Origin of the sequence: Robbsia andropogonis, from assembly GCF_000970345.1 — a bacterium.
Taxonomy (GTDB): Bacteria; Pseudomonadota; Gammaproteobacteria; order Burkholderiales; family Burkholderiaceae; genus Robbsia; species Robbsia andropogonis.
This window is the reverse complement of the sequence record NZ_LAQU01000008.1, coordinates 1-57671: the sequence shown is the minus strand read 5'-3', so window position 1 is coordinate 57671 and position 57671 is coordinate 1. Positions and strand designations below refer to the sequence as shown.

Annotated in this window: 41 protein-coding genes and 4 pseudogenes (1 of these 45 running past the window's edge); 38 read left to right on the top strand and 7 right to left on the bottom strand. The window is 58.6% G+C overall.

Annotated elements, in window-relative coordinates:
• Window positions 1–492 carry the 5' portion of a GNAT family N-acetyltransferase gene (locus WM40_RS09950; RefSeq protein ID WP_024903933.1) on the bottom strand. Its footprint begins 48 nt before the window's first position, so only the first 492 of its 540 coding nucleotides appear in the window; the start codon lies at window positions 490–492; its stop codon lies beyond the left edge, outside the window.
• 478 nt (window positions 493–970) lie between these two features.
• On the opposite strand from WM40_RS09950, the gene WM40_RS09945 reads away from it, so the two are divergent.
• The 14 genes and pseudogenes from WM40_RS09945 (at window position 971) to WM40_RS09880 (ending at window position 18525) form a co-directional block, all read left to right on the top strand.
• Window positions 971–2530, top strand: a complete 1560-nt coding sequence (locus WM40_RS09945; protein WP_046152835.1) for an ABC transporter substrate-binding protein — start codon at window positions 971–973, stop codon at window positions 2528–2530.
• Between the two features lie 91 nt (window positions 2531–2621).
• Window positions 2622–3653 (top strand): ABC transporter permease, encoded by a 1032-nt coding sequence (locus WM40_RS09940; protein ID WP_082102558.1) that lies wholly within the window; start codon window positions 2622–2624, stop codon window positions 3651–3653.
• A gap of 293 nt (window positions 3654–3946) precedes the next feature.
• Window positions 3947–4786, top strand: a complete 840-nt coding sequence (locus WM40_RS09935; protein WP_046152833.1) for an ABC transporter permease — start codon at window positions 3947–3949, stop codon at window positions 4784–4786.
• Between the two features lie 73 nt (window positions 4787–4859).
• Window positions 4860–6596 carry an ABC transporter ATP-binding protein gene (locus WM40_RS09930; RefSeq protein ID WP_046152784.1) on the top strand — a complete coding sequence of 579 codons (1737 nt, stop codon included), beginning with the start codon at window positions 4860–4862 and terminating at the stop codon, window positions 6594–6596.
• Between the two features lie 35 nt (window positions 6597–6631).
• Window positions 6632–7645, top strand: coding sequence for an aldo/keto reductase (locus WM40_RS09925; protein ID WP_024903938.1), 1014 nt, complete (start codon window positions 6632–6634; stop codon window positions 7643–7645).
• The gene (locus WM40_RS09920; RefSeq protein WP_236693455.1) at window positions 7642–8847 is read left to right on the top strand and encodes an ABC transporter substrate-binding protein; all 1206 of its coding nucleotides are present in this window, start codon (window positions 7642–7644) and stop codon (window positions 8845–8847) included. Before WM40_RS09925 ends, WM40_RS09920 begins: the two co-directional genes overlap by 4 nt.
• A 183-nt stretch (window positions 8848–9030) precedes the next feature.
• The gene (locus WM40_RS09915; RefSeq protein WP_236693454.1) at window positions 9031–10308 is read left to right on the top strand and encodes an acyl-CoA dehydrogenase family protein; all 1278 of its coding nucleotides are present in this window, start codon (window positions 9031–9033) and stop codon (window positions 10306–10308) included.
• Window positions 10309–11619, top strand: coding sequence for an NtaA/DmoA family FMN-dependent monooxygenase (locus WM40_RS09910; RefSeq protein WP_024903940.1), 1311 nt, complete (start codon window positions 10309–10311; stop codon window positions 11617–11619).
• Window positions 11620–11914: 295 nt separating this feature from the next.
• Entirely contained in the window at window positions 11915–12910 is a 996-nt protein-coding gene (locus WM40_RS09905) for an ABC transporter substrate-binding protein (RefSeq protein ID WP_024903941.1), read from the top strand.
• 1 nt (window position 12911) lies between these two features.
• Window positions 12912–13820, top strand: a complete 909-nt coding sequence (locus WM40_RS09900; RefSeq protein WP_082102556.1) for an ABC transporter ATP-binding protein — start codon at window positions 12912–12914, stop codon at window positions 13818–13820.
• Complete coding sequence (locus WM40_RS09895; RefSeq protein WP_024903943.1) at window positions 13807–14745, top strand: ABC transporter permease; 939 nt, start codon at window positions 13807–13809, stop codon at window positions 14743–14745. Before WM40_RS09900 ends, WM40_RS09895 begins: the two co-directional genes overlap by 14 nt.
• Window positions 14746–14906: 161 nt before the next feature.
• A pseudogene (locus WM40_RS09890) lies at window positions 14907–16282 on the top strand (LLM class flavin-dependent oxidoreductase).
• Window positions 16283–16356: 74 nt separating this feature from the next.
• Complete coding sequence (locus tag WM40_RS27820) at window positions 16357–17256, top strand: hypothetical protein (RefSeq protein ID WP_052738262.1); 900 nt, start codon at window positions 16357–16359, stop codon at window positions 17254–17256.
• Window positions 17257–17313: 57 nt separating this feature from the next.
• Window positions 17314–18525 carry an acyl-CoA dehydrogenase family protein gene (locus WM40_RS09880; RefSeq protein WP_024903946.1) on the top strand — a complete coding sequence of 404 codons (1212 nt, stop codon included), beginning with the start codon at window positions 17314–17316 and terminating at the stop codon, window positions 18523–18525.
• A gap of 73 nt (window positions 18526–18598) precedes the next feature.
• On the opposite strand, the gene WM40_RS09875 is transcribed toward WM40_RS09880, so the two are convergent.
• Window positions 18599–20200, bottom strand: a complete 1602-nt coding sequence (locus WM40_RS09875) for an ABC transporter substrate-binding protein (protein WP_052738269.1) — start codon at window positions 20198–20200, stop codon at window positions 18599–18601.
• 416 nt (window positions 20201–20616) lie between these two features.
• On the opposite strand from WM40_RS09875, the gene WM40_RS09870 reads away from it, so the two are divergent.
• The 4 genes from WM40_RS09870 (at window position 20617) to WM40_RS09855 (ending at window position 24377) form a co-directional block, all read left to right on the top strand.
• Window positions 20617–20964 (top strand): DUF3088 domain-containing protein, encoded by a 348-nt coding sequence (locus tag WM40_RS09870; protein ID WP_024903948.1) that lies wholly within the window; start codon window positions 20617–20619, stop codon window positions 20962–20964.
• A 213-nt stretch (window positions 20965–21177) separates the two neighbouring features.
• Window positions 21178–22248, top strand: coding sequence for an LLM class flavin-dependent oxidoreductase (locus WM40_RS09865; protein WP_046152828.1), 1071 nt, complete (start codon window positions 21178–21180; stop codon window positions 22246–22248).
• A 128-nt stretch (window positions 22249–22376) separates the two neighbouring features.
• A complete protein-coding gene (locus WM40_RS09860; protein WP_024903950.1) occupies window positions 22377–23195 on the top strand; it encodes a phosphate/phosphite/phosphonate ABC transporter substrate-binding protein in 819 nt (272 codons plus the stop codon).
• Window positions 23196–23354: 159 nt separating this feature from the next.
• Window positions 23355–24377 carry a fatty acid desaturase gene (locus tag WM40_RS09855; RefSeq protein WP_157685765.1) on the top strand — a complete coding sequence of 341 codons (1023 nt, stop codon included), beginning with the start codon at window positions 23355–23357 and terminating at the stop codon, window positions 24375–24377.
• Between the two features lie 55 nt (window positions 24378–24432).
• On the opposite strand, the gene WM40_RS09850 is transcribed toward WM40_RS09855, so the two are convergent.
• Window positions 24433–25143 carry an extensin-like domain-containing protein gene (locus WM40_RS09850; protein ID WP_046152783.1) on the bottom strand — a complete coding sequence of 237 codons (711 nt, stop codon included), beginning with the start codon at window positions 25141–25143 and terminating at the stop codon, window positions 24433–24435.
• A gap of 117 nt (window positions 25144–25260) precedes the next feature.
• Complete coding sequence (locus WM40_RS09845; RefSeq protein ID WP_046152826.1) at window positions 25261–25890, bottom strand: FMN-binding negative transcriptional regulator; 630 nt, start codon at window positions 25888–25890, stop codon at window positions 25261–25263.
• A gap of 129 nt (window positions 25891–26019) precedes the next feature.
• On the opposite strand from WM40_RS09845, the pseudogene WM40_RS09840 reads away from it, so the two are divergent.
• The 7 genes and pseudogenes from WM40_RS09840 to WM40_RS09810 all read left to right on the top strand — a co-directional run bounded on the left by WM40_RS09840 (window position 26020) and on the right by WM40_RS09810 (window position 35921).
• Window positions 26020–27339, top strand: a pseudogene (locus tag WM40_RS09840) (aminotransferase-like domain-containing protein).
• Window positions 27340–27586: 247 nt separating this feature from the next.
• Window positions 27587–27682 carry a K(+)-transporting ATPase subunit F gene (gene kdpF / locus WM40_RS09835; RefSeq protein ID WP_024903956.1) on the top strand — a complete coding sequence of 32 codons (96 nt, stop codon included), beginning with the start codon at window positions 27587–27589 and terminating at the stop codon, window positions 27680–27682.
• Entirely contained in the window at window positions 27679–29487 is a 1809-nt protein-coding gene (gene kdpA / locus WM40_RS09830; RefSeq protein ID WP_024903957.1) for a potassium-transporting ATPase subunit KdpA, read from the top strand. Before kdpF ends, kdpA begins: the two co-directional genes overlap by 4 nt.
• 102 nt (window positions 29488–29589) lie before the next feature.
• Window positions 29590–31662, top strand: a complete 2073-nt coding sequence (gene kdpB, locus WM40_RS09825; RefSeq protein ID WP_036010504.1) for a potassium-transporting ATPase subunit KdpB — start codon at window positions 29590–29592, stop codon at window positions 31660–31662.
• A 77-nt stretch (window positions 31663–31739) separates the two neighbouring features.
• Complete coding sequence (gene kdpC, locus WM40_RS09820; RefSeq protein ID WP_024903959.1) at window positions 31740–32387, top strand: potassium-transporting ATPase subunit KdpC; 648 nt, start codon at window positions 31740–31742, stop codon at window positions 32385–32387.
• 26 nt (window positions 32388–32413) lie between these two features.
• Window positions 32414–35218, top strand: coding sequence for a sensor histidine kinase (locus WM40_RS09815; RefSeq protein WP_236693452.1), 2805 nt, complete (start codon window positions 32414–32416; stop codon window positions 35216–35218).
• Window positions 35211–35921 (top strand): response regulator, encoded by a 711-nt coding sequence (locus WM40_RS09810; RefSeq protein ID WP_024903961.1) that lies wholly within the window; start codon window positions 35211–35213, stop codon window positions 35919–35921. The genes WM40_RS09815 and WM40_RS09810 overlap by 8 nt, the downstream gene beginning before the upstream one ends.
• 56 nt (window positions 35922–35977) lie before the next feature.
• Here the strand turns inward: WM40_RS09810 and WM40_RS09805 are convergent, their stop codons facing one another.
• Window positions 35978–36538: a DJ-1/PfpI/YhbO family deglycase/protease gene (locus tag WM40_RS09805; protein WP_046152781.1), complete on the bottom strand. Its 561-nt coding sequence runs from the start codon at window positions 36536–36538 to the stop codon at window positions 35978–35980.
• A 173-nt stretch (window positions 36539–36711) separates the two neighbouring features.
• On the opposite strand from WM40_RS09805, the gene WM40_RS30050 reads away from it, so the two are divergent.
• Window positions 36712–37008: a hypothetical protein gene (locus WM40_RS30050; RefSeq protein ID WP_157685073.1), complete on the top strand. Its 297-nt coding sequence runs from the start codon at window positions 36712–36714 to the stop codon at window positions 37006–37008.
• A gap of 181 nt (window positions 37009–37189) precedes the next feature.
• Window positions 37190–38230: pseudogene (locus WM40_RS09800) on the top strand (MFS transporter); the annotation flags it as partial.
• 202 nt (window positions 38231–38432) lie between these two features.
• On the opposite strand, the pseudogene WM40_RS31325 reads toward WM40_RS09800, so the two are convergent.
• Window positions 38433–38531, bottom strand: a pseudogene (locus WM40_RS31325) (3-hydroxyacyl-CoA dehydrogenase); the annotation flags it as partial.
• A 249-nt stretch (window positions 38532–38780) separates the two neighbouring features.
• Between WM40_RS31325 and WM40_RS31320 the strand changes: the two are divergent.
• The gene (locus WM40_RS31320; protein ID WP_046152780.1) at window positions 38781–38978 is read left to right on the top strand and encodes a hypothetical protein; all 198 of its coding nucleotides are present in this window, start codon (window positions 38781–38783) and stop codon (window positions 38976–38978) included.
• 135 nt (window positions 38979–39113) lie between these two features.
• On the opposite strand, the gene WM40_RS09790 is transcribed toward WM40_RS31320, so the two are convergent.
• Window positions 39114–40055, bottom strand: coding sequence for a cation diffusion facilitator family transporter (locus tag WM40_RS09790; protein WP_024903965.1), 942 nt, complete (start codon window positions 40053–40055; stop codon window positions 39114–39116).
• A 238-nt stretch (window positions 40056–40293) separates the two neighbouring features.
• Between WM40_RS09790 and WM40_RS09785 the strand changes: the two genes are divergently transcribed.
• The 10 genes from WM40_RS09785 to WM40_RS09740 all read left to right on the top strand — a co-directional run.
• Complete coding sequence (locus WM40_RS09785; RefSeq protein WP_024903966.1) at window positions 40294–41010, top strand: 4'-phosphopantetheinyl transferase family protein; 717 nt, start codon at window positions 40294–40296, stop codon at window positions 41008–41010.
• A gap of 328 nt (window positions 41011–41338) precedes the next feature.
• Complete coding sequence (locus tag WM40_RS09780) at window positions 41339–41575, top strand: MbtH family protein (protein WP_024903967.1); 237 nt, start codon at window positions 41339–41341, stop codon at window positions 41573–41575.
• Window positions 41572–42381, top strand: a complete 810-nt coding sequence (locus tag WM40_RS09775) for a thioesterase II family protein (protein WP_024903968.1) — start codon at window positions 41572–41574, stop codon at window positions 42379–42381. The genes WM40_RS09780 and WM40_RS09775 overlap by 4 nt, the downstream gene beginning before the upstream one ends.
• Window positions 42382–42502: 121 nt before the next feature.
• Complete coding sequence (locus WM40_RS09770; RefSeq protein WP_051504497.1) at window positions 42503–43531, top strand: TauD/TfdA family dioxygenase; 1029 nt, start codon at window positions 42503–42505, stop codon at window positions 43529–43531.
• A gap of 55 nt (window positions 43532–43586) precedes the next feature.
• On the top strand, window positions 43587–45173 hold the full coding sequence (locus WM40_RS09765; protein ID WP_046152779.1) for a cupin domain-containing protein: 1587 nt from the start codon (window positions 43587–43589) through the stop codon (window positions 45171–45173).
• Between the two features lie 5 nt (window positions 45174–45178).
• Window positions 45179–46171 (top strand): YqcI/YcgG family protein, encoded by a 993-nt coding sequence (locus tag WM40_RS09760; protein ID WP_082102554.1) that lies wholly within the window; start codon window positions 45179–45181, stop codon window positions 46169–46171.
• 51 nt (window positions 46172–46222) lie between these two features.
• Complete coding sequence (locus tag WM40_RS09755) at window positions 46223–48001, top strand: cyclic peptide export ABC transporter (RefSeq protein ID WP_024903972.1); 1779 nt, start codon at window positions 46223–46225, stop codon at window positions 47999–48001.
• Between the two features lie 32 nt (window positions 48002–48033).
• Window positions 48034–48885 (top strand): ATP-binding cassette domain-containing protein, encoded by an 852-nt coding sequence (locus WM40_RS09750; RefSeq protein ID WP_024903973.1) that lies wholly within the window; start codon window positions 48034–48036, stop codon window positions 48883–48885.
• 198 nt (window positions 48886–49083) lie between these two features.
• Window positions 49084–53289 (top strand): AMP-binding protein, encoded by a 4206-nt coding sequence (locus tag WM40_RS09745; RefSeq protein ID WP_157685764.1) that lies wholly within the window; start codon window positions 49084–49086, stop codon window positions 53287–53289.
• Between the two features lie 36 nt (window positions 53290–53325).
• Window positions 53326–57671: AMP-binding protein (locus WM40_RS09740; RefSeq protein ID WP_157685763.1), on the top strand; the 4346-nt coding region annotated here is incomplete at its 3' end.

The window sequence follows — 57671 nt, the reverse complement described above, 5'->3', positions numbered from 1 at the left end:
GCGGGCCATGTGGATTTCGTCATGCATGATGCCGTCTGCGAACAGGCCGTTGCGCTCTTCGCCGAACACCTCAAAACCGAGGGATCGATAAAGGCCTGCAGCGGCAACGTTCCCCTTCGTCACTGTAAGCGTGACCTGCATCACCCCAGGCATTGCTTGTGCGAATGCCATTGCGGCATCCACGAGTTTTCTACTGATGCTGACCCCTCTATGTCCAGGATGGACATAGACGCCCCATAGCGCCGCCTTATGACGATACTTGAGCAGGTTCTGTCTACGCACGCCGGCCACGCCAACCAGCGCTTCATCAACGAATGCACCGATGACAGCTTGCTCCGAGGTTTGGGTAAGGCGGCTGGCAACGTCATCGACTGAGCGATGCGCTTCTTCCTCATAGCTTGACCCAAATGCCGCGGGAGCCTCTTGTAGTCCGAGAAGGCGGATCCCCTGGAATGCGGCAGTATCCGAGGGTGTCAATCGGCGAATGAACATGGCTTTGCACGCCTTATTTACTGGGGAGCGAGATACCATAGTGTATTGCAACCCATGCATTCAGGCGAGAGCGGGGCGCAGTGCGCGCCGGGACGGCGCACTGCCAAAAAAATCGACTTGCCGATAAGCGTTATCGGGGGAGCGTCGCTCGGAAAATCGCGCTCGCCAAAAAGACGCCAGCATCATGACGCGTCACCAAATCGAAATAAAGAAAGCAGGAAAGCTTGGTATGCATGGTTTCCGATATTGACTATGCTTTTTCTCCCACCATGCTGGAGACGGCGGCGGCAAATATCGTGGGCGATGGAGAGAACGATCAGCACCGATGCCGTTCGCGTAATCATGAGGAAGAGGCTATATGGCGAGCTTGATTGATACGACTAAAAATACAAGGCACTGCCAGCGATTTTTATCCCAGACCTGGTTCGGGCAATCGCGGAGTTCGGCGGCACGTGGGCCGCGCGGCATTGCCGTGTTGATGTTGGCCTTTTTCGGTCTGTGCGCGTTTTTTGCCTTCAGTGAAGCTGCGGCGACATCCCGCGGCGGGATTCTGACGATGGTCGTCAGCCCGGAGCCCCCTACACTTGTATCGTTTGCGTCGACGGCCGTCAACGTTCTAAAAGTCAGTCCGAAGGTGGTCGAAGGGTTGCTGGAGTACGATTTCGATATGAATCCTCGCCCATTGCTCGCGACCTCCTGGGAGATCAGCGCGGACGGAAAACGTTATACGTTTCATTTGCGGCATAACGTACTCTGGCAGGATGGAAAGCTCTTTACCTCTGCTGACGTTGCGTATTCCTTGCGATTGTTACGGCAATATCACCCCCGCGCCAATTCGACCTTTGCGAATGTCGCGGAAGTGCAGACGCCGGATGTGGATACTGTCACGTTGATCTTGTCGAAACCAACTCCGTATTTAATTCGAGCGTTCTCGGCATCTGAAACACCGATTTTACCCAAGCACCTGTATGACCATGGCGATCCTTTGTCCAATCCTCACAACGCGGCACCAATCGGTACCGGCCCCTTCCTTTTCGTGAAATGGGTGCGCGGTGACCATATCGAATATGTGCGGAATGACAATTATTGGGATAAAGGAAAACCTTATCTGGACGGCTTGATCGTTAAAATCATTCCCGATGCGGCGGCTCGTACGATTGCATTCGAGAGCGGTGCCGTGCAACTAGGTGGCGATAATCCTGTACCCTTATCCGATCTGGCGCGGATCAAGGCGAATCCAAAGTTGGGGATTGATTCCAGGGGTTATGAATTCAGTGCTGGTGTCTATCGGTTGGAATTCAGCTTGGATAACCGCTATTTGAAGCGGCTGGCTGTTCGCCAGGCAATCGCGTCCGCGTTGGACAGGGCGCTCATCGCTAAAGTGGTCTACTACGGTTACGCCACACCGGACGCAAGCCCGTTGGCCCCCCGCAACCGTTACTACGATCCGTCGCCGTCACCCTATCCTTTCGATATCAATAAAGCAAATGCGTTATTGGACAAGGAAGGATTTCCGAGGGGGCCGGATGGTGTGCGCTTCCGGCTTATCGTTGATGCATTGCCCATTGGCGATCAACCTGGGCGTACCGCCGCCTATGTTCGATCCGCGTTGGCGCGCATTGGCATCGCCTTGACAATCCGTAACGAGGATCTGCCGGCCTACTTGAAGCGCATTTATACCAGCCACGATTTTGATATGGCGGTGAATGGCATGAGTAATTTGTTCGACCCCGTAGCGGGCGTTGCACGTCTTTATGTCACGTCGAATTATCGTCAGGGCGTGCCTTTTACGAACGGTTCCCACTACAGTAGCCCGGAGGTGGATAAACTGTTCGCGGATGCCGCCGTGGAAACCGACGAGACGAAACGTCGAGCGCTGTTCAAGTCGATACAACAGGCAATCGAGCACGACCTGCCTGACGTCAATCTGATTGCCCCCGATTATGCAACGGTCTATGCAAAAACCGTTCACGACGTCAATCGCGGGGCCGACGGCTTGAACGAAGGTTTTGCCAACGCCTGGCTGCAAAAGCCGTGATATCCATATCGCAATCCATTGGTAGCCGTTCGCAGGAAAGCGATCTACAGTAATCCGCTGGAATTCCCGAATGTGATTGACAGGAACGACCATGGCTTCAACGATTCCAGCGGTACCAGGCGAGAGATCCCGCGGGTCAGGATATCGTCGCTGGCAGCGTGGGCTTGCTCGTATAGTCGCGCGTGCTTTACCGACGACCCTTGGTGTTGTCTTCTTAAACTTTGTCCTAATGCAGTTGATCCCGGGCGACGCAGCCGATGTGCTGGCGGGAGAGTCGGGCTCCGCGACCGCCGAAACAATGGTGCAGATACGCCATCACTTCGGCCTTGATCGGACGTTGTTCGAACAGTTCATTGCCTATCTGAATAATCTCGCGCACTTCAGCCTGGGCGTATCCCCTCGGTTTAATACTCCAGTGATGTCGCTGATACTTTCGCGGTTGCCGGATACCCTGTTTTTGATGCTCTTTGCGTTGGGTTTTGCTTTGATTGCGGGCATTGCGTTGGGAGCCACGATGGCGGCATGGCAAGGCCGGTGGCTTGACCGGATGCTATCGGTGTTTGCGTTGCTGCTTTATTCAACGCCGGGTTTCTGGGTAGCGTTGGTGTCCATCGTCGTGTTCTCTGTTCATCTTGGCTGGTTGCCCAGTGAAGGTGCAACGACGCTGGGACAGACGCTGAACGGGTTTGAAGATTTTTGGGACAGGCTACGTCATGTGTTGTTGCCTGCTGCAACGCTCGGCAGCTTCTATGTCGCGATTTATGCACGTCTGACACGTGCGGCGATGCTGGAAGTCCAGCGTCAGGACTATATTCGCACGGCACAGGCAAAGGGTCTGCATCCCTGGGTCGTTACGGTGCGCCACGTCTTGCGCAACGCTCTGATTCCAATCACCACGGTCGCAGGCATGCATATTGGCGGGCTGCTTGGTGGCGCGGTGGTCACGGAGACGGTATTCAGTTGGCCGGGTCTGGGCCGTCTGGCCCTGGATGCCGTGCAGGGGCGTGACTATTCCGTCCTGCTCGGTGTGATGCTGTTGTCGTCATTGCTTGTTGTCGTGGCCAATGTTCTGACCGATTTGCTGCAGGTATGGCTCGATCCCCGAGTGGAGAACCGCCGATGACCCAAAAAACGGACGATGCACAACGCTATGCCCCCGTCGGACAAACGCGGTATGACGCGGGGCAGGATGTCCGACAGTCGGCGTACGGATCGGCACCTCGTTCGTGTGACGACGTTCCAACCCTCGGCCATGGACACGCCTCGGCGCGATGGGGAACGCAACTTCGATTCTCGGTATTTGGCGCGTTCCTCAGCGGAACCGCCTATCCGGACGCAAGCGCTTCGGACAACCACGGTGTCGAGGGCGGTGCCAGCGCGTACCAAAGGGTCCCGAAACGGGCGTCGCATCGACTTCTGGCGGATTCGGCGTGGGGCCGATTGGCACGGAATCCACTGGCTGTCGTGGGTGCGGTCATCCTGCTGGCGATGGTCGTGATGGCGTTTAGCGCGAATGTCTGGTTTCCGGGCGATCCACTGGACATGGTGGCTGCGCCGTTAATCCCACCTTTTACAGATGCGCATTACTGGCTCGGCACGGATTCCCTCGGCCGTGATGTCGCGGCAGGCATCGTGCATGGCAGCCAGGCGTCGTTGTGGATTGGTGCAACCGCCGCAGTGATCGGCGTTTGCATCGGTACGTTGATTGGTGCGGCGGCGGGATACTTTGGCGGATGGGTTGATGACGTATTGGTGCGGATCACCGAGATATTCCAGACTACGCCGGCCTTCCTCTTCGTCATCGTGATCGTCACGATCACATCGCCGTCGATGCAGACGATATCGCTCGCGATTGGCGTGACGTCCTGGCCGACCGTCGCGCGGTTGGTGCGCGCCGAGTTCCGTTCTTTGGCACATAGCGAATTTGTCGCGGCGGCGAAAGGACTTGGTTTCACGCCGGTGCGCATCATTTTTCGAGAGATCCTGCCGAATGCATTGCCACCGATTATCGTTACCGCGTCGGTGATGGTAGCGAGCGCCATTTTGATGGAGTCCGCGCTGTCATTTTTGGGGCAAGGCGATCCAAACCGTGTCAGTTGGGGAACAATGATCGGCACCGGACGTGAGATGCTACGCACCGCGCCTTCGTTGACGATTTTGCCCGGCACTGCGTTGGTCTTGGCCATCCTTGCCTTGAACCGCCTTGGTGATGGTTTGAATGAAGCCTTCAATCCGCGCCTGCGCGAGCGGCGATAAGAATGGCGGCGGCGTGATGTCGTCATGGTTCGAATAACTGCTGGCAATACGCATCGGTCGAGGGCACACTGCCATGAGCAATATCTTGGAATTGCGCGCGTTGAATGTCGATTATGGTCGGCGCGACGCGCGGAACCATGTCGGGCATCGCGTCGTGTCGGATTTCGATCTCGCCGTTGCGCCGGGAGAAACCGTGGCATTGGTAGGTGAATCCGGTTGCGGCAAATCCACCACGGCATTGGCCATCATGGGATTGTTGGCCAATAATGCGACCGTATCCGGGAAAATTCTGCTAGACGGCAAAGACTTGTTGTCGTTGTCGCCGGCCGCGCGGCGCGATGTCAGTGGGCGAGATGTTTCGATGATTTTTCAAGAGCCGATGACGTCTCTGAATCCGGTAATGACCGTGGGTGACCAGATTGCGGAAGTGCTGCATCGCCACCGGCGCTTGTCGTCGCGTGCCGCGCGTGCGCATACAATCAGCCTGCTGGGACGAGTGAAAATACCGAATCCAGAGCAACGAGTCGATGATTTCCCTCATCGGCTTTCTGGCGGGCAGCGCCAGCGCGTAATGATCGCGATGGCTATCGCCTGCCAACCCAAGGTGTTGATTGCCGATGAGCCGACAACTGCGCTCGATGTCACGATTCAGGCCGAGATACTGGCGTTGCTTGCCGAACTGGCCCGCAACATGCAAATGGCGCTGTTGCTTATCACGCATGATCTTGGGGTTGTCGCGCAATATGCGGATCGGGTTGCCGTGATGTACGGCGGCCGTAAGCTTGAAGAGGGGCGTGTGGATACCCTCTTCGGCAAGGACACCGAGGCAATGCATCCTTATACGCGTGGACTAAGGGGTGCGTCTTTGACATTTGATCATGCTGTGCATTATCGGCAGGAGCGCCTTGCCGAGATTCGGGTGGAATCCACTCTTAGCGGCAAAGCACCGACGTTCCGCTTTACCTTGCATAAAAGAGATCTTCGAACGCCTGACAACAGCGCGGCAATGGCGCGCGCCGTATCCCCATCGGATAAAAAGGTCCGCGCACCGATGTTGCGGCTAACGGATCTTCACACGCATTACGGACAACGCGGGCAACTGGTGAAAGCCGTCAATGGTGTGTCGTTTGATATCGCGCCTGGGGAGACCGTCGGATTAGTGGGCGAGTCCGGCTGTGGCAAGTCGACATTAAGCCGCACCGTGATGAAGCTGATCGCACCGACCGCAGGCGACATTGAACTCGATGGACAACGCATCACCCATCTGGGTGAGCGTGCCATGCGGCCGCTGCGCCGCAAGGTACAGATGATTTTCCAAGATCCGTTTGCGTCGCTGAATCCGCGTCATGATGTGCAAGGCATTCTCGATGCCGCGTTGAAAGCGCACCATATCCGCGACCGTGACGAACGCCATGCGCGAATCGTCGATGTCATGCGCCGAGTCGATTTGCCGTTGGATGCGTTGCGCCGCTATCCCTATGAGTTCTCTGGTGGGCAGCGTCAACGTATCGGCATTGCGCGTGCGCTCGTACTCCAACCGGCGTTGGTCATTTGCGATGAGCCGGTTTCCGCCCTTGACGTCTCCGTGCGGGCGCAGGTTTTGAACCTGTTGGTCGAATTGAAGCAGGAGCTGGGCTTGTCCTATCTCTTTATTTATCATGATCTGGCGGTGGTGCGTTATATCGCCGACCGGGTCTTGGTAATGCATGGTGGCCAGATCGTCGAGGAAGGGGACCATCAGTCGTTGTGGGATAACCCGCGGCATCCTTATACGCAGTCGCTGATCGCGGCGGTGCCGCGTGCCGCCTGATCAGATTATCTGTTACACGTTTCCAGGAGTTGCGCATGTCATATCGAAATCTCGGGCGTTCGGGAGTCAAGGTATCCCCGTTATCATTAGGCACGATGATGTTTGGCGGTCAAACCGACGAGGCCACGGCGCGCCGTATTGTCGACAAGGCGTTTGAACAGAAGGTCAATTTCATCGATACAGCGGACGGGTATAACGGGGGGGCATCCGAAGAAGTAGTAGGTCGCTTGATCGCCGATCAACGAAATAAGTGGGTGCTTGCAACCAAGTATGTCAACGCGCGAGGCGATGGTCCAAATGATCAAGGTGCGTCTCGAAAATATACGATTCAGGCAGTGGAGGCGAGCCTCCGTCGATTGAAGACTGACTATATCGATTTGCTGTATCTGCACCGCGAGGATCACACCACGCCTGTCGCCGAGACCCTTCGCGCGATCGACGATCTGATTCGCGCTGGCAAAATCCGCTACTACGGTTTGTCCAACCATCGCGCCTGGAAGATTGCCGAATTCAGCCGGACCGCGGATGCGTTGAATATCGATCGCCCCGTTGCAAGCCAACCGTTATACAACCTGGCGAATCGCCAGGCCGAGCAGGAACAGCTCGAAGCGGCGGCGTATTACGGGCTTGGTGTGGTCTCGTATAGTCCGCTGGCTCGTGGCGTGTTGACGGCCAAGTACACGCCGGGGGAAAAGCCGGGCGCGGATACGCGTGCCGGAAGGCAGGATCGTCGGCTGCACCAGACGGAGTGGCGTCCTGAAAACCTGACATTGGCGCAGGCAGTCAAGGCGCATGCGGAAGCCCGGGGGCTGACACCCGGACAATTTGCGCTGGCGTGGGTGCTTAATAACGCCTTGGTGACATCGGCGATCACTGGTCCGCGGACCGAAGCCCAGTGGGATGACTATCAACCCGCGCTGGCGTATCGTTTCACCGCGGAGGACGAAGCCTTTGTAGATGGTCTTGTCACGCCCGGGCACCCATCCACGCCGGGTTACAACGACCCTGGCCACCCGTTTTTTGGCAGACATCCACGACACGAGAAATGACTGCTTCCATCTCGGAAATTATTCGCGAGCAGCCGGATGCGTCGGCGCTCGACGATAGGTCGGCCGCGCGGTCCGGTAACGTGTTCGTGTCGCCTGCATCGCCCACCGCGCCTGTCGATCGTCTTTGGTACACGCGCTGTCCGGCCCCGACCCCGTTTGGCGTGGCAATCCAGCAAGGCGGATTGGCGCAGGCGTTCGCCGCCGACGGTATCCATTGGGAAGCACTGCAGGACGCCTCGGATCCCGTCGTTCGACGCTCGCATTACACGCATTCGCAGCCGCATTCGTTTCGACAGGGTGGCAATATCCCAGCGTTGTGGGCACGTGCCAATGGTGCACTGACACGCGTAATTGGTTTGTCCTGGGTAGATGAATTTCAAGGCATCATCGCCTTGCCTTCGAGCATGATCCGTCACGTGTCGGATCTTCGTGGACGTCGACTTGGGCTGCCGCATAACCCACGCACCGATATTGTCGATTTCCATCGCGCTACCGCGCTGCGGGGTTATGACAGCTTGCTTGATGTCGCGGGGCTGACTTTGCGCGATGTCGCTTTGGTACCGTTGGCACACACGCCCACCAGTCTGGCGGAGGCGCGTGCGACTGCCGACAATGGGCTTGCGATGAGGATGGCGACCGAGCGACCCCACGAGTTTGCGCGTGAAGTCGCAGCCCTGCTTAGCGGTGAAGTAGAGGCGGTCTTTGTCAAGGGCGCACCTGGATTGGAAGCGGTGAATATCGCGGGAGCGCGGATCATCGTCGAGATCGAGCAACACTCGGATCGACTTCGCCACGCGAATAATGGGACACCGCGTCCACTCACGGTGGATACGGCCCTGTTGACACGCCGGCCGGATCTGGTGGCGAAAGCATTGGGTGCGGCGGTAAGCGCTGGCGAGTGGGCATTGGCGCATCCGGACCAGGCGCGTGCGTATATCGCCCGTGAGGTTCGCGCGGCCGAGCATTGGGTGGCCCCGGCGTATCCGCGCGGCAGTCACACCCAATTGACGATTGGTCTGGACCCGCAGCATATCGCTGCCTTGGATAATTTCAAGGCGTTTCTCGTCAAGCACGGGTTCTTATCGCAAGACTTCGACTTGTCCGCGTGGATTGATGCGTCCGTTTTCGATCGCCTTACGCATGAGCGAGTGGTGCCTGGCGTTGATCAGCCTATTGGAAAGTCCTCGCCGACGCCTGCTTAGGGTCTTGACGGTGGACTCGCCGCCATTCGGCGTCATATTCAAATCAGATTTGGTTGTTTGTCTGCCCTTTGCATTGGCGCGATAGTCGCTGCATCGCAAACGGTAAGGTTCAAGCAGGGAGCAAGCGTAATGCCAGCAGTCGACACAGGGTGGGGCAATGGTCCAAGTGCGCGTTATTAAACATTGATTGCGCCTTTTCGGCCGATTTTCGATGATATTCGGCAACGATCCGTCGAGCGTGAACGAACGCACACATTACTGCATGACGAAATACAAGCATTGCGCCACGCGGGCTTTACGCGCTTTCGGTTGCCAAAGGCGTACGGCGGTTTTGATGCAACATTGCCGGAATTTTTCGCCGCCGCGGTCGAACTGGGACGGGCCGATCCGAACGTGATCAATGCATTACGCTCGCATTTTGGCTTTACAGAAGAAGTGTTGGATAGCGCTGATGGCACATGGCGCGACACGTGGCTCGATCGCCTTGGGGCGGGCGAGCTTTCCGGGAGCGGTTTTTCCGAGACAGGAGAAAATCCGCTTGGTACGCTGTCGACGCAATTGCGTCGACGAGGCGATAAATGGGTCTTGAACGGCGAAAAGTACTACACCAGTGGTTCCTTGTATGCGGACTGGATCAATCTTAGCGCCTCTGATGAAACGGGTACGATACGAGGCGTGCTGGTACCAACCCGTGCACCCGGCGTGGAAATTCTGGATGACTGGGAGGGCTTTGGCCAGCAGTTGACGGCGAGCGGAACCGCGCTGTTTCACGATGTCGCAATCGACGATGCCTTGGTAAAGCCGCATGCCGAGCGGTTCCGCTTTGCCGGAGCATGGTTCCAACTGATTCATATCGCGACACTAGCCGGTATCGGTCAGGCGGCGGCGACCGACCTGTCGTCGGCAGTGGCCGCAAGAAAGCGTGTGTACGCGGGGCGTACCAACTTCAATCGCCCGAGCGAAGACCCGCAAATTCTTCAAATCGTCGGTCGTATTCGAAGTGCCAGCTACGTGTCCACAAGCGCCGTGTTGAAGGCAGCGGAAGCGCTGCAACGTGTTGTCGACCTGCGCGCTACCGCGATTGCCGAAACAGAGATATCGTCTGGCGATGCACCATTGACCGATCCGGCACGTCTTGCATGGGAGGCCGCACGCACGCAGGCAAACGTCGTGGCGGACGTTGAGGTCAGTCAGACAGTAACGGTTGTGACCGATCTGATTCTATCGTCGACCACACATCTGTTCGATGCCTTGGGGGCGTCGGCAACAAAGCGTAGTACGGGACTCGATCGTCATTGGCGTAATGCACGCACCATCGCGTCTCATAATCCGCGTGTCTATCACGATCGGATCGTTGGTGACTACGCTGTCAACGGCGCGCCACCGCCGATCAAGGGCGGGATTGGCGTGGTGGCATCTGGGCAGTCGCTGGCGTCGCGTTCCGACAAGGAGTTCGCCTGAATGAGCACGCGTCAGTTGCATTTAAATTTTGGCATAAACAGTACGGGCTATTTCCCGAATTCCTGGCGTCATCGAGAGGGAAATCCTGGCGATTTCATCGACATCGCGTATTACCTTCGCCTTGCACGCACCGCCCACCGGGCCCGCTTCGATGCCCTGTTCCTTTCCGATCACCCGGCACTAATGCTCGACTCGAAGGATAGACCACTGCATTCGCTCGACCCGCTCATTCTGTTGACGGCGCTGGCGGCGCATGTGCCGGATATTGGTCTTGTGGCAACCGCTTCGTCCACCTACAACGCACCCTATAATCTTGCCCGTCGGGCGATGACGTTGGATCTCGTCTCGGGTGGCCGGCTGGGTTTGAACATCGTGTCGTCGTTCAAGCAAGAAGTGGCGGCAAATTTCGGTGCGGCGCCGCTGCCGGTACGGGCCGTGCGCTATGCACGTGCGGACGCGTTTCTCGACGTGTTGAAGCAGTTATGGGGTAGTTGGAATTTGCCTGCAGGATTCACGTCGACCGAATCGGCGTTATGGCCGGCCGACAGCGCGCGGCCCATCCACTACCGTGATGCGCATTTTTCGGTGGATGGGCCGCTCAATGTACCGTGCAGCGCGCAAGGGCAACCCGTTATCGCGCAGGCAGGCGCATCGAAGGGCGGCATTGCACTGGCCGCGAAGCATGCAGAACTTGTGTATTGCGCACTGTTGTCAAAGCAGGCCGCCGCTCATTTTTCGGAGGCGATACGTGGTGCGGCGGTGGCGCATGGGCGACGCGCCACCGATGTGCGGATTACACCCGGTGTCGTGCCCATCATCGCACCGACGCGAGAGGCCGCTTTGCGGCGTCACGAACGCCTGACGGATACCGGTTCGGAGGCGGGTCTGCTGCACCGTTTCGCACGCGATGCCGGACTTGATCCGGATACACTTGATCCCGATGCGGTGTTGTCACCGACATTATTTGCAACGGCGGAGAACCAACGCCAGCCACAGGGCTTCACGCAAAGTGTGATTGACTTGCTGACGTATGAAAAGTTGACCGCCCGGCAGGCAATCAGACGCTATGAACAAGGGCATCGCCTGGTTCTTGGTAGTCCGGATGAGGTGGCCGATCAATTGATCGACTGGTGGGATAGCGGTGTGGTGGACGGCTATACGGTTCAGGTGCCCGCGCTACCGGACGACCTTGATCTTTTTGCCGACAAGGTCATTCCCATCCTGCAGAAACGTGGTGTGTTTCGCACGGATTACCAGGAAGCAACATTGCGCGAGCGCTTTGGTCTTCCTACTCCATTGCCACCCTACTGACGTTGGCATTTCACAACGGTCTTGGAGGCGTTGCCCATGGGAAACGCTGATCGATATATGAAAAAGAGATAAACGAAGCACTCGACGTTCGTTGACGTCGCTTGACGCCGATCAGAAGATATCGTCGCGTCATGTATCTGCTCGGGAGCAGCGACTCACGTCGTGTCGTCGTTCCACGATACATCGTACCGCGCTTCAATCGATCAGCTATTCCCTAATGAGATTTCCTTTGTTCCGTCATTCCGCGCACCACTTCGTACATGCTTCCTTTATCCGCGGCATCGCTTCTTGCCGTATGGCCTGCCTTTCCGTCGCTGCGGCGCTGAGCATGGGTGTGGTATCGCAGACCGCGCACGCAGAGGGGACAATTCGCATTGCGCAACAGTTCGGCATTGTCTATTTGTTGCTGGATGTGGCGCGCGATCAAGGCTTTATTGAAAAAGAGGGCGCCAAGCTGGGATTGCAGATCAAGCCGGAATGGCGCGCCTTGTCCGGAGGCGCCGCGCTGAATGATGCGCTGCTGTCAGGGTCCGTTGATATCGCCGGTGCTGGCGTTGGTCCTCTGTTGACGGTTTGGGATCGGACAAAGGGTAAGCAGAACGTCAAGGCCGTGGCGTCGCTGGGAAATTTTCCGTATTACTTGATTTCCAACAATCCAAAAGTCAAGACGATCGCCGACTTTACCGAGAAGGACCGGATTGCCGTTCCTGCGGTGACGGTCTCGGTGCAGTCCCGGGTATTGCAATTTGCGGCGGCCAAGCAGTGGGGAGACGCGCAATATAATCGCCTGGATAAATACACGCAGGCATTGCCGCACCCTGATGCAGCCGCGGCCGTTATATCGGGGAAAACGGAAATCGATAGTCACTTTGCCACGCCTCCTTTCCAGGAGCAGGAACTGGCCGGAAACCCCAATGCGCACATTGTCTTGAATTCCTACAACGTGCTGGGTGGCCCTAGTTCGGCGACCGTGCTCTATACCACGGAGAAATTCAAGCAAGAGAATCCTAAGACCTATCACGCCTTTGTTGCGGCTCTGAACGATGCCGCGGAATTGATCCGCCAGCGCCCGGAGGAGGCCGCCGACAGCTATCTGCGCGTCAATCATTCGAAGATCGATCGAGCATTGCTGCTGAAGATCGTCAAGAACCCGGAAGTGACATTCAAACTGACGCCGGAGAATACGCTGCCGCTGGCGCAATTCATGCACCGAGTAGGTGCGATCAAGAACGAGCCCGCATCGTGGCGGGACTACTTCTTCGCTGATCCTTTAATCGCGAGCGGAAGTTGATATGGCGTCTTCAAGCGCACACAGTCATTGGCTAAAGGACACGCGTGGCGCCGAGACTCGGCCGGAGCGCAAGAAAGCCTCAACAGCAGCCGAAACGCAAAGGGGAATCGAGACGGGTAGCAGTGTATTGTTGCGGGTATCTGACGTCGATCTGGAATATAAGACATCCGAGCGAATCGTGAAGGCGACGCATCGGGTCTCCTTTGATGTTCACGAGGCCGATCGCTTCGTGTTGCTCGGCCCTTCCGGCTGTGGCAAATCGACCTTGTTGAAGGCTGTTGCAGGCTTCATCGCACCAACAGCCGGCCGTATCACGCTTGACGAAAAAACGATTACGGGTCCAGGCCCTGATCGGATCGTCGTATTCCAGGAATTCGATCAATTGCCGCCGTGGAAGACGGTGATTGAGAATATCGCCTTCCCGCTACGCGCAGCGAAAGGGATCGGACGGCGCGAGGCGCTTGAGCAGGCCGCACATTTTCTTGACAAGGTCGGATTGAGCGCGTTCGCGAATGCATATCCGCATACGTTGTCAGGCGGTATGAAGCAGCGCGTCGCCATTGCGCGCGCATTGGCAATGCAACCGCGCGTATTGTTGATGGACGAACCGTTTGCAGCGCTCGACGCCTTAACCCGCAGGAAGATGCAAGAGGAGTTGTTACGCTTATGGGAGGACGCACCATTCACGCTGCTGTTCGTTACCCACGCGATTGATGAAGCCTTGATCGTCGGCAGTCGCATCCTGCTGCTGAGTCCTCATCCAGGGCGCGTACGCGGCGAGCTGAACAGCCATCAATACGATCACCGGAATGCGGCGGGGCGTGCCTTCCAGGACGCCAGCGCGCGTATTCACGGTTTGCTGTTTCCTGAAAACGCGAATTACGAGGGGGCGACGCATGTCGGCGGATGACATTTTGCGCGCGCGGCAGAACACTGGACTGCCACCGCTTCGCGCCGAGTATGAGATAGTAATATCACCCTTCGATGACGGCGAACGGCGCCCGTCCGCAGATGTACCCCTCTCAGGACCATCGGTCAGCGCGATTCTGAGGGCGGTCTCGCGCAAGTTCAATACGACGTGGCTCCGAAAAACGCTGATTGGTCTCGTGTTGCTTGCGCTATGGCAAGTACTTGCGCTGTCGATGAACAATGCGCTTTTGCTGCCGACGGCGACGGATACCTTGCTGGCATTCGTACAAGGCATTGCGTCCGGGGAACTGCTGACCAAGGCGGGAAACTCATTATCGATGTTATTGAAGGGCTATGTGCTGGGCGTATTCAGTGCCTTGGTCTTGACCTCGCTGGCGGTATCCACGCGGATAGGGCGCGACCTGCTCAGTTTGCTTACGACCATGTTCAATCCGCTGCCATCCATTGCTTTGTTGCCGATTGCATTATTGTGGTTTGGCCTAGGGGAAAACAGCATCCTGTTTGTCCTCGTGCATGCAGTATTGTGGCCGCTTGCACTTAGTACATTTTCCGGCTTTCAGTCAGTGTCTCCGACGCTTCGGATGACGGGTCGAAATTATGGATTACGTGGCATCCGTCTGGTGCTTTTTGTTCTGGTGCCCGCCGCGATGCCGGCGATTCTTTCCGGTTTGCGCGTTGGCTGGGCATTCGCCTGGCGGACGGCCATTGCGGCCGAGCTGGTTTTTGGCACGAGTTCAGGCAGTGGCGGATTGGGATGGTATATCTTCGAAAATCGCAACGAGCTCTACACAGACCGTGTCTTCGCAGGATTGATCGCGGTGGTGGTGATCGGTTTGATAATTGAACATGTGGTATTTGATACCCTGGAACGCCTGACGGTACGCCGTTGGGGCATGCATGGCTGACACTCTGCGCTCATGCGTGCAGCGGAATGTGCCAAGGCATCCCCGGCGTATCTCTGCTGCTGAACATAGCTGAAATGGTTCTTTGACGATGTCGCGCCTCGCTGACCAGAATAGAGGGATAGCGTTTCTTCTATGACGGACTACCTTCACCGGGAGTGTTTATGCGTCGCGACAACGGCCCAGAGCGGCAGCTTCATCTCAATATAAACATTCTGCACTCCGGTTTCGTCCCATCGGCCTGGCGTCTTCCTGACGCTGACCCTTCTGCATTCTTCGATATTTCACATTTCGTGCGTATCGCACGCCTTGCCGAAGCGGCCAAGTTGGATGGCGTTTTCCTCGCGGACAACGCCGCCGTGGTGGAACAGATCGACTTCCGCCCGCTGCTGGCGCTTGAACCGACGATGGTGTTGACGGCCATCGCGGCGGCGACGTCACATATTGGTTTGATTGGTACCGTATCGACCAGTTACAACGAGCCATATAACGTTGCCCGCCGGTTTGCGACGCTCGATCACATTAGCGCTGGCCGGGCCGGATGGAATATCGTTACCACGGCCGATGCGGCGTCGGCACGCAATTTTGGGAAAGCCGAAGTCGCAGCGCACGAACAGCGTTACGCCAGGGCAAGGGAATTCACTGATGTCGTCAAGAAGCTATGGGATTCGTGGGACGATAACGCTTTCATAGGTGATAAGATCGCTGGGGCATTCGTTGATATCGACAAGGTACACTCCATCAGGCATCAAGGCGACTTCTTCGACGTGGCAGGGCCATTGAATGTTCCGCGGTCACCGCAGGGTCATCCCGTTTTAATCCAGGCGGGGGATCGGTTGATGGTCAAACGCTCGCCGCACGGCATGCCGAAGCGGTGTTTTCCGCATCGCAATCGTTGGAGGAATCGCAGGCATATCGGCGTGCTTTGCACGAGCGCGCCCAAGGCTTTGGTCGTGGTCCGGAAGCGGTGAAAGTGCTTGCAGGACTGACAACGATTATCGGCTCGACGCAAGCCGAGGCCATCGCGCGACGCAATGCGCTTGTCGACCTCATTCCGTGGGAATACAGCCTGAAGCGACTGGCAGGAACGCTTGGGGTGGATGTCGGGCGGCTGAAACTGGATGAGCGTCTGCCTGAAAGCCTGCCTGTTCCCAACGGCGGAAACGGCAACCACACATTCTTCCATGCGACGATCGCACACGCGCGCCGCCATGATCTTACCGTGCGGGAACTGATTTATGGATTGGCGGGCCGGGGTGGGCATCGTGTGGTTGTCGGTACGCCTGAGCAGGTTGCCGACGATATAGAAACATGGTTCCGTGAAAAGGCGGCCGACGGCTTCAATCTGATGCCTGATGCGTTGCCGGACGGTTTCGAGATATTCGTCGAGCAGGTCGTACCCATCCTGCAGCGGCGTGGATTGTTTCGCAAAGAATACGAAGGACGTACCCTGCGAGACCATCTCGGTCTCGCGCGTCCCGAGGATGGTTCGCGCGTCCGGCGTGAATCGGAAGCGGTGGCGGTTCGAAGTGCTGCGTGAAGGCACCGGCGTCAAAGTCGTGCCGGAACGATGCAGCGCGACGGGGTAAGCGAGTGAAAACAGGTGGCATACGGATGGAACTGACCATCGACGACAGCAATATCGGCGTGGCGCCGGGCGGCGGCGAGGGCGAGTCGTTGCGTCATCGTGTCGCGATGCACCCGACGCTAGGCATCAAATGCCGCTTTGACGCGCAGGGACGCGCCTACGCAGAAATAGCGGGTAAACGGATTGGCAGCCTTACCTCTGAAATTTGGGAGATACCCGGTCCATTGCCTGATGCAGGCGGGTCGACGGCGCGTGAGAAGGGTGCCCTCGCGCCACATCCCACCGGGATTTCGCGTATCGCGCAGCGCGCATATCATGGCGCAATGGGCCCCGCGGCGGCGCGGCCCATTCTTTCGTCGCGACCATCGTCGTTGATGAATGATGTCGCAACACAGGCATTGCCTGGCGTACTCGATGACCTCGATGATTCGTCTTTGATCGACGCGGACCGTATTCTAAGAGCGGTGCACGCGGTGAACTTCTTTTCTGCGGGACAGAGTTCGCTGCTATTCTTGCCGGTTCACGATCGGCTGCTGAAGAGCATTCGTTATGATCATGGTAAGCATTTCGCGCAATTGCTGGTTTCGCTTGGCTTGAGCCCCGCGCGCGTTGTTATCGAAATACCCCCGGCGTCCTCGGCGCACAAGACGTTCCTCGCATATTTGCTGCGCAGCTATCGATCGTATGGCTTCAAGGTCGCGGCGTATCTGGAAGATGCCGGAAAAGTGCTGTCGATCGATTCCAGCGCCATGCCGGATTTCGTCGTCGCGCATGCTGCCACCGCATTGCGGGATGGCGTGGTTCGGCCACTCGTTCGCTTTGGCGGAATGACGAGGGTCCGTATCGTCTTCGCCGCCGTCGCGAATGACGACGAAAGGGATCGTCTTACCGCGATGGGTGCAACGTATATCGAAAATCGCCTGTGACACATGCCATTCGGCGCGTGATCGACCGGATTATCAATCAGAAAATAGGATCGAGACATGAATATACGGCTGAACTCCGCTGCGCAACGTGCGACGGTGCTGAGTGCGGTACCCGCATTGGCCAAGGAGATTGGTCGCAACGCGGCAGAGCGTGAGCTTGCACGCATTCTCCCCTATGACGGCTTTGCACTATTCAGAGAGTCGGGCTTGGGGCGCTTGCGGATACCGGCCGAGTACGGTGGCCTAGGCGGGAGTCTTGAGGACTTGTTCGAGATCGTTATGACCCTTGCGGCCGAAGAATCCAACGTCGCGCATGCATTGCGGACGCATTTTGATACAACAGAATGGTTATATGTATCCGCCCCTGCGCCCTTTCTGGAGCGCCAGATCGATCGTATCGTCGGCGGTGCGTTGTTCGGTGGCGGATCGACCGAACGCGGCACGGCGAAACCTGGGCAAGTCACGACGCAGTTGGTGCGGGATGGGACGCATTTTCGTTTGAGTGGCAAGAAGTACTACACCACGGGAACGGCTTTCTCGGACTTTGTCCGCTTCAACGTATTGGACGAGAATGGTACAGCCGCGAGCGTCATTCTGCCTCGGGACCGCGACGGTATCGAAGTCGTCGATGATTGGGATGGTATGGGGCAGCGGATGACGGCCAGCGGTACCACCGTTCTGACGAACGTGATCGTCTATCCGGAAGAAGTGTGGGCGCGTGGATATACCACGCTTGCCGGACGGCACGGGGGAGCGCTGCGGCAGTTGCATCTTGTTGCTACCGCTGCGGGCATCGTGCGCCGAATCGTTTCCGATGCGGAGGACTACGTGTTGCATCATGGGCGCGCCGCCTTGCACAGCGCTGCGGCGTTGGCGCGGGAAGACGCTTTTATCCAGCAAGTCATCGGGGAGCTAGGCGCGCATCGGCACGCGATCGACGCCCTGGTCCGAGAAAATGCCCGTGCGCTGGGTGTGTCGGCCGAGGCCATCAGACACAATGCGCCTGATGCCGAAGCGTTAGTGCTGCAAAGTGCGCTTGCCACGGCCCGTACACAATTGATTGTCAGCAAGCTGGCGCTGCATGCCGGCGAGCGGTTGTTCGAAGCGGGTGGGGCATCGGCCACATCCCGTATCTACAATTTCGACCGCCATTGGCGTAATCTCAGAACGTTGTTCAGTCACAACCCGCTGTCGCATAAAGCGCGTGTATTAGGTGACTATGCGCTGAACGGAACAACCACGCATTTGATCGAAGGGCGAGTTTTCTGAGGTATCAGGTTGTGGTAAGGCAAGATCGGAATTGCGCTATAGGCGCTACCGTTACCGACGAGTGCCCTGGTATTTACGTTGATGTCACGAACACGTCAGCGAGATTACCATTGAGGCCATCCGCCGTCACGGTGTGATGATGGACGCGTCTGTTGTACACCGTGATCTGTTTTAATGTGATCAGGTCGTAAATGGGCAAGTCGGCACCTACCTTTTGTTGGAATGCCTTGAACAAAGCAATCCGTTTTATCGCGTCAGGTTCGGTTGCCGCCGCTTCGAGCAACCGATCGACCTCGGGATCAGTATAGTGCGTCGCATTGGAGAATGGCACGCCCTTGCGAAAGTTCTTCGACCAGTAGAGGCGCTGCACACCTACGCTGGGGTCGAAGGTATTGCCGAGAAAGTTCGCATCCAGATCGAAGTCCCTATCCGTGTATATGCGTTTTACATAGGTGGCGAAGTCCTGTGAACGAACAGTGGCGTCGATACCGATGCCACGCAACGCCTGACGTAGATAGGCGGCGAGTTGCCTGAAAGATGGGTCGTAGGGGTTGTAGTCGATCGTCAGCGCGAATCGTGTTCCGCCGCGCAGCGGATACCCGCTTTCGTCAAGGAGTTTTGCGGCCTTCTCGCGATCGAAGGGATAGGTAGGGACAGTCGGGTCGTAGTATTGGCTCAGCAAGGGGCTGATGGGAGACGGCGAAGATATGCCGAAGCCAAAGAACACACTGCGCAGGATCGTCTCACGATCTATTGCATGGGCGATGGCGTGGCGCACTCTTACATCTTTGAGGTAGGGATTGTCCAGATTGAATTGAAGTTGCGTCTGTGCTGCGTTATAGCTATAGCCACGTGTTTCGACGGCAAGGCGTGCAAGGCTTTTCAGTCGTGCGACGTCGGGCAAAGGTACGGGATTTTCACCGGCAATATCCAGCTCGCCGGTTTCCAGGGCCGCCGCGCGTGCTGATGGATCACTGATGAAACGCAGGATCAATTCATCCAGATACGGTTTGGGAGCGTCCCAATAATGCGGATTACGCACCAGACGCACGTGGCTGCCGCGAATCCATTCCTTGAACAGATAGGGGCCGGTTCCGATGGGTTTCACATTATTGGGATTCGATAATGGATCGCCATCGCTATAAAGGTGCGACGGGAGGATGGGTGATTCCTGTGCCGCCAGCGCGTAGATAAGATAGGGTGCCGGCTTCGACAGTCGAATGATCGCGGTGTGCAAATCGGGTGTGTCCACTGAGGTGACATTGGCGAATGTCGTGCTACCACGCGGATGATACTGCTTTAGTAACTGTACGGAGCGTCTGACGTCGTTGGCGACGAATGGCTTGCCGTCGTGCCAAGAGACGCCTTCACGCAAGTGAAAGGTGTAAGTCAACCCGTCGTCGCTGATGTTCCAGGCGCGCGCGAGTTGCGGCTGTGGTTTGACATCGAAGTCATAGCTGAGCAAGCCTTCGGTGATTTTTGGCGATGCCTTTTCTTCCGCGCCGGCTGACGTCGCGAAGCTGACCAAGGCGTTCGGCTCTGGATTGACAAGCAGAGCGAGGCGGCCGCCATACACCGGCTTGATGGTGTCGGAGGTGCCGACGGGGGCTGCTAGCGTGCGGGCGGCGGTGCTGCCAAAGGCGATGCCCAAGCAGGAAGCAACAATGCCGTGCAACGCGGTACGACGAGATGGATAGTCGATCGTGCGTGGTGCAAGACTGCTTCCGTTTTTTGCGTGCTGCAAGACGAGATCCCGCCTTGCTGATGTCTTTCCTGAACACATGACTTTGCCTTATTGGGAAATCCGTTGGAAAACGTGCCTTCCTGGCTGACTGAGTAGATCAAAATGGATATGCGGAGTGAAAGCGTAGCAGTCTGTATTTGAAGTGCTAAATATTGATTTTCGATAAGTACAGCGATGGTGTTCTGTTGTATCGCGCTAACGTTTGATTGAAAGAGAGCGTGTCGCATCTATCGGGCTGCAGTGCTTTAACGCGATATCCAAATTCCGAATCATTCGTTGTGTCAAGCCAGACTGCCTGACTACGCTTCGAAGGTGCCGCCATGGCACATCCAACGATGGAGGAATACATGACTAAACGTGACACGCTGTTTTTGCTGGAGGCCGGCTTCAGCGATCCGCAATACCCGGGAGAACGTTTCCTGTGTCCTGACGGCGCTGCGATAGAAGGACTATTGGCGTCCGATCGTGCGCGCGCGGCGCGTCTCGACATTATTCGGGTGCCGTTTCCAAAACCACGCGAAACGGTTGTCGCCGCGCTGGACGCAGAGCATCAAGGTGTCCCCCTCCTCATTCTGGGTGATGAACAGGCCACGCCTGACGATGCCAAGTCATTGCGCGGTCGGAGATATGTGGATGATCCAAACCGAATCCTGTCTCTGCTCGCCGAGCGGCATGGTTTTCCCAAATTACATTGACTTGAAATGTAGGTGACGGAAGGTATTTTCTTGGCGACGCTGAGGTTGTGCGCAATGTGTCACGTCACGGGTACGTGAACTGGCCTGCGATGGCGCCCTGGGTTCGCACGTCTGCATTATGCAAAATAGGCATAAGAGCATGTCAAATGCTTGGTTCGCGCGGGATAGCGTCCGCGGTATGCTGGACGCTCTCTTTTATGGATGGCGTTGCATATGGGCCACGACTCGGAATTTCTGTGGTATATCCCAAATCAGTCGGTGGCCGGCCATCGTGGTGACAAGGTAGTCGCTGACCATAACAGTTTGGCGACACTGACCACACAGGCGAAAGCGCTCGAGGAATACGGCTGGAAAGGTGCACTGCTTGGTGCCGGCTGGGGCCGTCCGGATACTTTTACCGTGGCTACGGCCCTGGCCGCGCGCACGCGGACGTTCGAGCCGTTGATTGCTGTTCGGCCCGGCTATTGGCAGCCGGCCCAATTAGCGACTGCCGTTGCAACGCTCGACAATCTGATCGACGGTCGGGTTCGTCTCAATATCGTGTCGGGGAAAGACGATCTTGCGGCGTATGGCGATCGGGAAGGCGATCACGGGCAGCGTTACGCCCGCACTCGCGAATTCATGCAACTGATCCGGCGCTTGTGGACCGAAGAAAATGTGACCTTCAACGGGGAACACTTCCAGGTTACAGCGTCAACCTTGTCGCCACGGATTCAGCCGCGAGGCGAGCGGCGGCATCCAACGCTGTACTTCGGTGGTGCGTCAAGCGCTGCGGAAGAGGTCGCCGCAACCGAGGCCGATGTACAGTTGTTCTGGGGAGAGCCGCTGGCGGATATCGCAGAGCGCATCGACCGCCTGAAAAAACGTAGCGAGATAGCGGGACGAACGTTGCCACCGTTGAAATTCGGCTTGCGCGTCACCACGCTGATCCGCAACACATCAGAGCAGGCCTGGGCCGACGCCGAAGCCAGGGTGGCGACGATGGCGCGCGGCGACGGCGGACAGTGGCATGATCACAGACACACATTGGCCGTAGGGCAAAAACGTCTGCTGGACTTGCAGTCACGTGGTGATGTATTGGATGATAATCTCTACACCAGCCCTGGCAAATACGGCGGCGGTGGCGCTGGCACGACCTGGTTGGTCGGGTCGGCCGAGGAAGTGGCACGGTCACTGCGCAAGTACGAGGCCCTGGGCATTTCCCATTTCATCCTTTCCGATACCCCCTATCTGCAGGAAATTGAACGACAGGGCAGGCAATTGTTACCCCTGCTCCGCGATTAAAGATGTTTTTTACGCCCCGGGGGAGCAGTGAAACCAGACTGATGACCCCGCGGATGCTCATGCGGGATGGGCGAGAGAACGTATACTGTTGGCATCATCATGGATGCGTTGTCGGTGCGAATGCCTGAATGAATTGGATTGTTGCCTTGCCGATGTACAACGTCACGACGTTACTGGATCAACAGTGGCGGGCACTATTACGTGATGTCATCATGCAATTGCGGGCAATGGGTATCAAGGACGCCATTACAGTGCATGATGCCCCGGGGCCTGATATCGCTGCATTATGGCAGCGTCCCGATCTGTTGTTATCACAGACGTGCGGCTATCCACTGATGTTTCAGTTAAAGGAAAAGGTACAGGTTGTTGCGGCACCGGTGTTCGATGTAGAGGGATGTGATGGACCGTCCTATCGAAGTGCGATCGTCGTCTCGGATAACGCTTACGCATCAGGTGCCACGGAACTGGCGGCCTGCCGGGGCTTGCGTGCTGCTTATAATACGATGGACTCGCACAGCGGCATGAATGCGTTTCGCGACCGCGTGGCGCCACTTGCGAAAGATGGCCGATTTTTTGCATCGGTGGTTGAGACAGGGTCGCACATCGCCTCCCTTCAGGCGGTCGCGCAAGGGCATGTCGACATTGCCGCGATCGATTGCGTGACGCTGGCCTACGCGCGTGACGCATTCCCGTTCGTCAGGCAACGAACCCACTGCATTGATCTGACGGTCCCTGCGCCCAGTCTACCGTTTATCGCGTCGCCTTACGTGGACGGTACGCTGCTGGCGCAACTGCGAGTGGCGCTCGCCACAGCGATCACCCTCGACGACGGGCGTGCGCGTGCACTGCGTTTAACGGGCATCGCGCCCATGAATCGTGCGGCGTATCACGCCATTGTTTCCGCGGAATCCAGGGCAATCGCGGCCGGCTACCCATCACTATCTTAGCCGAGGACGTCCGACGGCATTGGCACGTCTAGGTCGGCGGATTTTCGCATTTTCCAGCGAGTATAGCAGCCTGCGTGATATCGATACAAGCATTTTTCGCTTCCCGGTCGAGGTTCATGGGAATTAGGATGGCCAGTGGGAAACGAGGTGGGTGAATTGATGAATAGGAATACAAATCATAAAGAAAGCGGGGAAGCCGAAAACGGCACGCACGCCACCGCTTTCTTTGATGCGGAACATGCGCGTGCGATATGCCGCCTGCAGGAGCGCTTCATTGCCCGATCCGAATGGCCGACGTGGGCAGTATGTGTGAGTGTCTATGGAATGTGGATCGGCACGCTGGTGTTGTTGCATTTGCAGTGGTTGAGTTTGTTGCTAGCCACACCTTTGCTTGTTTTTTCCGCGGCATGGTATATGTCATTGCAACATGAGTTGTTGCATGGCCATCCAACGCGATCCTGGCAATTTAACAAGTTTTTGGGTTATGCGCCATTGGCGGTGTGGTATCCCTATACGCTTTACCGCGACTTGCACATACGGCATCATCGGGATGCAGACTTGACAGTTCCGGGGCTGGACCCTGAGACTAATTATGTAGATGCGGCCAGATGGCAAGGCATGTCGCGGATGGCGCGGCAACTGTGCAAAATCCAGCGTACGTTCATTGGCCGGATGATTGTAGGACCGCCGTTAGCGGTGGCTCGAACTTATGCAGATGCGGCGAATGCGCTAGCGCATGGCGAATGGCACTATCTGAGAATGTGGTGCACGCATGGCCTGTTGTTGTTCGCGATGCTGGTGGGGATGCGGCATTGGGCTGGCGTTCCGGTATGGTACTACCTCATTGCTGTTTCATGGCCGGCATTGTCGCTGTCAATGATTCGGTCATTCTATGAGCATCGCGCGGCGGAGGTTGTTGGGGAGCGTACCGCAATCAATGAGGCGGGATGGCCGATGCGTCTGCTTTACCTGAACAACAACTACCATCTCGTGCATCACGATTTGCCGGGGCTGCCATGGTATCTGCTGGCAGCGGCTTATCGCCTGCGATCCATCGATTACATACAGAAAAACGGCGGTTTCCGGGTCGCTGGTGGATACAGGACATTGCTGAGAAAATTTGCTTTCCGGGAGCCCGACGCGGCGGTACATCCCATCGCCATTCGTGCGCCACGTCGTTGAGCGTCGATATTCAGGGGAGCGCGCGGTCCTTCACAATGCGCTTTGCCGATCGTGCTCAACGGCAGGTGTGGTAGGGACCCATGTCGAGATGCAAATGCGTGTGATGAAGGGCGTTGTAATCAGGCCCCAGGACGACGTGGAAATAGCGGCAGGCGCCGTCTCGTGCCTGTTTCAAAAGCATTCCTCGCGGCGTGTCGCGATGCCAATCATCAGCGATTGATATGCGTTGTCCGTTGCTGAGGACAAACGCTTCTATGTCGATTGCGTTTGCATGGGCATGCTCACTAAGAGTGCCTTGTGATGCATGATTGATATTGCGGCAGGCGAAGGTACCAACATGATCAATGCGGGTGATGCGAGCGAGCTGTAGCGCCGCCGCAGGCTGCCAGGCGTGTCGCTCCGCCATGGCAAGACTCAGCGCCAGTGGGCAGCTCGCAAGGAAAGGCTGGTTGACGGCGGCGTCGGAGAGTCGCGAGACGCGCACCGCGTCATGGACATAGCAGCCATTTACAGAAGTGGTATCGGCTACCGCGTCAAACGTCATTCCGGATGTCGCAAGGGCGGCCATGCACCGCGCTGGATCATGCGTTGCTTGCCAGAATTTCCACGTCGTCAACGGTCCCGGTGCCGCCGCTACGTTAAGCGGCATGAACGGGTTGAATCGCTCCGGCACGGGGACCTGACCTTGCTTGATCATCCACGCCGCGCCAAACCCGCCAAGCAAGACAGTCAACAATACCCATGCGACGGCTCGGCCAAGGGTCATGTCGTCTCCGGTGATGTCAGGGCGCCTGCGTAGGCGTGCTCGCGCGCTTTACTAGCATTCCCCATACCCGTGTGCTGTGTTATTGGGGCACTTTAACGGCGCTTGCCAGCGTTAACGTTATTTCTTTGCAGCGAGTGCCGACATCGCGGCGCCCACTTCATGCTGGCCTCGCGCGATCAATGCGTCACTGGCACCTCGAATATCGGCTGCATCCTTGTTCTGCCCCAATTTGCGTTTGCCCACGAGCCGGGTAATTTCGATTTCCACACCAACGATCGCCTTCAACATCGTATTCAAATAGTCCGACGGAGCATCGCCCATTTTCCACGGCACCGCCTCGCCCGCCTCATGCGTTCGGGTCAACCGTGCGACGACGCCACGTACAAACGCCTCGTCGTCTCGAATTCGGATCCGGCCATGCGCATGCACCACTGTGTAATTCCAGGTGGGTACCTGACGATGATGTTCATGCTTGCTAGGGTACCAGGACGGCGATATATACGCGTCGCCGGCGTGAAAGATCACCATGACGTTGTCGTCATTGGTGCATGTTTGCCAGAGGGGATTGGCACGTGCAATGTGGGCGTGCAGCGTGCCGAATGCGCCATCCGCGCTTAATTCGAATGGCAGATGATTGGCATCGAATCCTTGCGCATCCCGTGTCACGAGCGTGCCTAACGGATGTTCGACCATCAACGCGTGCAGCACCTGGGTGTCGGTTTCGAGAAACGCGGATGGAATGTACATGATGGACTCGTTCGTGGCGGGGCGGTGAAGGGACAACCGGAAAGCGGTCCGATGGTGTTTCGTCGATTATCCCAAGGAAATGGTTTATTCTGTAGATCCATTTTTGATACAAATGAATAGACCACTATCATGCCGCGCACGGCGAGTAATGTCGACTTACCATGGTTGCCAGTACTGGATCGCGGTGCCGGAAATCTCGCTCGCCAACTGTCGCAGGTTTTTCGAGATGCCATCCAGCGAGGGGATTTGCGAGTGGGCGAGGCGGTACCTTCGACCCGGCTGCTGGCAGCGGTGCTGCAAACCGCTCGTGGAACAGTGGTGGAGGCCTCCGCGCAATTGATCGCGGAGGGCTTTCTTGAGTCGAAAAGCGGTGCGGGCACGCGTGTGGCGATTGCCTTCACCGACATACAACCCGCGCAAGTACGTGATCGCAATGCTTCGGAACAGCAGCGTGTCGACTTGCCGAGAGCCGTATTGCCGCCTCATGCTGCACGCTTTGCGCGAATCACCGCCGAATTCCGCGCGCTGCCGGCGGTGCCCTTCGCGGGTATCCATACCATTCGGATCGGCCATGCCCGGAGACGCTTGGCGGCGGCTTGGTAATCGCGTGCGTGCAACGGGCCCCGGTGCGCCCGCGGGATATGGAGAGGCACAGGGGGTGTTACCGTTGCGCGAAGCCATTGCGAACTATGTCCGCAAGTCACGATCGGTTCAATGTCAGGCGAGCCAGGTTATCGTAACGAGCGGCACGCAGCAGGGCTTGTATCTGACGAGTCAGGTGTTACTCACGCGGGGAGATGCAGTCTGGGTCGAGAATCCCTCCTATCGCGGTGTGACAGCAATGCTGGAAAGCACTGGCTACGGAGAGACAATGATTCGCGTGCCTGTGGACGCAGATGGCATTGACGTCGAAGCAGGCATTCGCATGGCTGTACACGCGCGTGCTGCTTACATTACACCGTCGCACCAATATCCGATGGGGATGCCGTTGAGCATGGCGAGGCGCAACGCCCTGCTGGCCTGGGCTCGTCGAGAAAATGCCTGGATCGTCATCCACCCGAGGCCGACCAGTATGTGCTGGCGGCCTACATGCAGGAGGGGCATCTGGAGCGGCATATCCGAAAAGTCCGCAATGTATATGCCGCCTATGGCAAGGCTTTGCTGACGGCACTGGATGCACTATTGCCGACCGCGTATGCGTGGGTTGCGCCAGGAGATCAGGGCATGCACCTCGTGCTCTGGCTGGCAGCAAACCTGGACGATCGCGCGATTGCCCTCGCCGCTGCTGATGTCGGCGTTGCTGTCCGCGCGGTGTCCCCGACATTCGCACCCGGAACGGGTCGTCCGGGATTAATTTTGGGATTTGGTGGCTTCACGGTTGCCCAGATGTGGACGGCCGCAGAGCGACTTGCCAGCGTGATTCTTTCTGCAAAACCCGCCCGCGGGTGAATGTTCGCGTGCCTGTTTAATTGAAGCTCGCCTGAGCAACAAAGAATTTATAGTTTCTTTATACCGGTCGTTACTTTCTTTGCAGGTTCTTTATGGCCCTTTAGATAGTCTTCGTCTTGACCCAATCCCCATGAGGAAGGAATCAAATGGACGTTGTCTATCTGGCCGGCATGCTCGGCTTGTGCGCGCTCTGCGCGGTGCTGATCCAAGGGTGTACCCGCTTGCATCGCCCGCCCGGAGGCCGCCCATGAGCGCCTGGAGTGTGTGGACGGCCGGCGCCGCATCGGTGCTGCTTTTTGTGTACCTGGTGTACGCGCTTATCCGGGCGGAGGATCTGGAATGAATGCCAATAATCTGGGCCAGGCAACCGTGCTCATCGTGTTGCTATTGGTGTTGGCCTTCCCAGTAGGACGTTATATCGCGTCCGTCATGGATGGATCGTCATTCGTCGTGCGGCGCATCGGACGACCGGTCGAGCGATTGTTATACAAGCTCGCCGGCGTCGACCCCGGCAGCGAGATGTCGTGGAAGCGGTACGCACTCTGCCTGCTGGTATTCAGCGGTGCCGGCACCTTGCTGTTGTATGCGATCCTGCGATTACAACAATGGCTTCCGCTCAATCCGCAGGGCATGGCCAATATGACGCCGGATGCGGCATTCAATACGGCGATCAGCTTTGTCACCAATACGAACTGGCAGGAATACGGCGGCGAAAGCACGCTGGGCTATTTTGCGCAAATGGTGGGTCTTACCGTGCAGAATTTCCTGTCGGCGGCCACCGGGATTGCCGTTGCAATCGCGCTGATCCGCGGCTTCGCACGCCATACGACAAGCACGATCGGCAATTTCTGGGTAGACCTGACGCGCATCACGTTGTATATCCTTGCGCCGATCGCTATCGTATTCGCGGTCTTTCTCACGGGGCAGGGCGTTATTCAAACGTTTTCGCCCTATCGCGACGTGGCCACCTTACAAACCACGACGTACCAAACGCCTAAGCTCGACGCAGCGGGTAGCCCCGTTAAAAATGCAAAAGGCGAGCCGGTCATGGTTGACGGGACAGCCGACAAGCAAACCTTGGCGTTAGGTCCGGTGGCATCGCAGGAAGCGATCAAAATGCTGGGCACGAACGGCGGCGGTTTTTTCAATGCCAACTCCGCACATCCATTCGAGAACCCCACGCCGCTGAGCAATTTCATGCAGGTGCTCGTGATGCTGTTGATACCTGCGGCGTTGTGCGTGACATTTGGTCGTATGGTAGGTGACAAGCGACAAGGACGCGCTTTGCTCGCCGCTATGACGATTGCATTCGTGTTGGCCGTGGGGGTCGAGCTGACGTCGGAGCAGGCTGGTAATCCTGCCTTTGCTGCGTTGCATGTGGATCAGGCTGCCACGGCAATGCAGTCCGGAGGTAATGCCGAGGGTAAGGAAACGCGCTTCGGCATTGCGCAGACGGGCATATTTACCGTCGCGACCACGGCCGCATCCGCCGGTGCCACCGATGCCACGCATGATTCGTTGACACCCATTGGCGGCCTGGTTCCCATGCTGTTGATGCAATTGGGCGAAATGATCTTCGGGGGAGTAGGGGCGGGCCTTTACAGCATGATCATCTTCGCGGTCCTTGCCGTGTTCGTTGCTGGCCTGATGATCGGGCGCACGCCGGAATATCTCGGAAAGAAGATCGAGTCATATGAAATGAAAATGGTGGCGATCACCGTATTGCTTACCCCGTTTCTGGTACTGGTCGGCACGTCCATCGCGGTCCTGGCCGATGCGGGCGTTGCCGGCATCCTCAATCCAGGACCGCATGGCTTCTCTGAAATTCTCTATGCCTTTACGTCCGCATCGAACAACAATGGCAGCGCATTTGCCGGGCTGACGGTGAACACGCCGTTCTACAACGTATTGCTCGGCATCGCCATGTGGCTGGGGCGCTTTGTCTGGATCATACCGGTGCTCGCAATGGCTGGCGCGCTGGCCGCGAAGAAGCGACTTGCACAAACCGCAGGTACCTTGCCGACGCACGGACCGTTATTTGTGGTGCTGATATTGGGCACGATCGTGTTGGTTGGTGCGCTGACCTACGTTCCTGCGCTCGCGCTTGGACCCGTAGTTGAGCAGTTGATCATGCTCGCCCCCCACTAAGCGCTTCCCTTTAAAGATAACGTCATGAATTCTCCGTTGAATAAGGCGCCAACGCAGACGCCTTCGGCCTTGTCGCCTACGTCGCGCTCCGCCTCCCGCTCGATGTTTGATCCGGCGTTGTTGAAGCCCGCTTGCATTGACGCGTTCAAGAAACTTTCGCCCCGCACACAACTGCGCAACCCGGTCATGTTTTGCGTCTACGTGGGTAGCGTTTTGACGACTGTCCTGTGGATCGCGGCGTTGGTGGGGCGTCCCGCGTCATCCGATTCGGCGGGTTTTATCCTCGCCATCGCACTGTGGCTATGGTTCACCGTGCTTTTCGCGAATTTTGCCGAAGCCCTTGCCGAGGGGCGTTCGAAAGCGCAGGCCGCATCGCTTCGAGAAGCTAAGCGCGATGTATTGGCGAAGAAGCTCGTCGATCCAGCACGTCATGACGCGTTCGAGTTGATCAATGCATCTTCTTTGCGCAAGGGTGATCTTGTGGTCATCCAGGCGGGCGATACCATTCCCGCGGATGGCGAAGTAATCGATGGGGTTGCCGCCGTCGACGAATCCGCCATCACTGGCGAGTCGGCGCCGGTGATTCGTGAGTCAGGGGGCGATTTCACCGCCGTTACAGGCGGCACCCGAGTATTGTCGGACTGGATCGTTGCGCGGGTGAGTGTCAATCCAGGCGAAGCGTTTCTGGACCGCATGATCGCGATGGTCGAGGGAGCCAAACGGCAAAAAACACCAAACGAGATCGCGCTGACCATTCTGTTGGTGGCGTTGACCCTGGTCTTGTTATTCGCTACCGCCACGCTATTGCCATTCTCGATATTCTCGGTTTCCGTCATGAAAGCGGGACACGTCGTGTCTATTACGGCCTTGGTCGCGTTGCTGGTGTGTTTGATTCCAACGACCATCGGAGGCTTGATGTCCGCGATCGGCGTGGCCGGCATGAGTCGCATGCTGCAGGCCAACGTGATTGCCACATCAGGTCGTGCGGTTGAAGCGGCGGGCGATGTCGATGTGTTGTTGCTGGACAAGACGGGAACGATTACGTTGGGCAACCGTCAGGCGTCGGCTTTCGTTCCCGCGCCGAATCGGACGGAAGCCGAACTTGCCGATGGCGCGCAACTTGCCTCGCTGGCGGACGAGACGCCTGAAGGGCGCAGCATTGTCGTATTGGCAAAGCAGCGCTTCAATTTACGCGAGCGTGATATGGCTGCCTTGCAGGCAACCTTTATTCCGTTCAGTGCGCAGACGAGGATGAGCGGTGTGGATCTTCCAGACCGTGCATTGCGAAAGGGCGCGGCAACAGCCATTCGACGGTATGTAGAGGAAAGCGGGGGTGACTTCCCTGCCGCGGTGCAACATGCGGTGGACGACGTATCACGTCGTGGCAGTACCCCGCTTGTTGTGGCGCAACGTCGCCTCGACGGCGACGCGCCTGCTGAAGTCGTCGGCGTTGTCGAACTCAAGGATATCGTGAAAGGGGGGATCAAAGAGCGTTTTGCGGAATTGCGCAAGATGGGCATCAAGACGGTCATGATCACCGGGGACAATCGGTTGACCGCCGGGGCGATTGCCGCCGAAGCGGGAGTCGATGACTTTCTGGCCGAAGCCACGCCGGAAGCCAAGCTGGCCATGATCCGATCGCATCAAGCGGAAGGCCGACTGGTCGCCATGACAGGCGACGGCACAAATGATGCCCCGGCACTTGCCCAGGCCGATGTCGCGGTGGCGATGAATACCGGGACGCAGGCCGCGAAGGAGTCGGGGAATATGGTCGATCTGGACTCGAACCCGACAAAACTGATTGAAATCGTCGAAATCGGCAAGCAGATGTTGATGACGCGCGGCGCGCTGACAACCTTTTCGATTGCCAATGACGTCGCCAAGTATTTTGCCATCATTCCAGCGGCGTTTGCGACTACGTATCCCCAATTGCGGGTCCTCGATGTCATGCATCTCAGTTCGCCATCGTCGGCAATTCTGTCGGCAGTGATCTTCAACGCCCTGATTATCGTGTTTCTGATTCCATTGGCATTACGCGGTGTGCGATATCGCGCACTTGGGGCAGCAGCGCTGCTGCGGCGCAATCTGCTGATCTATGGTCTGGGAGGGCTGCTCTTGCCGTTTCCGTGCATCAAGCTCGTGGACATGCTTTTGACTGCGTGCGGTTGGGCTTGAAACGTACTTGTTATTTATCGGCGGGCGGCTTTCCATCGCGTCACGTCAGTCACTCATGAACTGAGATAGCATTCCAGATGAACAACGTTCTTCGCCCATCGCTCGTTTTGCTTGTTGCTTTCACGGTTGTCACAGGGGTTGTGTATCCCGCCGTGGTGACTGGTATCGCACAAGGTGTGTTCCCGAAAGAGGCCAACGGCAGCCTTGTTTATCATGATGGCAAACCGGTGGGGTCCGCGCTGATCGGGCAGCAATTCGATGCGCCGCGATACTTTTGGGGCCGCCTTTCCGCTACGGTTCCGAATCCCTATAATGCCGCGGCATCGTCCGGATCCAATCTCGGACCGACGAATCCTGCGTTGATCGACGAGGTAAAAGGGCGGATTGCCGCCTTGCGCGATGCCGACCCGACGAACGCGGCACTGATTCCGGTCGACCTCGTCACCTCCTCGGCCAGTGGGTTGGACCCGGAAATCAGCCCTGCCGCGGCCGATTATCAGGCCGATCGCGTTGCCAGGGCACGAGGCGTTCCCGTGGATGCAATTCGTGCGAAAATCAAGCAATATACCGTCGATCGGCAGTGGGGCGTGTTCGGCGAACCCCGGGTCAATGTGCTGCTTTTGAACCTGGCCCTGGACGATGCATTGCCGGGCAGTCACGCTGATCCTAGCAATGCGGCGCCCAATCCGGCCCAGGCGCCATCCATCTCGCAATCCGCATCGTGACAGAAAGGCCTGATCCAGACGAATTGTTGAGTCGCATCCAACGCGACGAAGCCCGACAGCAGCGTGGCAAACTGAAGATTTTTTTTGGGGCGTCGGCCGGCGTTGGAAAGACCTACGCCATGCTTCAGGCGGCGCATCGTCTGGCCGATGAAGGGCTCGACGTCGTGGCCGGTGTCGTCGAGACGCACGGAAGACGCGAGACCATTGCCTTATTGTCCGGATTGGAGGTCTTGCCGGCGGCGTACTTCGAACAGCGGGGTCGGCGCCTCGCTGAATTCGACCTGGATGCTGCCCTCGCGCGACGCCCAGCCCTGATCCTGATCGATGAGTTGGCACATTCCAATGTCGCCGGCGCGCGCCATGCGAAACGTTGGCAGGACGTTCAGGAATTGCTGGATGCGGGAATTGACGTCTACACGACTGTCAATGTCCAGCACCTGGAAACATTGAACGATATCGTTGGCCAGATCACCGGGATACGTGTCTGGGAAACCGTGCCGGACAGGATCTTCGATCTGGCGGACGAAGTGACGCTGGTGGACTTGCCACCCGAGGAGTTGTTGGAGCGCTTGCGCGACGGCAAGGTCTACATGCCGGCGCAGGCCGAGCGAGCCATCGAGAACTTCTTTCGAAAAGGCAATCTCATTGCGTTGCGGGAATTGGCATTGCGCCGGACGGCTGACCGTGTGGACGCGCAAATGCGCGAGTACCGCGCCGACCAATCTATTGAACGGTTATGGCGGGCGCGAGAACGATTGATCGTGTGCGTGGGTCCTGGTCCGGACAGTGCTGCCATGGTACGAACCGCATCGAGACTGGCAAGCAGCCTCAAGGCCGATTGGCTGGCGGTGTACGTCGACACACCGCGCTTGCATCGGCTTGCCGACGTCGAGCGCAAGCCGACTTTCGAGGCGCTGAAGCTGGCAGGTGAGTTGGGTGCCGAAACGGTTGTGCTTGATGGTGCTAATGCGGCTGAATCATTGGCTGCTTACGCATTGATGCGCAATGTCTCAAAAGTGTTGGTGGGTAAATCATCTCGCGGCCGCTTGCGCGCGTTATTGCAACCGCCTTTCGCCGCCTGCCTCGCGCAGGCCGCCCCACAGGTCGAGCTGACGTTGATCGCACCCTCATCCGACGTTCGGCATGCGGATAAGCGCGCGAGGCGACCATTGCTGCGACGTGGCGAGTCGTCAGGAGACCCCCGCTCGCCATTGTCGGCCTACGTGATTGCGACGATCATCGCGGCAGCGATCACGGCCGTCGTGACTTTGTCGCTATCGCAGGCAAACTTGTCCAATCTGGTGATGCTGTATTTGCTCGGCGTTGTCTTTGCGGCAGTAAAGCTAGGTCGGGGGCCGGGCGCCTATTTGTCTTTCCTCAGCGTCTTCCTGTTTGATTTCTTTTGTGTCGATCCGCGCTTTTCTTTTGCAATCGCCGATACACAGTATTTACTGACCTTCGTCGTGATGCTGACGACTTCTTTGACGATCAGTCATTTGACGTCGAGTCTGCGCCGACAGGCGCGTGCCGCGTCCGCGCGAGAGCGCCGCACGGCGGCGATGTATGCGATGGTCAAGGAACTGGGGGCGGCGCTGACGGAAGGCCAGATTATCGAGATTGCGACGCGTCATACCCACGAGGTATTCGGCGCGCGTGTGGCGGTCCTCCTTCCTGATAGTGAAGACCAGGTCCGGCAAAAAATCGATCATCCGGACCCGATGACGGCATTACCGGAGGAATCGCTTGCGATCGATGTCGCGCAATGGGTATACGATCGGCAGCAGCCTGCCGGCGCCGGCACGAATACACTGCCCGCCAGCACGGCCTACTATTTGCCGCTAAAGGCGCCGATGCGCACGCGCGGTGTAATGGCGTTGGTCAGTAACCGGAACACGCAATGGGCTTCTCCCGAACAGAACCGGTTGCTGGAAACGTTTGCCTCTCAGATAGCGCTGGCATTGGAGCGCGTGCACTACGTGGAGATCGCGCAGGACGCCCTGGTATCCATGGAATCGGAGCGACTGCGGAATTCCTTGTTGGCGACCATTTCTCATGATCTTCGCACACCGTTGACGGCGATCCTTGGTTTGGCCGCCACGTTGGCGGCACAGCTTCGCGAATCGACGTCATCCCGCAATGACCAGGGGATCGATCTGGCGAATACGATTCACGGCGAAGCGCAGCACATGGTCAGCCTGGTCAGTAATCTTTTGGATATGGCCAGGTTGCAAGGGGGCATAAAGCTGGATTTGCAATGGCTGATGTTGGAGGAAGCGGTGGGCGCGGCGCTTGCGTTGTGCCGCAGAATATTGGATGGTCGTCCCGTGACGGTGACCATCGCGTCCGATGTGCCGATGATTCGACTCGATGCGGTGCTGATGGAGCGTGTGTTCGTCAACCTTTTTGAGAATGTCTGCAAGTACGCAACGCCGGGTACGACGATTGGTATCGTCGGGACGGTGGTGCATGATGGTGCGCGCCGCTTCGTCAAGGTGGCGGTGAACGATATCGGTCCGGGTCTCGTGCCTGGCACCGAGGGCAAGATATTTGATAAATTCACGCGAGGCGTCAAGGAGTCGGCAACGCGCGGGGTCGGATTAGGACTGGCAATCTGCCGCGCGATCGTCGAAGCACACGGAGGCCAGATGCAGGCACGCAACCGGATAAGTGCTACGGGCGAACGCATCGGCGCAAGCTTCTCGCTGACATTGCCGGCGGACGTGCAGCCGCCGGCTATCGAGGAAATGGGGGAGGACGACATGCGTGATGAGGAATGCTCCGGACGTTTGATCGCCGCAGATGCGAAACGAGGGGATGGAGAGCATGAGTAAGCTGGCCGTGTCGGTAGTACTGATAGAGGATGAAAAGCAGATTCGGCGTTTCGTTCGGACCGAGTTGGAAAATCGGGGTATCACCGTGTACGAAGCAGTCACCGGCAAGGAAGGGATTGTCGCGGCCCAGACACGCAAGCCGGATCTTTTGATCATCGACCTTGGCTTGCCGGATATGGATGGCCTGGAGGTTATCCGCAAGGTGCGTGCATGGAGCGATATGCCGCTGATCATCTTGTCCGCGCGCAGTCATGAAGCGGAAAAAGTCGCGGGTTTCGAAGCAGGGGCCGATGATTACCTTACAAAGCCTTTTGGGACAGGCGAGCTGATTGCGCGCATTCATGCGTTGTTGTGGCGAACCAATCGCGGCCACGTTATTGGCGAGGGAAGTTCATCGGAGATTCGGTTTGGTGATGTCAAAGTCGATCTGGACGCGCGCACCGTCATGCTTGGCGATGAGCATGTACGTCTTACGCCGGTCGAATTCCGGCTCCTGTCTTGTCTGATCCGCAATGCCGGTCGCGTCATGACACACCGTCAGTTATTGACGGATGTGTGGGGGCCCGCACACCAGCAGGACACGCAGTACCTGCGAGTGTATATGGGCAACCTCCGGCAAAAGCTCGAGCGTGAACCAGCGCAGCCCGCGCACCTGGTCACGGAAACCGGTGTGGGATATCGGCTGATGGGCGTGCAACGATAGTCATGCAGGCATGTCCGGCGATGTGAACTCGCGGGACATGCCATCTCGTTTTTCCATTAGGCGGCGAGTTCCTCAGCAATCGCGCCAGAGAATGCATCCAGGTCACGGGGATTCCGTGACGTAATCAATGTCCAGCCGTTTGCAGGACACCGAATGACGTTTTTATCCACCCAGTCTAGCGCACCCGCATTCAACAGATCGGTCTTGACGCTCTGATAGGACGTCAGTGTCTTCCCCTTCACGACGCCTGCATCGACGAGCACCCATGGGCCATGGCATATCGCGGCAATGGGTTTCGATGCCTTGACGAAGGCCTGTACCAAATGTTGCGCGGCTTCGTTCACGCGAAGCTGGTCCGCATTGACTGTACCGCCTGGCACGACCAGTACGTCGAAATCTTTTGCGGAAACGTTGGCGAGTTTGACGGTGGACTGGACGACGGCGTCCTTTTCCGTATCATGCAGGACCGTCTGCACTGCTCCGCCATCGATCGATGCGTGGATGATCGTGCCGCCGTCCGCGGCCAGCGCTTTCAACGGCTCCAGTAGTTCATCGCGTTCGACGCCAGCGTTTGAGGTGATCAACAGCACTTTTTTACCAGTCAAACGGGTATTCATATGTTTTCTCCAGTCTTGCTTCACGACGAAGGTCGTAACAGGTGCAGCAAGAAGCGGTCCTCGCCAGCAGGAAGGCGATCCCGGTCATGATTCATCTCATGGGGACAGAGGCAAGGGCATGACCGGGAGGCGGCGCTACACGAATGTGCCTGATCCGATCCTGGAAAATACCCTTGAACATCATGGCGGTTATTGCTAAGTCACTGAAAAAAATGATTTTATGGCGCACGACAGGTGTGCGCGGCGTTCGCAGGCTTGCGATACGCTCGTTCTCGTTAAAGAAGAACCAGGGCGAGGAAATGCTGGACGAACTCAGGCCACTCAGTATGACCAGCGATACTGGGGCATGGTTTTGCGCAAAGCCCGTTCAATATCGGCGTGGCGTGCCACCCGCAATTCTCGAAGCATGGCTACGACGCTCTTTTGAGCGATGCCGAGAACCGGGGTTTGACTGTCCCGAAATACGGTGACTGACGTGCAGGATTTGCAAGAGAAACAATTTAAAATAGCCTTGAATCGCCAAAGCGCGGCAGGGAGAGGACGGATGATAAGCAATGAACCGGGTGGTGATGAACGTCCGCCCGTCGATGCCGATGTGGACGACAAGCTATATAGGAAGGTGCTCTGGCGGATTGCACCGATTCTCTTCCTATGCCACGCGATTTCGTTTTTGGATCGGGTGAACATCGGTTTTGCCAAATTGCAGATGCTCGGCGGCCTTCAAATAAGCGATGCCGCGTTCGCATTGGGTGCAAGCGTGTTTTCGTTGGCTACATCGCACTCGAGATTCCCAGCAATATCGTCATGCATCGCGTGGGGGCAAGGTTATGGATCGCCCGGATCATGTTCAGTTGGGGTGTTGTTTCCGTTGGTACGCTGTTTACCGCCGAGCTCGCGCACGTTTTTGGCATCGGCAACGCGACGATGTTCTATGTCATGCGATTCCTGCTAGGGTGCTGTGAGGCAGGCTTCTATCCCGGAATGTTGCTGTATATCAACTACTGGTTTCCTTCAAATCGACAAACCAAGGTCACCTCCGGTCTGTTGCTTGCCTTGCCCTTGAGCCTTGTGTTTGGCGGTCCACTGTCAGGGTGGCTGATGTATCAAACGCAAGGATGGTTTGGTTACAACGGGTGGCAGTGGATGCTGGCGATCGAGGGAACGCCGCCGATCGTGCTGGCTTTTGTGGTGTATTTCGGACTTTCGGATCATATCTCGAAAGCCAGGTGGCTGACGCCGGAGGAGAAGTCGCGCCTGGAGGCAAATTTGGTCGCCGAGCGCGTGACGAAGATTGTGCACTTTGGTGCCGCGGTGCGTGACTATCGCGTCTGGATGGTTGCCGGCATTGTTTTCAGTTACGCAACCGGCTTCTACGGTCTGTCGTTCTGGTTGCCGTCCATCATTCATGTGGGTGGTGTAACGGATACACGGTCGATCGGCTTGCTGACGGCGATCCCGTTCGTGGCCGCGGCGGCGTCCATGTTGTTCAATACCTGGCATTCGAGCAAGACGGGGGAGCGCCGATGGCATGCCGCCATCCCCGCCTTCACGGGTGCGGCCGGTCTGATGCTCAGCGCGGCGTTCCAGGACAATTTACCGCTGGCGATCTTTTTTCTCAGTGTGGCCGCGGCAGGTATTCTTGGTTTGACGCCGGTGGTGTGGACCTATCCCGGCAGTTTGCTCACCGGTACCGCCGCCGCCGCAGGGATCGCGATGATCAATTCCTTCGGCAGTCTTTCTGGCATTGCCGGTTCGATGATCGTGAACGTCATGCGCGAACTGACCGGCAATCTCAATAACGGCACCTATGCGTTAGGCGCGGTCTTGTGCTGTACCGGTATTCTCGTACTCGCCCTTCCGGCGAGCACGTTCGCCGCCGGGAACCGGGGCGTCACGCGTAACACGCTACTCCGCCGGGTGTATTCAAGTCGATTGTCTCGAAAGGTCCCGTGAAAGACCACCGCCAGCCCAGACCGTCACGAACGGTCTTGTCGAATAGCCCAACCGGCGCCGACCAGTCTGGCTCCTACAATGGCAACGGGCTTGCGCAGTCTCAGACTTGATGCATCAACAGTGCTGTCTCCTTTCTATTTGGCACGATGCCAGCCGTCTTTTCAGACGCCATTCAGGCTGCTATTCAAAACGGGCAGAGGGCCCGGCGCATTGTGTTGGACACGTTTTAAGAAAGCCTTGCGATCGATTACTATATGATGCAGTCTTCTGACTGCTTATCATATCGATCATGTTTACTTGTATTAATCAATCCTGCGGCGCGGACTGGCGGCTGTCCGATGTCGATATTCATAACGAGGGCCAAGGGCTGCTCTTCCGCTGCCCGATGTGTGGCGCGCGCAATCATGTGAAGCAAGGCCCCAATTCGCCGGATGGCACGCCAAACTATAAACAGATCTCAAAGACGGAGGCGACCAATGGCGTCTAAGTGGTTGCTTGGTGCATGAACTCCCGGCGATTGGCGCAGGTTTGCTCGGGTGTTTACTTCTTTGACACGCGTCGCGGGATTGAAAGGTCGCGTATGCCGCACTGTTATTTCGATATGGCCATCCGCTGAACCGTGCTATGGCGATCGTGTGGGCATGGCATCATGCTGATCTGCCGCCGATGCCACGTCAGGTTCGAAGAACACCCAGCGCGCAGCCGGAAAACGCTGTTGTAGTGCTGTTTCAATCAGGTTGATCGCGTCGACCTGCGCACGACCGCTTGGATAATCAATCATCTCGGCTTGCACCGCAACGATGATGTGTTGGCCCCATTGCAATGTAATAAGACTGATGAGGTTGCGGATCTCCGGTCGTGCTGTCAAGAACGCCTGTATTTCACGCCGCGTCTCCGGTGCCGCGGACTCGCCGATGATCATCGACTGCACTTCACGCAGCACGAGTCCGGCAACCAGCATCAATACCAGGCCGACGCCGATGGAACCCCATGCGTCGTAGACCGGGTTTCCCGTGAGCGTGGACGCGACAATGGCGATAAACGCGATAGCAAGACCTAGCAAGGCTGCGGTGTCCTCCCCCGTCACCACCAGTAATTCCGACTGCCGCGTCTCACGAAACCAGCGCCATATCGATTTCGTCGGATTTCGCCTGCGGATCTGCTTTAACGCCCCGCTTAGCGATATCCCTTCGAGGACTAGGGACACCAGCAACACGGCGATTGCGACATAGGGGTAGGAGAGGGGCTCGTGATGCGCGAGCCGATGTACCCCTTCATAGGCGGAGAATACCCCGCCGATGAAAAACAGCATCAGCGCCACGATCATCGAATAGAAGTAGCTGACTCGGCCGTTGCCAAGCGGGTGAAGCTCGGACGATGGTTCCTTCGCATGGCGCATCCCGACCAACAGCAGTAACTGATTGGCACAGTCCGCCAAGGAATGGATCGCTTCCGCTAGCATTGCACCAGACCCGGTGAACGCGGCTGCCGCGAACTTGCTGAGGGCGATCAGCGCATTCGCGCCAAGCGCCAGGAAGATAGCGGTGGGAGATTCAGTGGCCATGCGTTTCCTGTACAAAAAAAATGCCGCCATCGAGGGGCGGAACCGATGTTGCGACCAGCTACCCAGGTTATCTCAAATACCGGGAATGACGCTTGGTTCTGAGCACAGCGCTTATACGCGAGGTAAAATCGACTTATGCAAATGATTCTCATTTATTTGCGTTACGCCACTCGATGTTTTATCCTTCGTTCATGCCTTCTTTGGGCCGCAACAATGAGGGTAGGTGAAGGAATGCAGGATGATTGAGCATGCCATGCAATTGGATGCCGCCGGGCGGTGGCCAGCGGATGTGACGATATGGTGCGTCGCAATGCCGCCGCCGGACGCCGCATTAGACGACGGCATGCTTACCGCGTCTGAACGCGCGCGGGCGGCGGCCTATCATCAGGCCGTGGATCGTACACGCTTCGTCGTTGCACGGGGCACGTTGCGCGCCTTGCTTGGCAGTCGCCTCGGGATCAAGGCGGGTGACGTCCGACTGCACGTTGGCATGCATGGTCGACTTGCACTATGTGATAGTGAGAACAGGCTCTCTTTCAACGTGTCGCATTCGGGGGGATATGCCCTGATTGCGATGTCGGACGCACGGCAGGTTGGTATTGATGTCGAATGGTGTGATCCGGCGTTGGACTGGCGATCATTGGTCGACCTCGTGTGCACGCAGCAAGAGCGTTCCGTGCTGTGCTCGCCGGCGAAGTCTGCCGCGTGGCAACGCGAGCGCTTCTTTCAATGTTGGACAGCAAAGGAAGCGCTGCTGAAAACCCTTGGCGTAGGTATTACGGGAGGACTGCAAGGATTGACGCTCGATCTTGCCGACGGGCGAGCGTCGCGTCGCGTTGTGCAAGCGACGCATCAACTGGCTGGCGCATGCGATCTGCGCTATTGCTGGTTCTCCGATATCCCGACGTATATGGGCTGCATCGCGTTTACCTCTGAAGCGGACGTATCGGTATAGGACTATTTAAAGTTACACATTCGCCATCGTATGGCGCGACTGATGTGCAAGGTGAAATATCTTTGTCAGATAGATGTGTTTCTGCATTCCGCACCTGCGAGATCGCGTGGCCCGAGGCGACGTTGATGTGTGCAACTTCACTTGACAGCAAAGTTGACCTACCGGTATTGTGCGTTGGTAACGAAAATGATTCTCATTATGCGTCACAGCGATACGGCGCTGCTTGCGCGGCTATGTCGGGTGGAATAAACGTGTCGGCGGTGAACAAAAAGCGTACTTATCTCATAAAGGTGCAGGCAATGGCTCATCGTGTTCAAGGGGGTGTGCAATGAGTTGGGGTGATGACAATACGCGGTTCCAGGTCGTAATAAACGATGAAGAGCAGTACTCCATCTGGCCGGATTACAAGGCGATGCCGGCAGGTTGGCGTGCGGCTGGAAAGGCTGGCGACAAGGCTGAATGTCTCCAGTGGATCGATGAGGTGTGGACTGATATGCGGCCGCTGAGCTTGCGGAAGGCTATGGCCGAGCAAGCGGCGCCTGACTCGACCGTGTCGCGAAAATGACGTTGACGTTGGTCTGCTTTGCGCATGCCGGCGGAAACGGTGCACTGTTCCGAAGCTGGGCGGCACGGCTGCCTTCGTGGGTAACGGTTCGAGCGGTAACGCTGCCGGGGCGCGGTGCGATGCGGGCATTCACGCCACTCGAGACGTGGCCGGCGGTGCTCGATCATCTCGATCACACGTTGGCGGACGTTGCTGAATCGGACGCTCCCGTTGCCGTATTTGGTCACAGCATGGGTGCGTTGATCGGCTTCGAGTGGTTACAGCGACTGCGGCAGAGACGTGGGCGTCAGGCAGTCTGGTTTGGTGCATCGGGAACCGTCTGGCCGGCGTTACGGGAGGAAGAGGATGGCTGGCTGGTGGCGTCGGCGTCCGAGATGGTGAGTCGTCTGCGCACGCGCGGCGGAACGCCGCCAGCATTGCTCGATGATCCCGCATTTATCGATATGCTGATGCCTGTGCTGCGTGCGGACTTTCATCTCTGTGGCGTTCATCCCGCCTGGTTTCGGGCACGGTGGCGTGCATCATGCGGCATGCATGAAAGCAGCACGACGGATGGTGAGTATGACGCGACACCTCACGACGCCGCCCGGCTGGCGCCACTCGATTGTCCTTTGACGGTGTTCGTTGGACGTGATGATCCTGCCACCGGCAATGATGAAGCAGTGCGATCCTGGTCGTGCGGCACAACCGGACGATTTGGCATACGGCGTTTTGACGGCGGTCATTTTTTTGTCGAATCCGCGGCGGAAGATGTCATGGTCGCCATCGCGCTGGAGCTGGAAGGATGCGCGGCGCATCCATGCTGATGATTGCGCGGACGCAGCAATGGATAGTGCACGCGTGGAGAACCGCCGCGGTGCGCATGGGAATTTTCATGATCGATGCATGGTGCACCGGACAATCGTGAGGCGTGACAGGGAGAGTGGCATGGACAGGCTGACCGATGATGTGATCCGTGACGTGTTTCACACGGACGGTGTGCGAGTCGTCGAAACCCGGATGCAGGCAAACGGCACGACTATGGCGATCTGGTCACCGGACGTATCGGAACAGGTGCCTCTGGCATGCTGCCTCGACGCGTTGCGTACGCATCTCCCACAGGCACTGCTGCGTGATGGCGCGGTTTTGCTGCGAGGATTTGCACCGTTACAGGTCAGCGGGCTCGATGCATTCGCCAGCGCGTTTGGCGATGCCCTGCAAGACTACACGTTTGGTTCAACGCCTCGCAGCCAGGTTGAGGGGCGGGTTTATTCATCGACCGAATATCCGGCGACGCAATGGATCGACCAGCACAATGAGCAGTCGTACACATTGCAATGGCCGAAGCGCATCTGGTTCTATTGCGATATCCCGGCAACGGAAGGCGGCGCGACCCCAATCGCAGACAGCAGGACTGTTTACACCCGACTGCGTGCGCGTCTGCCGCAGACTGTGCTTGACCGTTTCGAACGAGAAGGCGTGATGTATCTGCGTAATTATGGTAACGGGCTCGACGTGCCGTGGGAGCAGGTATTCGGGACATCCGATCGTGACGTGGTGGCAGCCTACTGCACCGCGAATCGTATCGATTACGAATGGCTTGACGACGGTGAAGCACTACGTACCCGCCAAATCTGCCAGGCGGTCTGGCGGCATCCGGTAACGCACGCGCCCGTCTGGTTCAATCAAGCACATTTGTTTCATTTGACAAACCTGCCTGTGCCGCTCCGGGAAGCGCTGTTGGAGGCGGTCGAGCCGGACAGGTTGCCGCGAAACACCTGCTTTGGCGACGGCACCCCGATCGACGACGCCATTCTTGACGAGATCCGAGCGGTATATCAGGAAACAATGTTGTCGTTTACGTGGCGTGAAGGCGATTTGCTGGTGCTGGACAATCTTCTCGCCTCGCATGGGCGGGCGCCGTTTAGTGGCAAACGCCGTGTCGTAGTCGCTATGAGCGGGGCGTCTGGCGCGTAAAGATTGATCAGTCATTTATTTAGGCGGTAACAATGAATAAATATAGGACAACGAAATGGAAGAGATAGGTAATCTTTCTTCGCACGATAAAGTCAATGTCGATGTGGGCGGTGCCTCCTCGTCTTTGTTTAACTTTGCAACGTACGAGGGGAGCAGCGATGACTATCTTGAATTGATTCGGACGTTTGCCGCCGCACCACCTTTCCGCAGCGCGACGGTGGACGAACTGGTGTTGGCGGACGATTTTCACCGTCGGGCCTTGCGACCCGAGGATTTCGAATTTCTGAAATTCCGCAAGCCGGTAAGGCACGACAATGTCAGTCGCCTGCCTTCGCTTGCTTCCCATCGCACGCTGCTGTCGATCTACGAGTTGGATGTAATGCGCCCACCCCGCGCGGCCGACGCTGCCGCGTGGGAGACCTTTACGGCTTTTTACGACGAACGCAATCGTAGCTTGGGTGCGCGCATCGCACCGTTCCTCGAGTCTTACGCATTCTCTTATCTGCGCTCAGGGCCCGTGAATGGCGCACAGAACAGATCAACCGATTCCGTGTTGCTGGCCACGGAGGCATTGTCGCGGATCGTCGACGAAGAACGTGATTTTTGGGATAAGACCTTCGCTCGCCTGCTTCGGCATGACTACTTGCAGGAGGGATTACGCTTCATCATGATTCAGCGCTGGGCGCTGGCGCAGTCACAGCGTCGGGCATTGTCCCGGGCAGCGGGAAGCGGTTTTTTCGATATGCTTTTGGCAAGCGAGTGGCCCAGGCTGCACGGCTTGACGGCGGATGCCGATCCGTTGTCGATCGGTGCGGTCGCGGAGCGGGTTGCGCAAGCCGTCGACGTTACTGGCAAGCCGCACGCCTACTGGCAGTTCTATCTGCCCACCAGCCTTGCAAAGACGAACCTGCTATACGCTCTTGCCCGTCGCCCGGATCGGGCCTTTGCGTTGACGGGGGCCGCCTTCGCCGCGGAGGCCGAATGGCTTGCGTTCGGTGCGGCATTGCAACGAGCCTGTCCGCATCTCGTGCCAGCGGGCCGCGCCGGGACCGTCGACCAGGCGTTCTTGCAGGCACGGTCTGATCTCGACACCCGTTTCAGCCGCACGCTGCGACGATGTGAAGATCGTTACGGCGATGCGGCCTTTGACCAGATCGTATCGGGCTTTCACGCTCGTGAACATCTGTCCGAGCGCGGTCGCTGGGACCTTGGTGAGCAACTTCGCTGGCTGTCGGCGATCCCGCGTTATGTTGCATTCGCGCACCGCATCAGTGAGCGTATCGAGGTCGAATGTCCTGGGATCGATCGTGAAACGTTCGTCGAGCCGCTGGAGATGTGTTCGACGACGCATGTCCACAATGACCATCGGCTGGTGACGATCGAATCGGGAGATATGCTGTTTTGGGGCAATCTGGGCATGCAGTTGGCAATGCATCCTGGTGACAAGGTGTTGATCCCGGACGGCCGACTGCATGGTTCCACCGTCACGTCCGCGGAATGCACGTATCACCAACCGATCATTCCCGACGATTGGGTGGCGGCACTGGTCGCGGAGCTCGACGCGCCGGACGTGGTATCGCCCGGTGACGGGCGCACACAGCCGCCGGCGTCGCCGCGGTCGACGGCCCGGGCCATCGGGTGAATGGCATGGACACCAATCCGAAGCCATTTGCCAGCCTCCTCGATGATCTGGCAGGGCGCTTGCCGATTGATACGATCGACCCGCAACAATGGACTAGCCGCCTGATCGACGGCGAGCGGATGGGCACCGAGACGGATCCTCCCGCATGGCTCTCGTCGTCCTATCAGACGCTGCGCGACCAGGTGATGGACCCGGCGTATCCCTGTTTCTTCGGCACGATGGCGGAGAAACGCGGCGAGATGTTCTACGGGTTCGTTCGAGGCAAGCGTTATGAGACGATGGTGAAGACGATGCGTACGTTTGCGGCGCTATCCGCGATGCCTCGTTTTCGCAAATTCAATATCGCCATTTTCTTCGAACCCGACGCGCTGCCGTTGCCGCATGAGAGCTACCATGATCTGTTCTGGCGCACATTGCAGCATTTGCATGACGTCGACGAGGATCCGGACGCGCCGTACCAGCCGCCGCCATCCGACGAAGCATGGGAATTCGGCTATGCCGGCTTGCAGATGTTCGTTGTCTGTGCATGTCCGTCGTTCCGTCTGCGACATAGCCGGAACCTGGGACCTGGCATGGTGCTATTGTTCCAGCCACGTGCCGTTTTCGTCGATACCATCACGAACAAGGTCATCGGTCGTGAGGCAAGGCAGCAGGTCCGCAAACGTCTGGAAACATGGGACGACGTTACCGCGCATCCGGACCTGGGTTTCTATGGTGATCCCGGCAATCTCGAGTGGCGGCAGTATTTCCTGCCCGATGCCAATTCGCCGTCTGCGGACCGTTGTCCCTTCCTGTCGCGCATTGAGCAATCCAGGCGCAAAGGAGCGCGTGAGGGCGGTGAACCGAATGCACCGGCTCGCCGCGCCGGCGCTGGCGAGGCGCCGACAGCCGGGGCCGATAACGGACATGGCGCGCCCGCCGCGGTGACTGCGCACACCGCGGGTGATAAGAAAACCGTGAATCATGAAGGCTGGCATCGCAATTTGATGCAAAAATGACGGCGGGTCAAAGCGACGCTGCCGTCGCTGCCCGCCCTAGCAAGGAGCACCATGTCGATTTTGTTGCAACTGGTCCGCCAGTCCCGGGGAATGTTGTTGTTGGCGTTACTGTGTAGCCTGATTGGCGGACTCGGGAATGCTGGCTTGCTTGCGCTGATCAATCAGGCGCTGGCCGCGGACGCGTCGTCGCTCTCGCATCTGGGCATGTCGTTTCTGGTGGTCGGCCTGATCGTGCTGGTAACGCGGACCTTGGCGCAAACCTTGTTCATGCGTCTCGGGCAGCAGGTGAAGGCGTCGCTGCGGATGCGAACGATCCGCCGTATTGGCGAGGCGGCGTTTGCCTCGCTCGAACGCCAGGGCGCGGCAAAATCGCTGGCGGTACTGACGCAGGATCTGGATACGATCGTCAGCTTTTTTATTGGCATGCCCGCGCTTGCCACGCAGGGCGCATTGGTCGTCGGCTGCCTGGCGTATCTCGCCTATCTGTCGTGGGGCATCTTTGCGGTGGCGGTGGTGACGATCGTGCTTGGTACCCTGGGGTATCGGATCGCGCATACGAAAGCCTTGTTTCATCTGCGCGCCTCGCGTAAGCGGGAGGACGATCTTGTAAGGCACTTCCGGTCGTTGTTCGATGGCGCGAAGGAGTTGAAGTTGCATCGTGCACGCCGCCGTGCGTTTATCGACGATACGCTTGCGACCAATGTCGAGGCGGTTAGGGTACAACGCACCCGCGGCTATGTCCTGTATGCGGCCGCGAACAGTTGGGGCAATTGTATCTTGTTCGCGTTTATCGGTCTGACGCTCTTTGTGTTTGGTCAACATCTGGGCGCGAGTGCTCACGTGATGTCCGGTTATGCGATCGTGTTTGTCTATATGATCATGCCGATCGAGGCGGTGCTATCGGCCATGCCGATGATCAGCGCCGCTCGGGTGGCCCTCGAGCGCATCGAGCAGGTCAATGGCGAACTGCTGCCGGAACCTGGTGCAGATACGCATGCAGGCAACGATGGGGCGCCGGAAACGGACCGGACGCACATGCGTCAAGTCCCTGTCGGCTCTGCGTCATCGGTCAGCCATAGCGTGTCAGGATCCTTCGGCGAAATCGTGCTGGAAGGCGTTGCGCACCGGTATTTCCGGGAGAAAGAGAACGGGACATTCTCCTTGGGGCCGATAAACGCGACGTTCAAGCCGGGCGAAATCGTGTATCTGATTGGCGGAAATGGCAGCGGCAAGACAACGCTCGCCAAGATGCTCGTTGGACTCTATGCGCCAGAGGACGGACGGATCGTCGTGGATGGGAAGGTGATCGATGAGCAGCATCGTGAAGCGTATCGTCAGTTGTTTTCCGTGGTGTTCAGCGACTTCTTCCTGTTCGACAATCTGCTGGGTCTCGATGCGACAGCGGGCAAGGTGGATGATGAGGTGAGTCGATTGCTTTCCGAGCTGCAACTGGATCACAAGGTCAACGTGCGCGACGGGGTGTTTTCGACATTGAATCTTTCACAGGGTCAACGCAAACGGTTGGCGTTGCTGGTGGCGTATCTCGAAGATCGACCATTCTATGTTTTCGATGAGTGGGCGGCCGACCAGGACCCGCTGTTCAAGGACGTGTTCTATCGGCAACTGCTACCGGCGTTGCGGGCACGCGGAAAAGCAGTGTTGGTGATTACGCATGATGATCGGTACTTTCCGCTTGCAGACCGTTACCTGAAACTGGAATACGGGCAGTTGATCGAGCACGGTGACGGCGAGGCACTGGTCTCGGGCGCTGCCGCCACGAATGCGGATACCACGGGGCGCGCATCGGTCGCGGCCGTTGTTGCCGATTGAACTCCCCTCTTTTTTTGCAGGCGAATGCCGAAATGCCATTGTCACAGCATAAGATCGATATCGAGATACCCGCGGCGCAGCTGTCACGTGATGTGGCGTCGTCCGTGACGGCGCCCCTTTTCACGTTGACCGAGGCGACGTTTCGAGTGCGGGATAGGACGTTACTGCAGCCGTTGACCCTGTCCGTGCCAAAGGGGCGTGTTTGTGGATTGATCGGTCACAACGGATCGGGAAAATCGACGCTGCTGAAACTGCTGGCGCGCCAGTATGCGCCGAGTGCCGGCGAAGTATGTTTCGATGGCCGTGCTCTGTCGCAGTGGTCCAGCCGGGCACTGGCGCGTCGCCTGGCTTATCTGCCGCAGCAGCAGCCATCAGCGAACGGGATGACGGTGCGTGAACTGGTGTCGCTGGGCCGCTATCCCTGGCATGGCGCGCTGGGACGGTTTACGCAGCAGGATCGGGAGAAGGTCGACGAAGCACTGACATTGACCGATCTGCACGACTACGCCAATCGTCAGGTCGATCTGCTGTCGGGCGGCGAACGGCAACGCGCCTGGATCGCCATGCTGGTGGCGCAAGATAGCGACTGCCTGTTGCTGGACGAGCCCATCTCCGCCCTTGATATCGGGCATCAGATCGAGGTACTGGATTTGGTCCGGACGTTGAGTACACGCAATGGCCTGGGCGTAATCGTGGTTTTGCACGACATCAATATGGCGGTGCGCTTCTGTGATGATCTGATTGCCTTGAAAAGTGGTGCGTTGCTCGCGAAAGGCCCGGCCGTCGATCTGGTGGAAGCGGACATGCTGGGCACGATTTACGGCGTCAGGATGGGCACGCTGCCGCATCCGGCGGGCGGCCCACCCATCAGCTTCGCTTACTGACGCGAAATAACCATCCGGTACGCCGGATGCGCAAGAAAGTACTGTATAGGTCTACTAAGCAGGTAGCGGAGATAAGCGTGACATGCAAAGGCATGTTCTCGCACCACGACCTTTTAGTGATTGCGCCATGCGCATGTCACCGATGAGGTGCTTGGCGGGGGCGGCGTGCATGCACGCGAATGCATCGAGGAGACATGGATGACGACGATCGATCTCGACAGCGGATCACAAGCAGAGATGCGACAGGATGGGCAGGATGATGCCCGCGCTACACCACATACGGCGTATGGTAATGTGCCGCCGCTGGCCACCCGCGACGAGCCGCTGGCAACCGACAGCGGGATGACCGGCGCGCAAGAGATCGGCCCGATTCGGGACGCGCTGACGGCGCTGCACGGGCAGGCGGCACGCCATCCGCATCGCGTGGCGTTGCGTTACCTGGCGGACGGTGACCACGAGGGCGTCGTCCATACGCTGACCTATGCGGCGTTGGTACGAGAGGCACGCCAACTCGCGCGGCTCCTCATGCGGCATGCTGAACCGGGGGCACGGGTTGTACTGATGCTCCCGAGCGGCATCCGCTATGCGGTAGCGTTCTTCGCCTGCCAGTATGCGCGCATGATCGCCGTGCCGGCCTATCCGCCGGAGGGGCGGGACATGCGCATGAGCGCGCATGTGCAACGGCTTCGCCGCATCGTCGCGGACTGCGACGCGCGTATTGTGATGCTTCCCGCGCACGCCACGCAAGATGCGACCGAGGGTTCTCGTGACAGCGTTTTCTCGGGTGCGGGGCTGCTGGACGCCACGCCGTTAGGGGACGATCTGGCAATGCTCGCGACGGTCGCACTCGAGGTATTACCGTCTGGCACACTCCACGCCACCTCCTTGGGCCCGAGTGTGAATCCGTCGACCGGCACGCTTGCGACGCATGCCATGCCCGATGCGATCTGCTTTTTGCAATACACCTCCGGTTCGACGGCATCGCCGAAGGGTGTGATGGTCAGCCACGCCAACCTGTTGGCGAACGTGGCCGCCCTCGCGTATGCGTGGCAGTGTACCGAGGCGGATCGGATGTTCTCCTGGCTGCCGCTTTATCACGATATGGGACTGATTGGCGGTTTGCTGTTGCCGATCTTGCATGGATTCCCGGTGACATTGATATCCCCCGCGCATTTTCTCGAACGGCCGTCGCGTTGGCTGCGCGGCATTGCCGCGGAGCGTGCCACGGTCAGTGGTGGCCCGGATTTCGCATTTCGATTGTGTATCGACCGGATGCGACACCGCGCGATCGATGGCGGCGGTGATTCGCGCATCGATGGTCCCGATCTGCGCGGCTGGCGTCTTGCGTTTTGTGGTTCGGAGCCGATCAGACAGTCGACGATGGACGGTTTCGCCACGCATTTCGCGCCGTACGGTTTTGCATCGACATCGCTCTATCCCTGCTACGGCCTGGCCGAGGCAACGTTGATCGTCAGCGGTGGTGTGGCAGGCACCGGCGCATCGCCCGCCTGGTTTAGCGTGCAAGCGTTGCGCGAGACACCTGCGCGTGGGGTGTCGGTAAACGGGAGTGTTGCCCAGGGCGAGGGCGGCAGCGCGGCGAAGACGATCGTCGGTTGCGGCAGCGTCGTCCCGTATCACGAGATGGCCATTGTCGGCGATGACGGGCAGCGTGTGCCGGACGGTGAAGTGGGGGAAATCTGGTGCAGCGGGCCGAGCATCGCGCAAGGCTATTGGCGTAATCCGGCCGCCTCCGATGCGGCCTTTGTCCGCCCGGCATTTGCACCAGATGCGCGCTGGTTGCGTACTGGCGACCTCGGGTTTGTCGATGCCGGTCAGGTGTTCCTATGCGGACGGCGCAAGGACATCTTGATCGTGCGTGGTGAAAATGTGTATCCCCAGGATCTGGAGGCGTTGCTGGCGGACAGGGTACCGGGTCTGAGGCGCGGCCGTATCTCCGTGTTTCCCGTGCCTATGCCGGAGGCGTCCGATGCGGGCCTTGAGGAATCGAGCGAGGGTATCGGCATTGCCGCCGAGGTGCCTAGAGGCAAGGCGCGCCATGCCGCGATCGACACGCTCGTAGGCGACATCGCGGCCGCACTCGGCGAAGCGTACCAATATCGTAGCGATGTCGTACTGCTGCTTGAACCTGGTGATTTGCCTCGCACCTCGAGCGGCAAGTTACAGCGTGGCGCTTGTTATGCCGCCTGGCGCGACGGCACTTTGGTGCCCTACGCGGTCTACGACCGGCGTGGGTCGCCGCCAGCCACGTCATCGTCGTCCGACACGTCTCAGACGTCGACTGGTGCGACGACGGTTGCACGAGCGTCGTCCACCGGAGCACCGCCTCCGCGCGAACGCGAAACTGGATGGTCCGCCACGGCCCGTCTTATTGCCGATGTGTGGCATGACGTCCTGAGACGCGACAATGAGGGAGATGCGCTCGCCGTCGACGCGGCCGTCGCGCGCGACGATCAAGCAACGGTCGAGAATCGGCACGCGCGCGAGGTACCCGCTTTACGACCCGACAGTGATTTCTTTGCAATGGGTGGCCGGTCCTTGCTGGCGACCCGCGTCGCCGCGCGACTGCGTGCCGTGACGGAGCGGCCCGTGCCGGTCGGGATGTTGTTTCGCTACCCTGTACTACGTGATCTTGCTGCGGCGTTGGACCATGCGTGGTCGGTGGAGGACATCGAAACGACAAAGGGAATAGCGAACGAGCATGATGCGAGACAAGCGGTGTCGCCTGAAACGCCGCACGCCGCGGTGGGGCACGGCGCGATGGTGTCATTACACGATGCGACATCCCCGCCTCTGCAGACGGCGCCTCTCTCGTTGCAACAGCAGCGATTGTGGGTGTTATGGCAGATGGATCCGGACAGTTCCGCGTATAACGTCAGCGCCACCGTGACGATCGACGGCGCCGTTTCCACTGCTGGATTACAGGACGCCGTGGAAGCGGTGATACGTCGGCACGATGCCCTGCGTACCCGTTTCGTGACCGACGAGGACGATTGTCCGCTGCAGCAGATCCTGCCGCCGCACGCCGTGGCGCAAGCGTGGGATTGGCGAGAGGTGGTTGGCGTATCGGAGACGCTTGGTGGGACATTGCGCGATGCGGCGCGTGTACCGTTCGATCTGAATGCCGGTCCATTGTTGCGTGTCATCCATCATGTGCTGGGCGCGACGCGGCACGTTGTGCAGTTTGTGCTACACCATATCGTCACGGATGGGTGGTCGATCGATTTGATGCTGCGCGAATGGGCGCAGGCGGTGCGTGCGCCTGCAATGTACGCGGCTCTGGCGCCGCTTCCCATCAGCTATCCCGACTATGCCGTGATGCAACGGGCCCAGGTTGGCGGGGCCGGACGCGCCGAGTACGATCGGCAACGCGACTATTGGCGTCGGCGCCTGCAAGCAGTGCCCGCGGTATGGCCGTTGGCGCCGGATATACCCGGCAACGGCGATCACATATCGGCACCGGTGCATTCCCCTTCATGTGACAAGGCAACCTTGGACGGTCTCGCTGGAGACAGCCGCGCCGACGTTGCCACGGATGCCCTATTCGGTGCGGCGCGCCTGACGCTCGCGATGCCATCGGCGCTGACGCGGGCGATAGATGATCTGGCCCGGAAGCAGGCCGTGACCCGTTTTTCCGTTTGCCTCGCGGCGCTCGATGCGTTGTTGTATCGCGATGCCGGTCATCGTGATCTGACCATCGCGGTACCGGTGGCGGGTCGTGACGATCCGCGGTTGGAAACAGCGATCGGCTTCTTCGTCAATACGCTTGTCGTTCGATCGACAGTCGACGGTGCGCAGCCGTTCACGACCTTGCTGCGCAGTGTGCATCACGACAGCCTTCAGGCACAGGCACATGGCGCCGTGCCGTTCGATCGCGTCGTGGCCGATGTGCGTCGTGATGCCCTGGCGTCCCGCAAGGACGCCAGGGCATTGGATAGCGATCGTGCCGATCGCGCGGGTGATGATACCCATCGCGCGAACGGCGCGGCTGGTGTTGCGGCGGCATCTGGCATGAACAACATGTCGCATGGGCGTGCCGCCGACATCGCAATGCCGCCCGATCATCCGCTGGCGAATCCGTTCACGCAGATCAAGTTGGTGCTGCACGATGCGCTGCCGCGCACACTGGTGCTGGGTGAACGCATGGACGGGACGGGGGCGCCGTTGACCGGAAAGGTATCGAACGCCGATGCCAGTGATGCGCGTTTCGCGATTGCGCTGGACCTGGTGCCAACTGATGCCGGGGGCCAGCCGGCCATCGAAGCGGTGTTCGCCTATGCCCCCACGCTCTACAGCGCCGCGCGGATGGCGCGATTCGCAGCAGACTATCAGACGCTATTGACGCGGGTAAGCCGCGCGCCGGAGACGGTGCTGGACGCGCTGTAAGTCGCCGTAGCAACGCTTATTTTTGGAATATCGATCATGCAAAACCCGAACCCGTCGAAACTTTTGTCGCCGTCACACGATGTGAACGGATTGACCGATCGCCCGGGGCACGGCGAAGCGGCGATGGCGGCCTCCATCCTGGGCCGTGTTGCCGCGCATCTGCGCGATCGGCCGGACGCAATCGCCATCGTCGACGGCACCACGCGTCTGGATTGGCGTGCGCTCGGGCGACAGGTTGCGCGAATCACGGCGCGCCTGAGGGATGCAGGCGTGACGCCCGGTGCACGCGTGGCGCTCGCGTTGCCTCGTAGCGCCGACTTTGTCGCATCGGTACTGGCGGTCTGGCGTTTGCGCGCGTGCTACGTGCCGTTTGATCCGGCCATGCCCCCGGTGCGTTTGCAATACCAGGCATCAGACAGTGGCGCGCGCGCATGCATCACGCGCGGCGCACAACGTCCTGACTGGTTGCCGGACAATATGGTGGTCGTGGCGGCGGGCATCGATGATACCGGGCCTTCAGATCGGTACGCCGCGGGTTCCGGCGTGGCGGACGGTCTCGATGGGACGGTCGATCGCGTGGATGATAGTCATATCTTGGCGCCCTGGCCAGCGTATGTCATTTATACGTCCGGTTCCACCGGGCGGCCGAAGGGTGTGTCGATATCGCACCGGGCGCTGCATGCCTACCTCGACGGCGTGGCCACGCGGCTGCCGGCATCATCGATAGGCAGCGCCGCGTGGATCTCTACACCGGCCGCGGACCTGGGACATACCGTGCTGTTCGGCGCGCTATGGCATGGTTGGACGCTGCATGTCGTGAGCGCCGATCTCGCTGCCGATGCCGATGAGTTCGCCGCGTACATGCGCGCGGCCCGCATTGATTTGATCAAGATCGTTCCCGGTCATTTGAATGGCTTGCTGCAGGCGGCCAACCCCGCGGATGTGCTGCCGAGGCAGTGTGTCGTGCTAGGGGGCGAGCCCTGCGCCTGGCAACTGGTTGCGCGCATCCTCGCTTTGCGTCCAGCTTGTCGCGTCATCAATCATTACGGTCCTACCGAGAGCACCGTTGGGGTGCTGACCCACGAGGTCGATCCGGCATTGGTCACGCATGCCATCGATGACGCGGCGGGACCCGACGCGGGCCTGTCCATGGAATCGATGCAACAGACGCGAGCGGATCGATCGGCGCTATCTACAAAGACCTTTCCCGGCGTGACCGTTCCGCTGGGCCGTCCGTTACCCGGCGTTGTCGCGTGCCTGATCGGCGATGATGGCACGCTGCTCGACGGTGAACAGACGGGCGAGCTTTGCATCGGTGGCGCCAGTGTCGCGGACGGCTATCTGCACCAACCATCGCTTAGCGCGGCCCGTTTCGTGCCAGGTTCGCTGATCCAGGGCGAGGCCGCGAACGAGACCAGCCGCGCTCGTGATGCGATGCAAGCCCAGGCTGATGGCTTGCGATTGTATCGCACTGGCGACCGCGTTCGTCGATTGGCGGATGGGGCCTTCCTGTTCCTCGGACGTATCGACGACCAGGTCAAGGTTCGCGGTTATCGGGTGGAATTGGAGGAAGTCGCCGCGCAACTGCGCGGATTGCATCATGTCCGGGACGCGGTTGTGATCGCCCGGGCCGATGGCGATGCGCCGCCGCAATTGCATGGGTATCTAGCCGGTCCGGCGGACCTGGACATCGATGCCTTTCGCGCGCTGCTCGCGTCGCGCTTGCCCGACTACATGGTCCCATCGACGCTGCAAGTATTGCCCGTGCTTCCGGTGACGCCGAACGGCAAGATCGACCGCGCCGCGCTACCCGATCCCAAGCCACTGCCACGCGCGATGGCCCAGGTACACGGGGCCGTCGCGCGTGAGAACAGTCCGGCTGCGGGCGGTCCCTCCGGGCAGACATCGGTCGCGGCGATGCAGAAAGTGGATACGAACCAGAACGATCCCGCGTCGACATTGCTTGCGATCTGGCGACAAGTGTTGCGGCGCGATGATATCGACATGGAGGACAACTTTTTCGAGATAGGCGGCGACTCGATCCTGAGTTTGCAGATCATCGCGAAGTGGCGACGTGTGGGTTGGAAACTGACACCGAAGCAGATGTTCGCGCATCCGACGGTCGCGGGTGCCGCGCAAGTGGCGCAGCGGATCGATACGCCGACGGGGGCCGCGGGGACAGCGACGTCCGCGACGACCACGACAGTGGTGTCCGGAAACAACGTGAACGTTACCCCGCACGCACCGGCGCCGCAGGAAAGCGCGCCAGCCGACGCGACGGTGACGGGACATCGGGTTGGCGCGCCACAGCCAGCGAAGCACGCAACCCCAGCGACGTCCATGCGATATCCGGCTACGCCGATGCAACAGGGGCTGCTGTTCCACGCGATGCGTGACGCGGCACAGGGCGTTTATCTCGGGCAGTTGCGTCTGACGCTGGATGGGGTCGCGGCGGATTTGATGCGAGAGGCCTGGCAATGTGTGCTGGATCGTCATCCGGTCTTGCGTACCGCGTTTGACTGGCCGAGCGACAGTGACGCGTGGCAAGTCGTCGCTTCTGATGTGGCGGTGCCATGGACGGTTCATGACTACCGGGAGCGGACGGATTATGAGGCGCATTACGTGGCGGCTCGCGATGCCGATCTGGCGCGCGGAATCGATACGCGCCATGCGCCGCTATTTCGCGTGGCGCTGTTCCAGCGTCCCGATGGCGCGGCGGATCTGCTGTGGACCCACCATCATGTCTTGACCGATGGGTGGAGCACGGCGCAGTTGATCGCCGAAGTGCTTGAAGCGTATCAAGCAAAGGTTGCCGGCAATTCGCTGGACTACGTGCCTGCTGCCAGCAGTTACGCGGACTATGTCGCTTGGCGTGGCGCGCAGCCTGATGGCCATGCTTTCTGGCAAGCACGCCTGGCGGCTCGCGATGCACCCGCCATGGTTGCTGATATCGCTGCGTTGCCCTTGGGGCGCTCGATCAAGCCAGCCGATGTCAGCGAGGCAAGCGTATGCCACGACATCAACACGGTGCGTCACCAACGGATTATGCACGCCGCGTCTCGTGCCCAAGTGACGTTGTCCACGTTGCTGCAAGCCGCGTGGGCGTTGGTGTTGACGCAATATGCCGGCAGGACGCAGGCGGTTTTCGGCGTCACGTTGTCCGGGCGTCCCGAGGCATTGCCGGAAAGTGATCGGACGATCGGACTGTTTATCAACACGCTGCCGGTATGGATCGATGTGGAACGGACACGGCCATTGATACAGTGGTTGCGCGATCTGCAATCCGCGAGCGTGTCCCTGCATGAGGTTGCGCACACGCCGTTGCAGCATCTGCAGCAGTGGGCTGGTGCGCCGACCGCACCACTGTTCGACAGCACGCTGGTGGTGGAAAACTATCCGTTGGACGCCCGGTTGCGAGGCGATGCGGCAAGGGTTCCGGATGGTCCGCGGGTGCGCGCGATTGAAGCGCGCGACCGTACGCATCTGCCACTGACGATCGTGGTCGCTCCCGCGCATCTAATAGGAAACGACGGCGTTACCGATCGTGCCGGCCCCGGCGCGGCGTTGCGCGTTTCCTGGCGTTGGCAACCTCAGACGTGTGATGGGACGGTGATTCGACGTATGGCTGGCGCATTCGATGGGATGTTGGATCAACTCGTGGCATCCGTGATCGAACGCGCGGGCCAGGATGCGTCCTCTCACAAGGTGTGCGTGCGCGACGTCTTGGCAAGCGCGACTGCTACGCAACGTGCATTGTCGCCGGTTGCGGCATCAGGATCGCTGTCGGACTGCCTGCCTTCCACTTCGACGCCCGTCGCCTTCCAGTCGGTGATGTCGCGTATCGCGGCACAGGCCGTGGCAAGGGCTGAGTGTGTCGCGATCACGGCGTTCAGTGCGTCATCCGACGGACCAGGACGCGGCAATGCCCTTGACGTCGCACCGCGTGGCATCGAGGCCATGCAAGACGATCATGGCAAGCAGGCCGCGTCGCGGGAGACAACGGATCTCGATTACGCCGCCTTGATGCACGTATCGGCGCGGATCGCGCGTCGCTGCCTTATGGCGCTTGTGCAGAGCAAGGCAGGGACGGAGCCTCGCATCGGTGTCGCGCTCCCGCGTGATATCCACCTCGTGCCGTCGCTGCTGGGCGTGTTGCGCGCCGGTGCGGTGTATGTGCCGCTCGATCCCGAGAATCCCGATGCACGCCTGGCGTATATCGGCCGTGACGCCGCCCTTGATGCGTTGATTGTCGATCCGGCCTTGGTCGAACGTTTTTCGGCGCTGTTGCCTGACGTTCCACGCATTGTCGTTGATGTGACGTTTAAGAGCCCTGGCGATTCATCCGCTGATGTACAGGCAATCGACGGCGACGATGCGATGTC

Bases quoted from the DNA above. Each gene is read 5' to 3' on its own strand.
- WM40_RS09945 (WP_046152835.1), top strand. From the start codon at position 971: ATGTTGGCCTTTTTCGGTCTGTGCGCGTTTTTTGCCTTCAGTGAAGCT.
- WM40_RS09940 (WP_082102558.1), top strand. From the start codon at position 2,622: ATGGCTTCAACGATTCCAGCGGTACCAGGCGAGAGATCCCGCGGGTCA.
- WM40_RS09930 (WP_046152784.1), top strand. From the start codon at position 4,860: ATGAGCAATATCTTGGAATTGCGCGCGTTGAATGTCGATTATGGTCGG.
- WM40_RS09925 (WP_024903938.1), top strand. From the start codon at position 6,632: ATGTCATATCGAAATCTCGGGCGTTCGGGAGTCAAGGTATCCCCGTTA.
- WM40_RS09920 (WP_236693455.1), top strand. From the start codon at position 7,642: ATGACTGCTTCCATCTCGGAAATTATTCGCGAGCAGCCGGATGCGTCG.
- WM40_RS09910 (WP_024903940.1), top strand. From the start codon at position 10,309: ATGAGCACGCGTCAGTTGCATTTAAATTTTGGCATAAACAGTACGGGC.
- WM40_RS09905 (WP_024903941.1), top strand. From the start codon at position 11,915: ATGGCCTGCCTTTCCGTCGCTGCGGCGCTGAGCATGGGTGTGGTATCG.
- WM40_RS09900 (WP_082102556.1), top strand. From the start codon at position 12,912: ATGGCGTCTTCAAGCGCACACAGTCATTGGCTAAAGGACACGCGTGGC.
- WM40_RS09895 (WP_024903943.1), top strand. From the start codon at position 13,807: ATGTCGGCGGATGACATTTTGCGCGCGCGGCAGAACACTGGACTGCCA.
- WM40_RS27820 (WP_052738262.1), top strand. From the start codon at position 16,357: ATGGAACTGACCATCGACGACAGCAATATCGGCGTGGCGCCGGGCGGC.
- WM40_RS09880 (WP_024903946.1), top strand. From the start codon at position 17,314: ATGAATATACGGCTGAACTCCGCTGCGCAACGTGCGACGGTGCTGAGT.
- WM40_RS09870 (WP_024903948.1), top strand. From the start codon at position 20,617: ATGACTAAACGTGACACGCTGTTTTTGCTGGAGGCCGGCTTCAGCGAT.
- WM40_RS09865 (WP_046152828.1), top strand. From the start codon at position 21,178: ATGGGCCACGACTCGGAATTTCTGTGGTATATCCCAAATCAGTCGGTG.
- WM40_RS09860 (WP_024903950.1), top strand. From the start codon at position 22,377: ATGAATTGGATTGTTGCCTTGCCGATGTACAACGTCACGACGTTACTG.
- WM40_RS09855 (WP_157685765.1), top strand. From the start codon at position 23,355: ATGAATAGGAATACAAATCATAAAGAAAGCGGGGAAGCCGAAAACGGC.
- WM40_RS09850 (WP_046152783.1), bottom strand. From the start codon at position 25,143: ATGACCCTTGGCCGAGCCGTCGCATGGGTATTGTTGACTGTCTTGCTT.
- WM40_RS09845 (WP_046152826.1), bottom strand. From the start codon at position 25,890: ATGTACATTCCATCCGCGTTTCTCGAAACCGACACCCAGGTGCTGCAC.
- kdpF (WP_024903956.1), top strand. From the start codon at position 27,587: ATGAGCGCCTGGAGTGTGTGGACGGCCGGCGCCGCATCGGTGCTGCTT.
- kdpA (WP_024903957.1), top strand. From the start codon at position 27,679: ATGAATGCCAATAATCTGGGCCAGGCAACCGTGCTCATCGTGTTGCTA.
- kdpB (WP_036010504.1), top strand. From the start codon at position 29,590: ATGTTTGATCCGGCGTTGTTGAAGCCCGCTTGCATTGACGCGTTCAAG.
- kdpC (WP_024903959.1), top strand. From the start codon at position 31,740: ATGAACAACGTTCTTCGCCCATCGCTCGTTTTGCTTGTTGCTTTCACG.
- WM40_RS09810 (WP_024903961.1), top strand. From the start codon at position 35,211: ATGAGTAAGCTGGCCGTGTCGGTAGTACTGATAGAGGATGAAAAGCAG.
- WM40_RS09805 (WP_046152781.1), bottom strand. From the start codon at position 36,538: ATGAATACCCGTTTGACTGGTAAAAAAGTGCTGTTGATCACCTCAAAC.
- WM40_RS31320 (WP_046152780.1), top strand. From the start codon at position 38,781: ATGTTTACTTGTATTAATCAATCCTGCGGCGCGGACTGGCGGCTGTCC.
- WM40_RS09790 (WP_024903965.1), bottom strand. From the start codon at position 40,055: ATGGCCACTGAATCTCCCACCGCTATCTTCCTGGCGCTTGGCGCGAAT.
- WM40_RS09785 (WP_024903966.1), top strand. From the start codon at position 40,294: ATGATTGAGCATGCCATGCAATTGGATGCCGCCGGGCGGTGGCCAGCG.
- WM40_RS09780 (WP_024903967.1), top strand. From the start codon at position 41,339: ATGAGTTGGGGTGATGACAATACGCGGTTCCAGGTCGTAATAAACGAT.
- WM40_RS09775 (WP_024903968.1), top strand. From the start codon at position 41,572: ATGACGTTGACGTTGGTCTGCTTTGCGCATGCCGGCGGAAACGGTGCA.
- WM40_RS09770 (WP_051504497.1), top strand. From the start codon at position 42,503: ATGGACAGGCTGACCGATGATGTGATCCGTGACGTGTTTCACACGGAC.
- WM40_RS09765 (WP_046152779.1), top strand. From the start codon at position 43,587: ATGGAAGAGATAGGTAATCTTTCTTCGCACGATAAAGTCAATGTCGAT.
- WM40_RS09760 (WP_082102554.1), top strand. From the start codon at position 45,179: ATGGACACCAATCCGAAGCCATTTGCCAGCCTCCTCGATGATCTGGCA.
- WM40_RS09755 (WP_024903972.1), top strand. From the start codon at position 46,223: ATGTCGATTTTGTTGCAACTGGTCCGCCAGTCCCGGGGAATGTTGTTG.
- WM40_RS09750 (WP_024903973.1), top strand. From the start codon at position 48,034: ATGCCATTGTCACAGCATAAGATCGATATCGAGATACCCGCGGCGCAG.
- WM40_RS09745 (WP_157685764.1), top strand. From the start codon at position 49,084: ATGACGACGATCGATCTCGACAGCGGATCACAAGCAGAGATGCGACAG.